The 43272-nt window shown below is 75.3% G+C and carries 33 protein-coding genes (1 of these 33 only partly in view); 13 read left to right on the top strand and 20 right to left on the bottom strand.

Going from position 1 to position 43272, the window contains the following annotated elements:
• Positions 1–507, bottom strand: the 5' portion of a protein-coding gene (locus ACIRPH_RS28865) for an McrC family protein (protein WP_402919896.1). It extends 690 nt beyond the left edge of the window; the window shows 507 of its 1197 coding nt (coding positions 1–507); its start codon is at positions 505–507; the stop codon falls past the left edge of the window.
• Entirely contained in the window at positions 504–2558 is a 2055-nt protein-coding gene (locus ACIRPH_RS28870) for an AAA family ATPase (RefSeq protein ID WP_402919898.1), read from the bottom strand. The genes ACIRPH_RS28865 and ACIRPH_RS28870 overlap by 4 nt, the downstream gene beginning before the upstream one ends.
• A gap of 500 nt (positions 2559–3058) precedes the next feature.
• On the opposite strand from ACIRPH_RS28870, the gene ACIRPH_RS28875 reads away from it, so the two are divergent.
• Positions 3059–3679, top strand: coding sequence for a hypothetical protein (locus tag ACIRPH_RS28875; RefSeq protein WP_402919899.1), 621 nt, complete (start codon positions 3059–3061; stop codon positions 3677–3679).
• Here the strand turns inward: ACIRPH_RS28875 and ACIRPH_RS28880 are convergent.
• Entirely contained in the window at positions 3628–4809 is a 1182-nt protein-coding gene (locus ACIRPH_RS28880; RefSeq protein ID WP_402919901.1) for a hypothetical protein, read from the bottom strand. The two genes, ACIRPH_RS28875 and ACIRPH_RS28880, sit on opposite strands and share 52 nt — an antisense overlap.
• A 493-nt stretch (positions 4810–5302) precedes the next feature.
• On the opposite strand from ACIRPH_RS28880, the gene ACIRPH_RS28885 reads away from it, so the two are divergent.
• The gene (locus ACIRPH_RS28885; RefSeq protein ID WP_352985522.1) at positions 5303–5617 is read left to right on the top strand and encodes a hypothetical protein; all 315 of its coding nucleotides are present in this window, start codon (positions 5303–5305) and stop codon (positions 5615–5617) included.
• Positions 5618–5696: 79 nt separating this feature from the next.
• Here ACIRPH_RS28885 and ACIRPH_RS28890 read toward each other — a convergent pair whose 3' ends face one another.
• The 3 genes from ACIRPH_RS28890 to ACIRPH_RS28900 form a co-directional block, all read right to left on the bottom strand.
• Complete coding sequence (locus ACIRPH_RS28890; RefSeq protein WP_402919903.1) at positions 5697–6995, bottom strand: metallophosphoesterase; 1299 nt, start codon at positions 6993–6995, stop codon at positions 5697–5699.
• Positions 6996–7162: 167 nt separating this feature from the next.
• Positions 7163–7579: an SgcJ/EcaC family oxidoreductase gene (locus ACIRPH_RS28895; RefSeq protein ID WP_402919905.1), complete on the bottom strand. Its 417-nt coding sequence runs from the start codon at positions 7577–7579 to the stop codon at positions 7163–7165.
• Positions 7580–7666: 87 nt separating this feature from the next.
• On the bottom strand, positions 7667–8485 hold the full coding sequence (locus ACIRPH_RS28900) for a metallophosphoesterase family protein (protein ID WP_402919907.1): 819 nt from the start codon (positions 8483–8485) through the stop codon (positions 7667–7669).
• A 123-nt stretch (positions 8486–8608) separates the two neighbouring features.
• On the opposite strand from ACIRPH_RS28900, the gene ACIRPH_RS28905 reads away from it, so the two are divergent.
• Positions 8609–9139 (top strand): GNAT family N-acetyltransferase, encoded by a 531-nt coding sequence (locus ACIRPH_RS28905; RefSeq protein WP_402919909.1) that lies wholly within the window; start codon positions 8609–8611, stop codon positions 9137–9139.
• A 63-nt stretch (positions 9140–9202) separates the two neighbouring features.
• On the opposite strand, the gene ACIRPH_RS28910 is transcribed toward ACIRPH_RS28905, so the two are convergent.
• The 9 genes from ACIRPH_RS28910 to ACIRPH_RS28950 form a co-directional block, all read right to left on the bottom strand.
• Complete coding sequence (locus ACIRPH_RS28910) at positions 9203–9904, bottom strand: ABC transporter ATP-binding protein (protein ID WP_402919911.1); 702 nt, start codon at positions 9902–9904, stop codon at positions 9203–9205.
• 17 nt (positions 9905–9921) lie between these two features.
• A complete protein-coding gene (locus ACIRPH_RS28915) occupies positions 9922–11988 on the bottom strand; it encodes a hypothetical protein (protein WP_402919913.1) in 2067 nt (688 codons plus the stop codon).
• Between the two features lie 69 nt (positions 11989–12057).
• Positions 12058–12354 (bottom strand): lactococcin 972 family bacteriocin, encoded by a 297-nt coding sequence (locus ACIRPH_RS28920; protein WP_402919915.1) that lies wholly within the window; start codon positions 12352–12354, stop codon positions 12058–12060.
• A 290-nt stretch (positions 12355–12644) separates the two neighbouring features.
• On the bottom strand, positions 12645–13586 hold the full coding sequence (locus tag ACIRPH_RS28925; RefSeq protein ID WP_402919917.1) for a GntR family transcriptional regulator: 942 nt from the start codon (positions 13584–13586) through the stop codon (positions 12645–12647).
• Positions 13587–13860: 274 nt separating this feature from the next.
• Positions 13861–14892, bottom strand: coding sequence for a 4-hydroxythreonine-4-phosphate dehydrogenase PdxA (pdxA, locus tag ACIRPH_RS28930; RefSeq protein ID WP_402919919.1), 1032 nt, complete (start codon positions 14890–14892; stop codon positions 13861–13863).
• The gene (locus ACIRPH_RS28935; protein ID WP_402919921.1) at positions 14889–16088 is read right to left on the bottom strand and encodes a four-carbon acid sugar kinase family protein; all 1200 of its coding nucleotides are present in this window, start codon (positions 16086–16088) and stop codon (positions 14889–14891) included. The genes pdxA and ACIRPH_RS28935 overlap by 4 nt, the downstream gene beginning before the upstream one ends.
• The gene (locus ACIRPH_RS28940; protein ID WP_402919923.1) at positions 16085–17215 is read right to left on the bottom strand and encodes a 2-keto-3-deoxygluconate permease; all 1131 of its coding nucleotides are present in this window, start codon (positions 17213–17215) and stop codon (positions 16085–16087) included. Before ACIRPH_RS28940 ends, ACIRPH_RS28935 begins: the two co-directional genes overlap by 4 nt.
• A gap of 177 nt (positions 17216–17392) precedes the next feature.
• Positions 17393–17896: a DoxX family protein gene (locus ACIRPH_RS28945; RefSeq protein ID WP_402919925.1), complete on the bottom strand. Its 504-nt coding sequence runs from the start codon at positions 17894–17896 to the stop codon at positions 17393–17395.
• A 216-nt stretch (positions 17897–18112) separates the two neighbouring features.
• Positions 18113–19477 carry a hypothetical protein gene (locus ACIRPH_RS28950; protein WP_402919927.1) on the bottom strand — a complete coding sequence of 455 codons (1365 nt, stop codon included), beginning with the start codon at positions 19475–19477 and terminating at the stop codon, positions 18113–18115.
• A gap of 273 nt (positions 19478–19750) precedes the next feature.
• Between ACIRPH_RS28950 and ACIRPH_RS28955 the strand changes: the two genes are divergently transcribed.
• From ACIRPH_RS28955 to ACIRPH_RS28965, 3 genes are read left to right on the top strand one after another with little or no spacing between them, the layout of a single operon-like run.
• A complete protein-coding gene (locus ACIRPH_RS28955; RefSeq protein WP_402919929.1) occupies positions 19751–21280 on the top strand; it encodes a TIGR02677 family protein in 1530 nt (509 codons plus the stop codon).
• Positions 21280–22764, top strand: a complete 1485-nt coding sequence (locus ACIRPH_RS28960) for a DUF2398 family protein (protein ID WP_402919931.1) — start codon at positions 21280–21282, stop codon at positions 22762–22764. The genes ACIRPH_RS28955 and ACIRPH_RS28960 overlap by 1 nt, the downstream gene beginning before the upstream one ends.
• Positions 22761–26987: an SbcC/MukB-like Walker B domain-containing protein gene (locus tag ACIRPH_RS28965; RefSeq protein WP_402919933.1), complete on the top strand. Its 4227-nt coding sequence runs from the start codon at positions 22761–22763 to the stop codon at positions 26985–26987. The genes ACIRPH_RS28960 and ACIRPH_RS28965 overlap by 4 nt, the downstream gene beginning before the upstream one ends.
• 55 nt (positions 26988–27042) lie before the next feature.
• Here ACIRPH_RS28965 and ACIRPH_RS28970 read toward each other — a convergent pair whose 3' ends face one another.
• Positions 27043–27780, bottom strand: a complete 738-nt coding sequence (locus ACIRPH_RS28970) for an SDR family NAD(P)-dependent oxidoreductase (RefSeq protein ID WP_402919934.1) — start codon at positions 27778–27780, stop codon at positions 27043–27045.
• A gap of 157 nt (positions 27781–27937) precedes the next feature.
• Positions 27938–29146 carry a hypothetical protein gene (locus ACIRPH_RS28975; protein ID WP_402919936.1) on the bottom strand — a complete coding sequence of 403 codons (1209 nt, stop codon included), beginning with the start codon at positions 29144–29146 and terminating at the stop codon, positions 27938–27940.
• Between the two features lie 123 nt (positions 29147–29269).
• Here ACIRPH_RS28975 and ACIRPH_RS28980 point away from each other — a divergent pair, with 123 nt between their 5' ends.
• Positions 29270–29872 carry a histidine phosphatase family protein gene (locus ACIRPH_RS28980; protein WP_402919937.1) on the top strand — a complete coding sequence of 201 codons (603 nt, stop codon included), beginning with the start codon at positions 29270–29272 and terminating at the stop codon, positions 29870–29872.
• A gap of 40 nt (positions 29873–29912) precedes the next feature.
• Here the strand turns inward: ACIRPH_RS28980 and ACIRPH_RS28985 are convergent, their stop codons facing one another.
• The gene (locus ACIRPH_RS28985) at positions 29913–31373 is read right to left on the bottom strand and encodes a hypothetical protein (protein ID WP_402919938.1); all 1461 of its coding nucleotides are present in this window, start codon (positions 31371–31373) and stop codon (positions 29913–29915) included.
• 613 nt (positions 31374–31986) lie between these two features.
• Here ACIRPH_RS28985 and ACIRPH_RS28990 point away from each other — a divergent pair.
• Positions 31987–33372 carry an SLC13 family permease gene (locus ACIRPH_RS28990; RefSeq protein WP_402919940.1) on the top strand — a complete coding sequence of 462 codons (1386 nt, stop codon included), beginning with the start codon at positions 31987–31989 and terminating at the stop codon, positions 33370–33372.
• Between the two features lie 87 nt (positions 33373–33459).
• Here the strand turns inward: ACIRPH_RS28990 and ACIRPH_RS28995 are convergent, their stop codons facing one another.
• Positions 33460–34158 (bottom strand): FadR/GntR family transcriptional regulator, encoded by a 699-nt coding sequence (locus ACIRPH_RS28995; protein ID WP_402919942.1) that lies wholly within the window; start codon positions 34156–34158, stop codon positions 33460–33462.
• Between the two features lie 207 nt (positions 34159–34365).
• Between ACIRPH_RS28995 and ACIRPH_RS29000 the strand changes: the two genes are divergently transcribed.
• From ACIRPH_RS29000 to ACIRPH_RS29010, 3 genes are all read left to right on the top strand, one after another.
• On the top strand, positions 34366–35865 hold the full coding sequence (locus ACIRPH_RS29000) for a carboxyl transferase domain-containing protein (RefSeq protein ID WP_402919944.1): 1500 nt from the start codon (positions 34366–34368) through the stop codon (positions 35863–35865).
• A 163-nt stretch (positions 35866–36028) separates the two neighbouring features.
• Complete coding sequence (locus ACIRPH_RS29005; RefSeq protein ID WP_402919945.1) at positions 36029–37249, top strand: CaiB/BaiF CoA transferase family protein; 1221 nt, start codon at positions 36029–36031, stop codon at positions 37247–37249.
• Between the two features lie 881 nt (positions 37250–38130).
• Positions 38131–40092 (top strand): ATP-binding cassette domain-containing protein, encoded by a 1962-nt coding sequence (locus tag ACIRPH_RS29010; protein ID WP_402919947.1) that lies wholly within the window; start codon positions 38131–38133, stop codon positions 40090–40092.
• Between the two features lie 26 nt (positions 40093–40118).
• Here the strand turns inward: ACIRPH_RS29010 and ACIRPH_RS29015 are convergent, their stop codons facing one another.
• Positions 40119–41891: a PD-(D/E)XK nuclease family protein gene (locus ACIRPH_RS29015; RefSeq protein WP_402919949.1), complete on the bottom strand. Its 1773-nt coding sequence runs from the start codon at positions 41889–41891 to the stop codon at positions 40119–40121.
• Between the two features lie 86 nt (positions 41892–41977).
• On the opposite strand from ACIRPH_RS29015, the gene ACIRPH_RS29020 reads away from it, so the two are divergent.
• Both ACIRPH_RS29020 and ACIRPH_RS29025 read left to right on the top strand, forming a co-directional pair.
• A complete protein-coding gene (locus ACIRPH_RS29020) occupies positions 41978–42364 on the top strand; it encodes a hypothetical protein (RefSeq protein WP_402919951.1) in 387 nt (128 codons plus the stop codon).
• A gap of 184 nt (positions 42365–42548) precedes the next feature.
• A complete protein-coding gene (locus ACIRPH_RS29025; protein WP_267950339.1) occupies positions 42549–43004 on the top strand; it encodes a GNAT family N-acetyltransferase in 456 nt (151 codons plus the stop codon).
• The last annotated feature ends 268 nt before the right edge of the window (positions 43005–43272 follow it).

Consider the following 43272-nt stretch of genomic DNA (forward strand, 5'->3'; position numbering starts at 1 on the left):
CTCGGCGATGTCCGCGGTGTGGTCGTCATAGCTGATCTCCGCCGGAAGGAGTCCGCCGTACCTGCGTCGGATTTGCTCGGCGGTGCGCAGGCGGCCGCGGACGACCGGAGCCGACTCCTCCACGGTGCGGTAACCCATGAGCACACCCTGGCCCAGGGCGCGCTCGCACATGCGGGCGAAGGCGTGCGCGACGGCGGGGACGAGGTCGTCATGCCGTTGCACGTCCACCGCCTCCCGCTGCCAGTGCATGCCTCCTTGGGCGTAGCCGAGAAGGAAGAACAGGCGTCGTACCGGGATTTTCGGGGTGATGACCAGCTCGATCGACTCCCCGACAGCGCTCAACCGCACGGACCCGACCATCTCCCGGTCCGCATTGACCCTCCAGAGACCGTCGGGCTCCGGTGCTACTGTGACGAGTCCGGACGCGGCGATCAGGGCGGCCTGCGGTGCGGAAAGGCGAATCCCTCTCCGGGGCCTGTGCTCGGTCAGGCGCAGGACGGCCGTCATGGGCTCTCGGTCAGGCCCAGGGCCTTGCGGAGGGAGGAGAGTCCATACCTGGCCGCCACGTCGGTGCCGTCGCCGTAGTGGTGCTCTTCCAGCAGGGGGAGGATCTGGTGGCGCCACACGCGGTCCATGCCCTTGGCGGTGTGCACCGATGGGCGCATGAGGTAGGACGGTCCGATCCGGAAGTCGCGGTCGTCGATCCGGCTGTTGAGTTCGTCCAGCAGGAGCGCAGTGTCCTCCGGCAGCGCGCGGTGACGCAGCCACCGCCGCAGGACCGACGCCACCGGTTCCGCACTCGGGTGCAGTTCGGTGAACCAGAAGCGGCGGCGCATGGCCGTGTCGACCAGGGCGATCGAGCGGTCCGCGGTGTTCATCGTGCCGATGATGAACAGGTTCCGGGGCAGGTCGAAACCGGGATCGGCCTCGGTGCCGTAGAGCAGCCTCACGGACCGGTTCCGGTACTCCAACAGGTAGTAGAGCTCACCGAAGACCTTGGCCAGGTGGCCCCGGTTGATCTCGTCGATGATGAGGACGAAAGGCTCGCCTGGGTGTTTGCGCGCCGCGTTGGCCAGGCTGCGCAGGGGGCCGTGGGTGAGGGTGAATCCGGAGGGGTGCTCGGAGTCCCCGGGATGGGGGCGGTAACCCTCGAAGAAGTCCTCGTAGGAGTAGGACGGGTGGAACTGTACGAGCTGGGTGTTCTCGGGGCGGTCGCCGGTGAGGTGGCGGGCAAGCTCTTGGGCGAGATACGTCTTGCCGGTGCCGGGAGGGCCGTAGAGGACCAGTTGCGGTCTCTCACGCAGCAGGTCCACACACTCTGACAGCCACTCCCGCTCCATGAACACGCTGTGGGCGAACTCCTCGGTGGGCTCGGGCAGCTCCGCGTCCTGTACCGGCGCGGGGCGCTTGTGCGGACCGTTGATCAGCTGCTCCAGCTCCCGGCGGAAACCGGTGAGTTCGAGCAGTTCGGTGTTGGGCGTGCCGATCCGGGCCGCCAGTTCGGCCGACAGATTCCCGGTCAGGTGGAGAGGGGAACCCTGAGTGTGCCATGCCACCGGGCGGATCAGTTGACCCGGCGCAGAAGGGGCGCCGGAGCGGAGTTCGTCCCCGGAGACCGTTCCGAGGTGGACCTCGCGACCGATGTTGGTGAGGACGATGTCCCCGCTCCGCATCCTGGAGACGAAGCTGTGCAGCGCGAAGACGAGTCGCTCGCGCTCTTCGCTCGACCGGTGCTGGTGGAGGCTCTCGACGGTGTCGCGGACCACGGTCTCGCCCACACCAGCGCGCAGGATGTCGGCTCCGTTCGCCGTCAGGGAGCACTCGCCCCGTTCCACCCAAACCGCGTGGACAGCACCGTCCTGTCCGAGGTCCGTACCGCGGATCAGCCATGCGCGTGTGGGGGGCGTGGTCCGGTCGGGAGCTGTGTCATCGGTGGAAATCTGTTCGGTGATTTCAGTCCGGGTGACACGATGGCTGGCGAGCGTCCAGCCGCCAGGGCCGAGAATGCCGTCAGTGTCCAGCAGTAGGTTCGCCGCAACCTGTTCCGCTTCGGTGAAGTGGGCGCACTTCGGGGCGCGGCCCTCTTCATCCAAGACGCGGTGCCAGCCCTCCGCACGTGTCGCCGACAGGTGTTGCATCAGTGCCGCGGGGTCCAGGCCGGTCACCTCGGCAAGGTCCTTCAGCCCGACCCAGTGACCCTCGGGCAGGGACTGGAGAACTTCGCGGGCCAGGGCGTGGCTGCTCTCGTTCCGCTTCCACTCGTTGTAGCGAAGCTTGATGAGAGGCTGAAGATCCTCATTCGCTTCGAGGGTGGACAGTGTGTGGCGTCCGGCTCCCGTCAGTTCCCAGGTTCCGTCTCCGTCCTTGCGTATCCACCCGGCCTTGACCGCCTCTGTAGCGATCCAGCCCAGATAGGTGAACGGGCTCGTCTTCCCTGAAGTGGCCTTCTTCCATGCCTCCTCCAACCCGGGGTTCGCACCGAGGATGAGGTTCCAGACCGTGTTCTTGTGCAGACCTTCGGGGTGCTTGGCCAGTACCGCGAAGAGTGTGTGCGTCATCCTGTCAGTGAGTTCGCTACGGGATGCCAAGGAGGCTGCCTTCCAGGGGGGAGGTTGGGGCTGCGGGGAAGACGAGGGTACAAGCCCCTTCGGATACCGGGGGCGGCACGGAGGGCAGCTGTGCGAATCGGTGCCGTATGGCCGGAAGCGGCCAGAGGACCGAAGTATCGGTCGCCTCCGGGCGGCTGTTGGGAGGGCAGGTGTGGCAGCAGTCCGTGACCGCGCGGTTTTCCATGGGAGCTGGGAACGGGTGGTACGGACCCCTCCGGACGCGGGGCGCTGATGGGCGTCCCCCTTGCAGACCGGGTTTTTCCGCCCGGCACCGGGCTGAGCAGGTCGCACGGACCGCGGGCCGGTGAGGGTTCGGGAGCCGGCTCCCCGGTCGGAGCGGAGCCGGGAGCCCCCGCCCAGTACCCGGTCCCCGGCCGTGCGCGGGACGGGCCGCCGGGCCTGTGGAGAACCGCGGGCGGGGAACCGGGTTCTCTGCCACCATCGGTGGGATGGAACCCGACCTCCGGCACATGCGCGCGCTCGTCGGGTTCGAGGACGCGCGGACCGCCGACCTGAGTGTGCGCGGAGTACCGCTCACGTCCGTCCACCGCCCCGTGGCGGAACAGGCCCGACTCCGCTCCGGAGGCAGGGCCCTCGGTTCACGGCTGGGTGTCTACCAGGTGCTCCAGGCGCTTCCCCTGGGTTCGTGGGTGCCGGTGGACTCCCTCAGCGAACGCGAACAGGTCATCCTCCCGGCGCTGCCCGCCTGGACCCGCACGCGGAGGAACGGGCGGATCCTGCGCCTGGCGGACACGCCGGTGCGGCTCGACCTGCTCGTTACGCAGGGAGAGAAGTGGCTCGACGCCCTCGACCGGGCCTGTGCGCTCGGCGCGGTCGCACCCCGGATGGCCGTGTGTGAGTCGCTCGGCGAGGACCGCGACCGGGCCTGCTGGGAGGCGGACTACTACGGTGTGGGGCTGGCCGTGCGCCACGGCAGCGGTCTGCGGGTGCTGGTCCGTCCCCGCCAGGGGGTCCCCGAGTCGGCTGCGGCACTGCACTGGCGCCTCGCCGAGCGCGTTCACCGGGTCGCGGAGGAATGGGGCTCCCAGTCCTCGGAGCCGGCCCAGTAGCGCAGGGCGGCGGAGACACCGAACGTGTCCTCACGGGGCGAGATCTCCCTGTTGTGCCACTCGTACTCGTTCAGAGCCCTCCGGCACATCCCCTGCCACCGCGACCTGGCGTTTCCGGGCGAGGTCTCGGAGGCGAGCTCCCGCCACCACCGGGACCAGACCGCCATGTTGTGGGCGTGCGCCGCCTTCCTGTCGGACGAGTCCTGGAAGTCGCTGAGCGGCCTGCCCGCCTCGCCGTTGTTCCGGGCCTCTCCCCATTCGACGCAGGGCGTGCACAGGCACCGCCGGGGGTTGCGCAGGCGTTCGGCGAGTGTGGAGCCGTGGAAGTAGCCCATCAGGGCGGGCAGGATGACGTGGGGGCTCGAATCCGTCCCGGGCCTGCCGCCCTCCGTTCCCGGGGGCACCGCGTGGCGGACCGACGAGGTGTCGCCGACGGAGGCGAACGGCGCCCCGCACGCCATCGCCTCCAGCGCCGCCAGGTCGATCCGGAGGAGAGCGGTGTCCGGGCAGGAGCGGAGGACCTCCCTGAGCGCACTCGCCCTCCGCTTCGAGTCCAAGGGGTTGTTCCGGGCCCCGAGGATCAGTGCCTTGGGCGCACGGACGCTTCGGAGGGCGGCGATCAGGTACGTGCGGCGTTCGGTGATCCACGCCGCGTCGACGGGCGCCGCGAAGACCACGGTCGGCGCGTCCGTCCCGTTCATCTGCCGGACGGCCGCGGCCAGTGCCCGCTCGCCCTCATCGTCGCACCGCAGGTACCTGGTGGGCGACAGAACCAGGTCGGCGGGGGCCGCGGTCCACTGTTCCAGGGTCGCTCCGAGACCGGTGCGACGCGTGTCGACATAGTGCTGCGGTTCTGTGGTGAACGGTTCCTCGGCGGTCGCGTAGGAGCTTTCGTAGGCCGACGGGTCCAGAACGACCGGACAGGCATGGGCTGTCCCGGCGATGAACTCCTTCGCCCTCTCGCGGGCTTTTCGGCCGGAGAAGACCACGCCTCCGGCGACGGCCGGGACATGGCCCAGGGGTGCGTGTCGGACGTCCTTGACATGGAGCAGGACACGGCCGCGCACGGCGGCGAGGGGGTCGGGTGGTGCGTGGCCGGCGGCTGGGAGAGGCCCGGGGGTGGTGGGCACCGTTTCACCTCGTGGTTCCGCGTGGGCGTTCGCCCGTGCTCTGCCCACCGGGTGTTCCCCGGAACCCCGCGTGACCGGTTGAGGCCACCGAAGTGCGAGTGCTGTGGCTGCTGTTGCTCCGGAGGTGTGCGCGTGGTGGTCGGTGCGGAACAGGGCCTGGTTCCGTGGCCGCCTCCCGTGGTTCCGGGGGCGGAACCGTCATCGGTTCAGGAAACTCCTGGCGAAGAGTAAAAAACCATGGTTGTCCATGTAATGCATATATTTCGCACTCAGTACTTGAGGGGTTTCCCTTTTTCGAGTGAATTCATGTGTCGAACTCCAGGCCGGTGTCGGCCATTGCCGGAGGCCTTCCGTCCCTTGTTCCGTGCCGTTCGGGTGGCCAAGGATCGGTGTCATGGCTTCCAAGACGAAATCTCGTGGTTCTCTGCGCTACTGGGGCGTGGTGGTTATAGTTTTCGCCCTTTTCGGTTGGTTTCTACCGGAAGTGGGACCGATGTGGATCGCGATCGCCTCCGCGGTCTCGGTCCTCTACGTCTTCTTCCAGATGCCGCTGCCGTGCGGTGCCTGGAACAGGGGGGAGAAGACGCGGTGCCGCAACAACTCCCCGGGGCTGCTGCCGGGGTGTCATATCGAGCAGCACCGGTGGCAGACGGCCAAGCTCATGCTGCGCAGCGGTGGGTGGGGAGAACTCCGTGCCAAGATCTTCGCCAGCTGGAAGAGGTCGCTCCCCGCACTCGTCACCGCTGCCACTATTGTGTCCGGTGTCGCGGCGGTCGCCCAGCTCGCGGTCGCCGTGGCCGTCGCCTGAACGCCGAGCGCCGGGCGTGATCGGGACGTCGCCCAGCGGACCCCTGAGGTGATGGGCGGCGCACCGGAAAACCCACTGCTCAGGAACCGTCGGTGATGCGCTTGCCGTCCCCGTCCTTGACGATGGTGAAGGCGTCCACCGTCTCGCCGTCGGCGGTGCGGGCCCGGTACTCCAGGGTGTCGCCGTCCACCGCGACGTGCTGGAAGGTCTGGGTCTCCTCGCGCTGGACCTGGACCCGGGCGCCGTTGTCGGTCCAGTTGTCCTCGCCGGCGTCGTAGGTCTTGGGGCCGGTCACCGAGACCACGTAGACCGGTCCGGTGTGCGCGCCGGAGCCGCCGTCCCCGCCCTCGGCCAGGACGCCCCGGGTGTAGGAGTGGTCGTGGCCCTGCAGGACCAGGTCCACGTCGTGCTCCTCCAGGACCGGCAGCCACGCCTCGCGCAGCGGCCCGTTGTCGCGTTCGGGGTCGCTGGAGAAGACCGGGTGGTGGAAGGTGACCACGGTCCACGGGTGGGGGTTGTCGGTCAGCGCCCGGTCCAGCCAGTCCCGCTGCGTGTCCAGCCACCGCTCGGGGTCCTCCGGGGCGGCCTCACGGTAGTTGGAGTTGAGCACCACGAACCGCACCCCCTGGTAGTCGGTGTGGTAGGCGGTTCCGGCCAGGTCGGTGCCCCGGTCGGGACCGTTGCCGGCGCCGGGGAACTGCGGGCCCCAGTACCGGCTCAGGCCGTCGTCGTACTCGTGGTTTCCCGGGGCGGCCACGTGGTTCATGCTCCCGGACGCCTGGTCGAAGGCGTCGAACCACTCGTCCCACTGGGAGGCGCTGTCGGCGTCGTCGATGAGGTCCCCGGAGTGCACGGCCAGCTCGGCGTCGGGGACGGCCTCCAGACCGGCCCGGACGACGGGGGCCGCGTCCTCGGTGATGTCGTTCTGGATGTCGCCGAAGTACAGGAAGCTGAAGGGATCCGCCCCCTCCGCCGCGGTGGTGAAGGCGCGCCAGTCCCCGGTCTCCTCCTCCGAGCCCTCACCGGCGCCGCTCGCGCCGATCCGGTAGTGGTAGGCGGTGTCCGGTTCGAGGCCGGTGGCCGTGGCCGCGAAGGTGGAGCCCGGTTCGTCGCCTCCGGTCGGGCTGCCGTCGACCCGCAAGGTCTCCTCCGAACCGTCCTCGGGCCCGATCTCCAGGAAGGACTCCTCTGCTTCGTACGCGCGCCAGGTCACGGTCTGGGAGGTACCGGGATCGGCCGTCGGTGAGAGGAGGACGCGGTCGACGGGCCGTTCGGCCGTGGCCTGGGGGGTGCATGCGCACAGCCCGACTGCGAGAAGGGGCCCGCTCAGGGCCGCGAGCACGCGGCTCTGAGCGGGACGGGATAGAGCGGTGGGCATGGAGGTACCTGTCCTTTCTTCCGGCGGTCCGGGACTGCGGGGCGGGGAGCCGACGGGCCGGTCCGGGGGCGTCGTCTCCGGCTCCTACCCAGGTGAGAGGCGGAAATCCGTCGCAGCGGCCTTCCCGTCGGCGCCCTCGACGGCACCCGGGCCGCACGACCGGACCCTCAGGCCACCGGAGTGGTCTGGGCGAGGGAGATGCGCCAGTCGTCGCCCTCGCGGATCAGGAGGTAGGACATGACGCCTTTCAGGGGAGCGGAGGAGGCCGCCTCGGGGCGCCCGTCGAAGACGGTCTTGGTGAGGCTGACGTGGGCGACGTCGCGTGCGACGAAGCGGATGTCGTCGACCCGCAGGGCCGTCCGGACGTCCTTGAGGGGTGTGGCGAGGGCTTCGGCCATGGCGGAGGTGAAGGCCTCCAGGCCGAAGAGCCGCCGCCCGCCGAAGTTGACGATCACGACGTCGGAGGTGTGCAGCGCCGGGAGTGCGACGGGGTCGTTCTGGGCCCGGTCGGCCCGGGCGACGAGGTCGCGGATGCGCCGCTCGTCGGCGGCGCGGTCGGGGAGGGTCGTGCTCGTGGTGTCCATGGGGCGAACCTAGAAGCTCAACTTTTGTTCATGTCAAGGCGCCCGCCCCGCGTCCGCCCCCCGCCCTCCCCGTCTCCGCACCCCGTCTCAGGGCAGGATCAGCCGGGGCCCCTCCGGGGGGTTCGGGCGCGGCCCCCACTCGCGGGGGTAGCCGAGGGAGACCTCGATGTGGGGCACGTCGTCCACGACGATGGTGCGCGGGATGTGCAGGTGGCCGTAGACGACGGCGCGGGCGCGGTAGCGCGTGTGCCAGTCGGCGGTCGCCTCGGTGCCGCACCACTGGGCGAACTCGGGGTAGCGCAGGACACGGGTGGGTTCGCGGACCAGGGGGAAGTGGTTGACCAGGACGGTGGGGACGTCGGGGTCGAGGGCGTCGAGGCGCTTGCGCGTGTGGTCCAGGCGTGCGCGGCACCACTCGTCGCGGCTCGGGTGGGGGTCGGGGTGCAGCAGGTACTCGTCGGTGCACACGACCCCGGAGGCGTGGGCGACGGCGAGCGCCTCCTCCTTGGTGCGGGCGCCCCCGGGGCGGAAGGTGTAGTCGTACAGGACGAACAGCGGGGCGACGGTGACCGGCCCGTCGGGGCCGGGCCACACCGGGTAGGGGTCCTCGGGGGTGTGCACGCCCAGGCCGCGCAGCGCCTCGACGAGGTGCAGGTAGCGGGCCTCGCCGCGCAGCTGCACCGGGTCGCGCGGGGAGGTCCACAGCTCGTGGTTGCCGGGGGTCCACACCACCGTGGAGAAGCGCTCGCTCAGCAGCTCCATGGCCCACAGGACGTCGTCCGCGGTCTCGGCGACGTCGCCGGCGACCAGGAGCCAGTCGTCGTCGGAGGCGGGCCGCAGGGCCTCGGTGAAGGCGCGGTTGTCGGCGTGCCGGACGTGCAGGTCACTGATGGCGACCAGGCTCATCGTCACCGTCCCCTCGGTGGTCGTGGATCGGCGACACCCTACACACCCGGGCGGGGTTCCGGGCGGGCGGCCCGGACCCGGGCCGGGCGGAGGAGTGTCCCCGGCCTCTGCTTGACTGCTCCCATGAACGTGCGTGAGGCGCTGCCGGAGGAGATGGCGGCGGTCGGGGAACTGCGGGTCGCGGCCTACCGGGCCCTGGGGCTGCTGGAGGAGGGGGACCCCTACACGGACTCGCTCCGTGCGCTGGGGTCCGACGGCCGGGGCGAGGTGCTCGTGGCCGTCGAGGGGGACCGGGTCGTGGGCACCGTCCTGCTCGTCCCGTGGTCGGAGTCCAGCGAGGTCGCGCGCGGGCCCGAGGAGGCGGAGGTGCGGGCGTTCGCGGTGGCGCCCGACGCCCAGGGCCGCGGTGTGGGACGCGCCCTGGTGCGCGCGGTGGTCGCCCTGGCCTCGGAGCGGGGCGCGGCCCGGGTGGTCCTGTCCACGCAGCCCCCGATGCTCGCGGCGCAGTCCCTCTACCGGGCCCACGGGTTCGTCCGCACACCCGAACGCGACTGGACCCCGGTGCCCGGGGTCGACCTGCTGACCTACGCGCTCGCGCTGCCGGACCGGGAGGCCTCCGCGTCCCCCGCTCCGCAGACGGTCGCCCAGGGCTGAACGCACCGGGCCGAACCCCCACGGCCGGGCGGCGTCCCGGCCCCGCCGCCCGGTTCCGCACCGCTACCCGCGGTCCGGGCGCCCCGCCCCTGCGGCGGGTTCGGCCCCGCCCGGCCGCGCGGCCGGGCCGGACGGCGCGGCCTCCCGCCCGGTCCCCACGTCGAAGGCCCTGTCGCACGCCGCCCGCACCCCGTCGTTGTGGGTGGCGACCACCACCGCGCACCCCTCGCGGCCCAGCTGCCGCAGGACCTCCACCACCATCGCCGCGTTGTCCGCGTCCAGGGCGCCCGTCGGCTCGTCGGCCAGCACCAGGGAGGGCCGCTTGACGAGCAGGCGGGCCAGGGCGACGCGCTGCTGCTCGCCGCCGGACAGGCGGTGCACCACCTCGCCCTCACGCCCGGCCAGGCCGACCCGCTCCAGCGCCGCGGCGTGGTCGGCCCGGGCGCCGCGCCGCCGCGCCACGTCCAGGTTGGCCCGGACCGTGGCGTTCTCGATGAGTGCGTAGTCCTGGAAGAGGTAGCCGAGCCTGTCGCGCCGGAAGCGCCGCCGCCCTCCCGGCCCCAGGCGGGTCAGGTCGGCGCCCTCGCAGAGGATCCGGCCGCCGCTGGGCCTGTCGAGCAGGCCCAGGCAGTTGAGCAGGGTGGTCTTGCCCGAGCCGCTGGCCCCGACGAGGGCGACCGTCTGCCCGGCCTCGACGGTCAGGTCCAGGCCCTGCCACAGGACGCGGTCCCCGAAGGACTTGGCGAGGTTCTCGGCAGTGATCATGGTGCTTCCCGGTGGTGTCAGGCCCGCGAGGGGCCTTCGCGGACGATGCGGCGGTGGAAGAGGGCGAGGGCGCCGAGGGTCAGGGCGAGCCCGGCCGCCGTGACGGCCGCGGCGTAGAGGGGCTCCAGCCCGCTGGTCGGCACCGGTTGCGGGGGCAGGGGGCGCAGGGGGTCGTCCAGGGCCCGCAGCGCGGCGAGGGTGTCCCACACGGTCCAGCCCGTGAAGCCGAGCGCGACCACGGCCTCCACGGCGAGGAACCGGCGGTGCGCGGAGAGGAACCTCCACCCGCTGATGTGCCGGGCGAAGACGGTCTGGGAGTGCGTGCGCACGTGGACGACGCACGCGGCGACGCCGGTCGTCAGCAGGACGGCGGTGCCGGCGGCCAGGGCGAGCAGTTCGACGCGCACGGCGGCGACCTGGGCGGCGTGGGCGCTCCTGGCCTTGTCGAGGATCGGCTGGACGGTGTTGACGTACTCCGCCATCCGCGGGTCGGTGCGGGCCTCCAGCACCACACCCGGGTCGGGGAAGAGCAGGGCCTCGTGCGTCAGGTAGGTGACGTAGGCCCGGTCGGAGAGCGCGGAGCCGTTGGGCAGGGCGACGATCACCGGGTCCAGCAGGAAGGGCGACGCGTCGGTCCCGCCCGGGTCCCTCGACCCGTAGGTGAACACCCGCTGGCCGCCGGCCAGCGGCAGGACCTCGATGTCGGCCGAGGTTCCCGTGCTCCCGGCCTGGAGCGCGTACCAGTCGGGCATCTCGCCCTCGACGGCCTCCCGGTGGGCGGCGTGCGCGGGCGGCAGCAGGACCCGGACCCGGTCGTCGGAGGGGGCGGCGCCGTAGCGCGCGCCGGTGGGGGACAGGACCTCCTGCCGTGCGAGGTAGGTGTCGTTGACCACGAGCACGTCGAAGCCGGGTCGGGGGGCGCCGACCGGCACGAGCGACGCGGGGGGATGCCGCTCGGCGACGACGAGCTCCCCGTCGAGGTCGGCGCGGCGCAGCCAGGGGCCGAGGAGGCGCTCGGCGGTCCCGGGGTCCTCGAAGGCCGTGCTGCCGTTGAGCGTGGCGTGCGAGGTCTCCCCGGTGCGCTCGAACGCCCCCAGCGCCGCGCGCTGCTCCCGCGCGGCCTGCGCGAGGTGGAGCGTGCTCGCCAGGACGCCGAGCAGGAGGAGCAGGACGGGCACGCGCACCAGGTAGACGGCGGCCCGGGTGCTCCGGACGGGGAGGCGTCCCCGGAGCGCCGGCAGGACCCCGGCGGCGTGCACCAGGCCCAGCGCCGCCGCGTGCGTCGCCAGGGCCGCGGCGGCGAGGAGACCGAGGAGCGCCAGGGCGGTCAGGGAGTACAGGCCGAGCTGGTTCCACCCGTTGTAGAGGCCGAGGAGGAGCAGGGTGAGGGCGCACACGGCGGGCAGGGCGACGCCCCACAGCCGTGCGACCCGTCCCAGGTCGCCCAGGAGGATCCGGGCGTAGGAGTGCCCGTGGAGGCGGCGGACGCCGTGGTCCCGGGAGTCGAGCAGGACGCCCGCGCCGATCGAGGTGGCGCCCACCAGCAGCGCCGTGGCCAGGACGTGGAAGAGGGGGCCGCCGAGGAACGACTGCCACAGGCGGGCCTGGCCCGCGCCGGGGTCCGCGCCCAGCCCGTGCCCGGCGAGGGCGTCGGCGAGCACCCGCGCGTTCTCCGGCGGTCCGAAGACGAGGTAGTTGCCGCGGGGGCTGCGGCCGGCCATGTCCCGCACGGGGTGCACGCGCAGTTCCATGGTGCGGCCGAAGGACGGGTACCCGTCGGTGAGCCAGTCGGCCTGGGCCGAGCCGGGGTCCCCGACCGCGAGGTACATGTGCCACAGCGACTCGGGCGAGCGCACGTCGGGGACGACGAGGCCGACGGAGATCCGCTGCTCCGCCGCGACGCGTTCGACGGTCCGCGCGACCTCGCCGCCGTCGGAGGCGCCGTCGTCCTCGACGATCCACACCGACGCCGAGTGCTGCGCCGTGGGGATCGTCGCCTCCCACGCGGCCAGCAGCAGTGCGGCGATGAGCGCGGCGGAGACCAGGAACGCGGTGTGGGCGAAGGCGATGGTGCGGTTGGGCATCGTGTCCCTGCGCGTGGTCGGGGAGCCGAGCGCCCCGGCGGAGGGGCGGCCCCGTGGCTGCGGGAGGCGCTACCCGCAGTGCCTCCAGTAGGTCTCGTTGTGGTTGACGGCGCGCGGGGCGGAGGCCTCGGACGTCTTGCCGGGCAGCATCGCGGCGGACGTGACGGTGTACGTGCCGACCGCGGTCGACCCGTGGCAGAGCGTCGCGTGGAAGTAGTTCGAGTACACCCTTCCGGTGGTGAGGCCGTGGTACCAGGTACCGCCGCCGACGTAGCTGATGGCCGCGTCGGCGACGCCGGCCGTCGCCGCGGTGAGCCCGGCGGCGAAGACCAGGGACGCGGCGGCGCGCTTCAGGGGCTGGGGCATGTCGTTCCCTCTCACGGCCTCCGGCACGGCTGTCGGCGGGGGCCTTGGTCGTGCGGGGACGGTGCGCGGAGGGGGTGGTCGGGCGGGTCTCCCGGCCGCGCGCCGGGGTCTCCGTGTCGGGGACGGACGGTGGGGGCGGCGGCGCGTTCCGCGGGGCGGGGCGCTCTCCTCGCTGCCGTCCCGCTCGTGCCGACGCAAGAAAAAAGTACCGCACGGAGTGCTTCGGTAACTCTTTGTGGCCACTATCGGACAGAAATCCGCTCGCTGCGGGGCTCTCCGTGCGTTCCGGTCTAGCGGGCGGCGCCCGGACCTCGCTCTGCGTCACCGACGGCGAGGCCGTCGCGCAGGCGCGCCAGCTCGGCCCGGAGCCCGTCGGCCAGTTCGACGGCGCGGTCCAGGCCCGGCACGGCGGCGGCGCCCCCCGGTGCGGCGGCGGGCCGCTCCGGGGCGGGCCGGTCCAGCAGGGAGGGGTCGGGCGCGATGCGCACCTGTTCCGAGGAGCCCTCGGCCTCGATGTCGAACACCACCCGGTCCGACCGGTGCCAGCTCTCGAACCACTCCAGCGGGGTGCCGTCCCGGTCGAACGTCCCGCCCTCCAGCAGCAGGAGCGGGGCCTCGGCCGCCACCCCGAGCTCCAGGGCGATGCGCGGGTCGGCGGGCACGGCCCGGATCTGCCGGCGCCCGCTCGTGGGCACGGCCCCGAACCGCTCCTCCATGAGGCGGTGCAGGGAGGCGTCGCGCAGCATCGCGGCCTCCAGGCCGGGGAAGCGCTCGGCGGGGAGCCAGGTGCGCACGTAGGACAGCGGGTCGCCGCCGACCGAGCGCACGCGCTCCAGGCGGAGCAGGTCCCGGGTGCCCAGGTGCCCGACCGCGGCGGGGCCCCCGGCGAGGGAGGGCTCCAGCGACAGCACCGCCGTGGACAGGCTCAGCCCCTCGGAGGAGAACTGGTCGAAGAGCCCGGTGACGCGCTGGACGAGCCGGTGGTGCTCGGTGGGGACCGCGGCGACCGGGGCGCGGCCGCGGGTCCTCCGGACCGAGCCCTCGTCCTCCAGGGTGGCCAGCGCCTGCCGGACCACGCTGCGGGAGACCCCGAACCGCTCGCGCAGGGCCGCCTCGCTGGGCAGGGTGTCGCCGGGGGCGATCGAGCGGTCGCGGATCTCGGCGCGCAGCACGCCGGCGACCTGGGCGTGCAGGGGGCGGTGGTCGGTGCGGTCGACGGGCATGGGCGCCATTCTAGGGCCGGGGCGCGGGGAGGGGAGTGCCCGCGCACCGCACGCGAGGGGCGCGGGGGCCGGTCCGCCCCCTGCCCGCGCGCGGCGAGGGGGCGCGGGCATGGCGGCCTCGGCGTCAAGGCGCACCGCCCCCCCCGCCTGCGCGCGGGGAGGGGTGCCCCGCGGCACACCGCTCACGGGTGCTCCGGACGGGGCGGCCGAGGGCGGGCGGGGCCGCCCCGAACACCGGGCGGCGCCGCGCCGAGCGGGCGCCGCCGGGCGGGCCGTCGCGCCGCTACCGCGCCTCGGAGCGGGAGGCCTGCCAGACGTGGCCCCAGCCGGGGGCGAGCTCCGCGGCCCGGCGCAGCGCCAGGACGAGGCTGGCCTCGCGGGCGATCCCGCGGCCCGCGATGTCGAACGCGGTGCCGTGGTCGACCGAGACCCGCACCACGGGGAGGCCGGCGGTGATGTTGACGCCGTCGTCGCCGTAGACGGCCTTGAAGGGCGCGTGCCCCTGGTCGTGGTAGCAGACCGCGACCAGCTTCCACTTGCCGTTGACGGCCGCCGGGATCAGGGCGTCCGCGGGGAGCGGGCCGTGGGCGTTGATGCCCTCCTCGCGGGCCAGGGCGATCGCGGGCGCGAGGACGTCGGCGTCCTCGTCGCCGAACAGGCGGTTCTCCCCGGCGTGCGGGTTGAGCCCGGCCACCCCGATCGGCTCGTCCGGGCTGCCCTGGGCGCGGGCGAACGCGCTCATCAGGCGCAGCACCTCCAGGGTGCGCTCCCGGGTGATGCCCTCGATCGCGTTGCGCAGGGACACGTGCGTCGTCAGGTGGAAGAAGGACAGCTCCCCGGCGGAGAGCACCAGGCTGTAGTCCCGCACTCCGAACTCGTGGGCGAGCAGCTCGGTGTGGCCCGGCCAGGCGTGGCCGCCCAGGTGCATGGCGGCCTTGTTCAGCGGCGGGGTGACGATGCCGTCCACCAGTCCGCGCTTGGCCAGGTCGACCGCGGCGATCACGAACCGCGCCGCGCCGTCGCCGGCCTCCGCGCTCAGCTCGCCCGGCGGCACGTGGCCGAGGGAGGGGCCGGTCTGCACGACGTCGATCACGGCGGGGTCGTCGGCCGCGTCGGCCGGGGACTCGACGGGGTTGACCGCGGACGGGTCGCCGCCGACGGCGGCGACCGCGTTGCGCAGGGCGTCGGCGTCACCGATCACCACGGGGCGGGAGTACTCCCGGACCTCGGGGTGGTGCAGCAGGGACTTGGCGGTGATCTCCGGGCCGATGCCCGCGACGTCGCCGAGGGTGACTGCCAGGGTGGGGCGGCTCATGCGTTCCTGCCTTTCGTGTGGCGGACCGCGTCAGCGGCCTCCAGTAGTGCGGTGGGGGATCCGAATCCCCCGGCCTTGGTGACGATGGCGCGGCCGTGCCGGGGCCCGCCGGACAGCGTGCCGAGCGGGATGCCCGGGGCGACCTCGCCGGTCAGGGCGATGGCGCGCGCGTCCAGGGCGGCGGTGAGGGCGCGGGCACCGTCGCCGCCGGTGACCACGAAGCCGGACAGCGCGTGGCGTGCGGCCAGGTCGGCGGCGAGCGTGCCGAAGCGGCGGGCGACCGACGCGGGGTCGAGCGCCCCGTCGCGGTCCTCGGGCGCGACCAGCGCGGTGTGGGCCGCGGCCGGGTCGAACCGGTCCAGGACCCCGGCGGACCAGGCGCGCCAGGCCGCGTCGTCGGCGAGGTCGCGCGGCGCGGGCTGCTCGATCCGGGTCCGGTCGTCGGCGGCCAGCTCCTCGACCTGGCCCCGGGCCGTCTGGTGGAGCGAGGTGACCACGACGAGGGCGGGAGCCGGTGCGGCCTCCGCGGCCCAGGAGTCGGCCAGGCGGGCGGCGAGCCCGGCCGAGCCGACCGGCACGGCGTCGGGGCCGAGCGCGGTGACGGCGGCGGCCAGGCGCGCCAGGTCCTCGTCGGTCTCGGCGTCGGCGACCACGACCGGTCCGGCGGCGCGCAGCAGTGCCGCGTCGGCTGCGGCGTCGCCGCCGGTGAGCCGGACGTGGCCGGCGCCGAGCAGGACCGCGACGCGGCTCTCCGACACCGGGGTCACCGGGTCGGTGCCGACCGCGGTGCGGTGCACCTCGACCCCGTCGACGAGGAGGACCCCGTCGCGGACGGTGCGGCCGTTGGCCGGGAAGGCCGGGCAGACCACGGCGACCGCGTCCGGCGACCACGCGTCGAGGACGGCGTCGATCTCCGCGCGGATGGGGCCGCGCAGCGTGGAGTCGACCTTCTTGTACAGGCGGGCCGCCCCGGCGTCGCGCAGGCGGCGGACCGCCTCCGCCGCCGCCGCGGCGGCGCGGTCGGCGGGCAGCGCGCGGGAGTCGGTGCTGACGGCGACGACCTCGGCGTTCGGGGGCGCGGCGTCGAGCTGGAGCTCCGTGCTCCACCCGGCCCGCAGGAACTGCACGGCGGTGTCGCCCGCGCCCGTCAGGTCGTCGGCGACGACGGCGACGCGCGGTGTGACGGGGGTGCTCACGAGTCGGACTCCTTCTGCTCGGCGGTGTCGGTTCCGGCGGCGGGGGCCGCGGCGGTCGCCTGTCCGGCGCCGGTGTCCGCCGTCTCCGCGCGGGAGGCGGCCTCCCCGCCGGCCAGGGCCCTCTCGGCCTCGGCCGCCTCCTCGGCCTTCTCCGCCTCGGCGGGGGAGGCCCCGGCGCGGCGCAGGACCCAGGTGGTCACGAGCGGCGCCAGGATCGCGGTGACCAGCACGCTGGCCGCGATCTGGGAGGTCGCCGTGCCCATGTAGGCGGCGAACGACGGGTCGGCGGCGGCCACGATGGCGGGGGTCGCGACGGCGTTGCCGGAGACGGTCCCGGCGGCGAAGCCGATGCCGGACTCCTTGCCGCGGCGCAGGATCAGCTTGTAGCCGAGGTAGACCAGGCCGCCGGTGAACAGGGTGATGGCCACGCCCAGCAGGATGCCGGTCAGCCCGCCCCGGGCGACGTCGGCGAGGTCGATGCCCGCGCCGAGCGCGAAGGCGAAGAACGGGATCACGATGGAGGGCACGGGCTTGAGGACCTCGCGCCACTGCGCGTCCACGTTGCCGACGACCACGCCGAGCAGGAACGGGACGATCGCGGCGACGAGGGCCAGCACCGGGATCTGGCCCAGGCCCGAGGCGCCGATGAACAGGAGGGCGATGAACGGTCCGTCGTTGATGGCCCCCGCGATGTAGGCGCCCCGGTCGCGGGAGCGTCCGTACTGGCCGGTGATCGCGAGCCACAGTCCGCCGTTGGCGTTGGTGGTGGCGGCGAGCAGCGCCAGGATCGACACCCCGAGGATGCCGTCGGGGCCGGTGAAGACGGCGAGCCCGACGATCAGCAGCCCGGGGATGAGGCTCTTGCCGAGCAGGACCACGCCGGTGGCGGCCAGGACGGGGCCGCCGGTCCGGAGCGTCACCTGGGTGCCGGTGGCGAAGATGAGGAGGGCGATCAGCGGCAGGGCGCTGTCCTTGAACAGCGCGGTGGTGAAGCTGCCGATGTCCAGCGCCCCGGGGGCGAAGGTTCCGATGAGCGACCCCAGGACCAGCGGGACCAGCATGGCTCCGCCGGGGATCTTGTTCATCCAGTGGTAGAGGGGCACCAGGGTCCCGTGGTCGTCGCGCATGAGTGTCCGTTCGCAGGGGTGTCCCGGCGGGGACCTCGGAGGATCCGGGCCGGGACTCATCTTGTCCGTACAGAGTGTACGTACAATTTGGGATGATGTCAGCCGGGGCCACAAGATTTCACAGTGGCCCCGGCCGTATCCCCTGCGTGACAGGGCGCGTGTCGGTGTTCGCGCCCGTCAGGACGGCACGGCCTCCCGTGCCCCGGCGCGGTCTCCGGCGGCGGACGCTGTCCGGCGGGCGCGCAGGTGGTGGACGACCACGGCGAGGGCCGCCGCGATGAACACCGCCTGCATGGCGGTCCGGACCGGCAGGCTCTCGCTGAACCCCGCGCTCGCGCCGGCCATGATCGAGTAGACGTTCGCGGGGAACATCGCGACCATGAGCGCGCCGAGCCCGGCCGCCGCCCAGGGGGCGGTGCGCGCCCACAGCAGGCCCGCGGCCCCGGCGAGCTCCAGCACTCCGGTGGCGGTGACCAGCAGCTCGGGCGCGGGCAGCGGGGGCGGGACCATGGCGACCAGCTCCTCGCGCAGTCCGACGAAGTGCGACACACCGGTCAGGGTGAACATGGCCGCGAGCCCGCCGCGCAGGGCGCGCGGCCAGGAGCGCAGGGGCCGCACGCCGAGCACGCCCAGTGCGAGCAGTGCGGTGGTGGCGCCGATCAGGGTGATGAGCGGTTCCATGGCGGGCCTCCCGTGGGTGGTGTCCCGAAATCTTTCTACTGGAAAGATTGCCTCGCGGCACTCCAACTTGTCAATGGAAAGATGTGGGCAAAACGGCATTTGGCGTGCGGCGGAACCTGCGGTGGGGTCCGGGCCGTGGGGGCGCGGGCGCGGGTCCGCGCGGGAGGCTCCGGCGGGATGCGCGGGCCACGGCGGGGGGCGGGTCCGGCCCCGGGTTCAGGAGGGGGAGGCCAGCCTCTCCACGGCCTTGCGGGCGGTGGCCGCGACGCCCGGGTCCGGGTGCTGGCGGCCGATCGCCTCCAGGACCGGCACGGTGTCGGGGTGGCGGTCCGCCCTGAGGCGGTCGACGTCGTCGAGGATCAGCTCCTCGATGCCCTCCGTGCACTCGGCGGTCAGGAAGGCGTGCAGGTTGGCCTCGTCGGGGTCCAGCGCCGCCGCGAACATGTCGATGACGACCAGGGCTCCGTGCCTGTCCATGATCCGGTCGACCTCGTGCGGGGCGAGCATGCCGGAGGAGAGGAGGACGGAGGCGGCGAGGCCGACGGCGGTGGGCTCGCCGGAGCCGAGGAGGGACCACAGGTCCGGGACCAGCTCCGAACTCGTCGTGTCCAGGACCTTCGCCCCCGTCCACCGGCGCTGTGCGCGGCCCGGTCCCCGCACCGCCTCGGCGATCTCCCGCAGGGCGAGCGCGGGGGTGCGCTGCGCCAGCCACGCGTCGAACGCGCACAGCCGGCTCTCCGGTGTCAGGGCTCCGAGGGCGTCGAGGAGTTCCCCCGCCCCCGCCAGGTCCTCCGTCAGCGGGGCGGGCACGCCCACCGCGAGCAGGATCCGTCTGACCCCGAACCGGCCCAGGCCCGTCAGCCGCGCCCAGAAGGGGCGGGCGCCGTCCCCGGTCCCGGAGCCGTGGCGCCCCACGACCACCGCCCCGGTGCCGGCGAGCCGCCACAGCGAGCGCAGGAGCCGGTCGGAGTCGGGACCGGGGTCCTCCCGCACCGGGCCGCGGGCCGGACGGTCGGCGCCGGCCAGGACCTCCAGGGGGGTGCGGGCGCCGTCCGGGGCCTCGTAGAGGAGTCTCAGGGCCCGGGGGAGGAGGGCCTCGGCGCCGGAGGGGCGGAGGGGGTCCCGGTCCTGCTCGACACCGTCCTGGAACACCTGCGACCACCAGGCGAGGATCCGGTCCGGGGAGCGCGCGTGCTCCTCCAGCCGTCGCGCGGGGTGGGCGTTCCCGGCCCCCAGCTCGACCAGGCCGAGCCGGACGGCGGTCCGCCACGGCCGGACGAACTCCTCCACGCCGGGCGCCGGGCCGAGTCCGTCCAGCCATCTGCGGCGCCCGCCGGGGTGGTCCTCCAGGCCGCGGGGCCACAGCCCGCACTCCCGGACGGCGTCGCGCACGTCGGCGGTCCCGGGCAGGCCGCCGGGGCAGACGGGGGTCGCCGGCCCGCACCAGCGGGCCAGGCCGAGGGCGTCGCGCAGGGGCGGGGACGCGAGGGCGGCGAGGGCGAGGTCCTCCGGGGGAGGGAGCGAGACGGGGCGGGCCGGGAGCCGTCGGCTGTCGGGGGACACCGGTTCGTCGGAGGGCATGGGGAGCTCATGGATTCTCTTGGTGGAACGTGATTTCTCTTCTTCTACCGTGCCGGTGGGCCGCGTTGTGGCGGATTCGCCAAGTTCGCCCCGTGGCGCCCGGCACACCGGACCCACGCGTCCCATGGCGGCGGAGGCGGGGAACAGGGCCCCCTCGACCGCCGACAGGGACGCGGACGTCCGCACCTGCCCCCGCAGTCACGTAGCGTCATGGTGTGGCGGAACCCCCTCCGTCCCGGCGGCACCACTCCCACCTCACCGAAAGGGCGGCCCGTGGTCGAACGCAGAGCCCTGGACATGGACTCCCTCGCGGTCAGCGACCGGTTCAGGCTGTTCAACTTCACCCGGCGCGACGACCACGTCACCTACCTGTGGATCCTGCGCGCCATGGACCGGCTGCGCGAGGTCCACCAGGTGCAGGTGTCCCCCGACGACGTCGCCGCCGCCCTGCGCGAGCTCGCCGCCGCGCACGACCAGGTGCCCACGCCCGACCGCGGCCTGCGCGACCGGCTGGACGAACTCCACGCCGACCGCGTCGTGCACCGCTTCGACGACGCCTCCCGGGCCGGGAACCTGGTGCGCTACCGCAACCGCCAGTCGGTCTACCAGTTCAGCGAGCTGGGCTACTGGGCCTACCAGGCGGTGGAGAACCTGCTCGGCGCCCGCATCGAGGACGTCAACCTGTCCCGCCTGGTCTTCTCCGAGGTCCTGGACGACCTGCGCGCCCTCGCGGAGGCCAACCGCACCGGGCGGGCCGAGCACGTCCACCGCAGGCTCGCCCGCCTGGACTCGGCCATGGAGGACATGGGGCGCCGCTCGGCGCAGTTCCACGTCACCCTGGGTGAGATCCTGCGCTCCACCGACGCCTCCCCGGACGTCTTCCTGCGCCACAAGAACGCCCTGCTCGTGCACATGTCCGACTTCACGGCCGAGCTCGACCGCTACCTGCCCCGCCTGGACCGCGCCGTCCGCGAGGTCGAGGAGACCGGTCTGGCCACCCTCCTCTCCCGGGCCGCCGACGCCGACGAGCGCCCCTTCATGGAGCGCTCCGAGCGCCGGGCCGACTGGGAGCGCCGCTGGCAGGCCCTGCGCGCCTGGTTCTCCTCCGACGAGGCCGTCCCCGCGCGCGCCGCCGAACTGCACGCGGCCACCAGGACGGCCGTCTCCGGCGTGATCGCCCTGCTCCGGCAGATCACCGAGGCCCAGCGCGGCGGCGTCAACCGCTCCAGCCAGCTGCGCCACCTCGCCTCCTGGGTGTTCAACACCCCCGACGACGGCGCCGCCCACGCCCTCATGGGAGCGGCGTTCAACGTCCGCTCCGCCCGCCACCTCGGCGTCGCCCACGACGACGAGGAACAGATCTCCCCCGGCCTGACCTGGTGGGACGCGCCCGGGGTCGAGGTCTCGGTCACCCTGTTCCGCAGCGGCGCCGCGCCCACGGCGGGCGTGCCCAGGCCGGTGCGGCGCAACCCCGGGGCCCAGGCGCGCCTGCGCGGCAAGCAGGCCGCCGACCGCGGGTCCGAGCGCAGGTCGGCCGAGCGCCTGGTCGAGGAGGGCGTCCACGGACGTGTGCTCGACGAGACCGACACGCGTATCCTGCTGCGCCTGGTCACCCGCGCCCTGGAGGCGCGCACCGTCGTCGCCGGACGCCTCTCGTCGGCCTCCGGCGAGGGCGACGGCACCATGGTCCGCCTGGTCCCCGACCCGGCGGGCAGCACCGTGCGCACCAGCCAGGGCCGGATCCACCTCCCGGGCCTGCGCCTGGAGGCGACCGCCCACCGGACACGAACGAAGAACCCCTGATGCCCCGAACCTCCGCCCCCGCGGTCGCCCCCGCCGACCTCGGCTCCTACCAGCAGGCCGTGCGGCGCGTCCTCACCTGCGACCTCATCACGGCCTCGCGGCCCCGCCCCGGCGTCCTCGACCAGGTGCTGCGCTGGGCCGACGAGCTCGCCGCCGACCTCCGACGGCTCTTCGGCTACACCCTGATCGCCACGACCGACCACGTGCGCCTGGTCCGCGAGCTGGACGCCCTGGACCCCACCCAGACCCAGGCCTTCTCCCGCCGGGGCAGGCCCTTCGACCGGCGCAGGCTCGCCTACCTGTGCCTGCTGCTGGCCTCCTTCCAGCGCTCCCAGATCGAGATCAGCCTCGCCGACCTGGTCGCCCGCCTCACCCCCGCCGCCAACGCGGTCGAGGGCCTGGGCTACGACCCCACCGACGGATCGCACAAGGCCGCGCTGGTGGACGCCGCCCACTGGCTCCTCGACCGGGGCGCCCTGCACCTGTCCGACGGCTCCCTGGAGGCGTGGGCGGCGACCGGCGACCAGGGCGACGCGCTCTTCGACGTCGACCACGAGGTGTGCGAGCTGCTGTTCCGGCCGGCCCGCCCGGTCCAGCACCTGGGCAGTGCGGCGGGACTGCTCGCCGAACCGCTGACCGCGGCCTCCCCCCGCGAGCAGGCGGCCCGCCGGGCCCGGCGCCTCCTGGTGGAGCGCCCCGTCGTCTACTTCGCCGACGTCGAACCCGAGGTCGCCGCCGTCCTGCGCGGGCGGGGCGCGGCCGAGGAGCTGGCCCGCGCCACCGGCCTGAAGGTGGAGCGCCGCGCGGAGGGGGTCCTGCTCGCCGACCCCGCGGGCACCTTCACCGACCGCCCCTTCCCCGGGCGGGGCGGCGCGGTCAACCGCACCGCCGGGCTCCTGCTCGCCAAGGTCGCCGACCTCCTGGAGACGTCCCTGGCGGCGCTGGTGGCGCTGCCCGTGCCCCCGCTCCCCGCCGACCAGGCCGACCTGGTCCGCCTGGTCGACGCGGGCCTGCCCCGCGACGGAATCGTCGCCGGGCTCGCCTGGACGCCGGAGCCCCCCGGCGCGGACGACGGCGCGGGGCCGCCGGAGCGGCTGGAGGCGCCCCTGGTCGAACGCGCCCGGTGGGAGACGATGATCCACGACCTCTTCGCCGAGTTCGGCGCGGCCTCCTTCGGCGGCGCCTGGCAGCAGGACCCCTACGGCCTCCTGGACGCCGCCCTGGCGCTGCTCGCCGAGCTCTCCCTGGTCCGGCCGGTCCCGGGCGGGGCCCTGGTGCTCCCCGCCGCCTCCCGCTACCGCAACCTCCAGGGCGCGCTGCCCGAGCGCGCCGACAGCGGCCAGCTCCCCCTGGGGCTGGCGGACCCGGCGCCCGCGGGGGCGGCCCCCGCCGACCCGCCCCCCTCCGGTACCGCACACCCCGACGATCCGGGGCCGGACCCCGAACCCACGGCCGCCCACGCCACCGCGGAAGGAAACCGATGACCCCCAGGAGCGACCGCTTCCGTCCCAGCCGCGCCGGCGTCATCAACGTCTGGGACTACGTCGACGAGGAGTTCGTGTTCGCCGACGGCCGCCTGGTGCTGCGCGGGCACAACGGCTCGGGCAAGACCAAGGCCCTGGAGGTGCTCTTCCCGTTCGTGCTCGACGGGTACACCGACGCACGCCGCCTCGACCCCTTCAGCGGCCAGAACCGCACCATGAAGTCCAACCTGCTCTACCGGGGCGAGGACTCCGCCTACGGGTACGTGTGGATGGAGTTCGCCCGCGCCGACGGCGACCGCACCGAGACCGCCACACTGGTCATCGGCCTGCGCGCGCACAAGCACCGTGACGGCGTCAACCCCTCGTTCTTCGTCACCGACCGGCGCCTGGGCGTCGACTTCGGCCTGCTCGCCTCCGACGGGCGCCCGCTCACCGAGCGGCAGCTCAAGGGCGTCCTGGGCGACGCCGCCTGGCACGCCACCGCCGCGGACTACCGCAAGGCCGTGGACGCACGCCTCTTCGGGCTCGGCGAGCGCTACACCCAGCTCCTCGACCTGCTCCTGGCGCTGCGCCGGCCCCTGTTGGCCAAGGACCTGGACCCCGACAAGGTCTCCGAGACCCTCACCAGCGGGCTGAGCCCCCTCGACGAGACCCTCCTGGACCAGGCCGCCCGCGACTTCACCAACCTGGCCGCCGTCCAGCGCCGGTTCGACCAGGCGACCACCGCCCACGCCGCGACCACCGCCTTCGCCGGCGAGTACGCCTCCTACCTGGACGTGCACGCCCGCCACCGGCTCGCGCGCCTGCGCGCCGCCACCGGGCACGCCGCCGAGCGGGCGGCGACCGTCACCGAGGCGCGCGGGACCCGGGAGAGGGCCGCCGTCGAGCACGCCGCCGCCACCGGGCGGTCCGAGGAGCTCGACGCCCGCGTCCGCGAGCTGGCCGCGCGCAGGAGCGGGCTGGAGGCCGACGACGCGTTCCGGAGCCACGCCGCCCTGGAGGTCGAGCGCGCGCACAACGCGGAGACCGCCCGCGAACTCCGCGAACAGCAGGCCCGCCTGGACGTCCAAGCGGGCGAGGTGGGCGCCCTGCGCCGCGAGGCCGACCAGGTCGGCGACGACCTCGAACGAGTACGCGCCCGCACCGGCGAACTCGCCGCGGAGCTGGCCGGGGCCGCGGACCGGGCCGGCCTGGCCCACGACGGGGAGGGCCCCGCCGACAGCGGCGACGACCTGCCCTCCGCGGCACGGGCCCGCGCCACCGCCCGCCGCGCCGACGTGGACGCGGTGCGCGAACGCCTCCGCGGGCTCGCCGGGGCGCAGACCGCCCGCGCCGCCGCCGACCAGGCCGCCGCCCGCGCCGACCAGCGGCTCCACCAGCGCGAACAGGAGTGCCGGGAGGCGGACGAGGCCCTGGCCGCCGCGCGCGGCGCCGCCGCCGACGCCCTCGCCGACTGGGCCGGGCACTGGGCGCAGGGCCCCTCCCCGGTCACCGGCGCCTCCTGCGTCCAGGCCCTGGAACAGGCGCTGGAACGGTTCGGCGAACCCGGCACCCCCGCCCTGGCCGAGGTCTACGGCGAGCACACCGACCAGCAGCGCCTCGACGCGGCCGGCCGCCTGCGCACCCTGGAGGACCGCAGGGAGCAGTGGGACGGGGAGACCGCGCGCCTCACCCGCGAACGCGCGGACATCGCCGCCGAGCGCGACGACGCCCCGCCCGCCGACCACCGGCGCACCGCCTCGCGGGAGGGACGGCCCGGCGCCCCGCTGTGGCGTCTGGTCCGGTTCGCCGACACCGTCGCGGACGCCGACGCGGCGGCGGTCGAGGGCGCGCTGGACGGCGCCGGGCTGCTGACCGCGTGGGTCCACCCGGACGCCGACGCCACCCGTGCGGCCCTGGAGGCGGGGGAGGCCGACGCCTACCTCCTGCCCGACGGCGACACGGCCGCGGACGGGGGCCGCACGCTCGCCGACGTGCTCGTCCCCGAGCAGCAGGACCTGGTGCCGCAGGACGTCATCGCCCGCGTCCTGGCCTCGGTCCGCCTGGACGGCGCGGACGCCGCCGGGGCCTCGCCGGCGGCGCACACCGTCACCACCCGGGCCGGGTTCGCCCAGGGCCTCCTCGTGGGGGCCTGCCCCAAGGACGTCCCCGAGTTCATCGGCGCCACCAACCGGGCCCACCGCCGCCGCGAGCGCCTCGCCGACTGCGACGCGCGCCTGGCCGAGCTCGCCGAACAGGGCTCCCTGCTCTCCGACGACCTCGACCGCGCGGGCGAACTCCTCAAGGCCTTCACCCGGGCGCGGTCGGCCCTGCCCGACACCGCCCCGGTCGACCGCGCCGTGCGCCGCGTCGAGCACCACTCCACCCTCCTGGCCTCCGCGCGCGGTGAGAGCGAGGAGCGGCGCCGCGCCCTCGACTCCGCCGTCGCCGAGGTGGACGCCCACCGCCACCAGGTGCGCGCGGTGGCCGCCGAGCGCGCCATGCCCGTCCGGCCGGAGGCCGTCGAGGCCGTGGCCTCGGCCGTGGACGACTTCGCCGCCGCCGCCCGCGACCTCCACGCCGCCCGCGCCGAGGCCGCCCGGCACACCGCCGACCTGGACGCGCGCCGGGAGACCATCGCCAGGCTGGGCGGCCGGCTGGAGGAGGACCGCGAACGCCACGAGGAGCGCCTGCGCGAGCACGAGCGGGCCGTCGCGGAGCTCGCCGCCCGCGAGGAGGGCATCAGCGCCCCGGTGCGCGAGATCATGGCCGAGCTGGAGGGCGTGCGGGCGTCCCTGCGCGAGGCCGAGGAGGAGCAGCGCGAGGTCCGGGCGCGGGCGTCCTCCGCGCACGAGACGATGATCCGCGCCGACCGCGACCTCGAACACGGGCAGAAGGCCCTCACCGACGCCTTCACGGCCCTGTTCGAGCACGCCGACTCCTTCGCGGCCCTGACCCACCCCGACCTGCGCGCCACCCTGGGGGTGGAGCCCGGGCCCGTCTGGCCGGACCGGAGGCTGTGGCCCGAGCCGGAACAGGCCGCGGAGAAGGTGCTCGCGGCGGGGGCCGCGGACCCCGGCGACGCCGTCCGCGCCGTCCTGCCGCCGGCCGCGGTGGCGCTGACCGACGCCTTCGCGCGAGCGGTCGACCCGGGCCGCGCCGTCACCGACGGCGACATCAAGTCCGCGTCCACCCGCGTCTCCAACGCCCTGCGGGCCTTCCAGGACGCCCTGGGCGGCGACGCGGAGGGCTACCGCGTCGACCACGACTTCGGCACGAGCGGGATCATCACCGTGTTCGTCAACGACGAGACGGGCCGCAACCCGGTCTCCGCCTTCGCGCGCGCCATCGCCGACCGCGTCGAGGACCAGGGCGCGCTCCTGCGGGAGGAGGAGCGCGGCGTCCTGGAGGACGAGCTGCTCAGCGGTATCGCGCAGCAGATCCACGAGCGCGTGCGCGTCGCCCGCGACCTGGTCTCCGGAATGGACCGCGACACCCGCTCGCGGCCCATGTCCTCGGGCACGCGCATCGGCATCCGCTGGAGCCGGTCGGACCGCCTCACCGAGGACCAGGCCCTCGCGGCGCAGCTGCTCAAACGCGACGCCGCGGGTCTGGGGGAGACGGGCCTGACACGCCTGCGGGAGGTCCTGCGGCAGATGATCCGGGCCCACCACGCCGCGCACCCCCGCGCCACCTACAAGCAGGTCCTGGCCGCGGTGCTGGACTACCGGACCTGGTACCGGTTCGAGCTGCGCATGGCCGTCCCGGGGCAGGACGAGGTCCGCCTCACCAAGAACAAGCACGAGCAGATGTCCGGCGGCGAGAAGTCCGCGGCGATCCACCTGCCGCTGTTCGCCGCCGCGAACGCCCTCTACACCTCGGCGTCCCCCGCCTGCCCGCGGATGGTGGCGCTGGACGAGGCGTTCGCCGGGATCGACGACCGGTACAAGCCGGAGCTCATGGGGCTGACGGTCACGTTCGACCTGGACATGTTCATGACCGGGCACGACCTGTGGGTGCACTACGACAGCGTGCCCATGGCCTCCCACTACGACATGCACCACGACAAGGGCTCGCACACCGTCTCGGCGCTGTTCATGCTCTGGGACGGCGCCCAGACGATCGACGCCGACGCGGGGTTCGCCGGGAACGAGGAGCTCGCGGCCGAGCTTCTCGGGTTCACCCCCAGCCGCTACGCCCCGCTGTCGGCGGCCGGGACCCTCCTGGAGGACACCGGTGGGTGAGGCGGTGGTGCGGTTCCGCGCCGCCGTGCGCCGAGGGGCGCGCGGCCGGGGGCGGTCAGCGCAGGTGTGAGGCGCCGTTGACGTCCAGGACGGCGCCGGAGGACCACACCGCCTCCGGCGAGGCCAGGTACAGGACGGCCGCCGCCACCTCCTCGGGCGCGGCCACCCGGCCGAAGGGGCTCTGCGCGCGGACCTCGTCGGTGACCCGGTCGGCGACGCGCTCGGTCGCCACGAACCCCGGAGCCACGGAGGCGACGGCGATGCCGTGCGGGGCCAGGGCCGCGGCCAGCGACTGCCCCAGGGAGTGCAGCGCGGCCTTGCTCGCCCCGTAGGCCGGGTGGTCGGGCTCCCCCTTGTAGGCGCCGCGCGAGCCGACGTTGACGATGCGCCCCGGGGTCCCGCGGTCGATCATGTGCCGGGCGGCGAGGTAGCCGATGTTGGCGGCGGCCACCACGTTCACGTCCAGGGTGGCCCGCCAGGCCTCCTGCCACTCCTCGTAGGAGACGCCGGCGACCGGGTGGGCCGTGTTGACGGCCGCGTTGTTGACCACCACGTCGATCCCGCCCAGGGCGGCGACCACGTCCGAGACGAGGTCGGCGGTGGCCGCGGGGTCGCGCAGGTCGGCGCGGAACAGCGCGTGCCCCTCCCCCGGCAGGCCGGCGAGGGTGCGCCCGGCCTCCTCCACGCTGTTCCCGCAGTGGAGGGCCACACGGTCGCCCGCCCCGGCGAAGGCCCGGGCGACGGCCCGGCCGATGCCCCGGGCCGCCCCGGTGACCAGCACGTTCCGGTTCACCGGCCCCTCCCCGGGGTCGGGGCGGGTGCGGCAGGCGTCGGATGATGCGGCATGGGCGGCATCCTAGCCCCCGCCCCCGGGCCCTCCCCCGGGCGGGGGTGGGGCGGGAGCGGGGCCGCGCGGCCGGGGCCCGGCGCCGGGGTGTCGGGACGGGGCCTCAGGAGCCGCCGCCCGCCCGCCCCTCCCCGGCGCGCAGGCCGAAGGGCAGGCCGAAACCGGTCAGCCAGCCCCCCGCGCGGAGCAGGCGGAACACCTCGTGGGTGACGTCGTGGTCCGGCGCCTGGCGCGGCGGCCAGCCGAAGGCCTCCCCGATCGCGGACCAGCTGGGCCCGTGCCCGTGCTCGCCGCGGTAGTCGTCCACCCACCGGGCCACCTCCGCCTCCCGGCCGGAGAGGAGGCCGCGCGCACGGTCGGCGACGGGCACGTCGAGCGGCGTGGTCGCCGGGACCTGCTTGGGAGGGGTCCTCGGCGGCTCGGGCCGCACGGCCAGGGGCTGCGTCAGCTCGGTCAGCCGCGCGGTCACCGTGCCGCCGGCGGACGAGGCGTCCTCGATCCACGACACCTCGGTCAGCCACGTGAGGAGCTCGGACAGCTCTTCGCCTCCGGAGAGGGCGCAGGCGGCCACGGCGTCCTCGGCGGGCAGGGACACGGAGCCGCCGGGGTCCGCGTGGAGGGCCAGGTGGGCGGCGACCAGCCGGAGCCGGTTGGGCTTCTTGCGGAGCTTCTTGTGGGCGAGCGCCTGGGAGAGCCACCCCGAGGCGCGGGACCGCACGCCGTTGCCGACCGTCCACAGGTCGCCCCGCAGGCCGGGCAGGTCGCACAGGGCGGGGTTGGCGGCGTCCGCCCCGATCACCGCCTCCGGCGCGGAGGCCAGCCACCCGGTCGAGGTCAGCTCGGTGAGCGCGGCGTGCGCGTCCTCCAGGCGCAGCATCCGCAGGTCCTGGCCGGTGAAGTTGGCCCGGCCCGTGATGGCGCCCCGGACCGCGAAGGTCAGCCCCAGGAGGCGGCCGTCGGGGGTGGAGCCGACGCCCTCCGCCGCCAGGCGCGCCCACAGCGCGCGCAGGAGCGCCGCGTGGTGGGGGCCGATCGGCAGGGTGCGCTTGCGGTCGACGGGCACCTTGGCCTGGGGCTTGGCCAGCGCCTCCTCCCGCGCGCGCTTGCGCTCCTTCTTGAACGCCCGCAGCTCCGCGTTGGACAGCCTCCGGGGCGCCCCTCCCGGAGGGGTGGTGATGCCCTGCTCCCCGCAGCGCGCGCACTCCATGGCCGCGGCCAGGTCCTCGTTGGGCCGGAAGAAGTGGGGCTGCGCGATCTCGTGGGGCACGGGGGAGGTATCCCGCGCGTCACTGGTGGCGGTGTGCTGCGTCATGGTCAGGAGGGTAGCGACGAATCTGCGCCGGTGTCCGGCATCTGGCGAATGTGACCGGGCGGCGAGCCGGAGCGGTTCCGCCCGGAGGGAGTCCGCCGGGGTCCGGCGGGGCAGGAACCCGGCATGGGTGAACTGGTGCTGATCAGGCACGGGCAGACCGAGTGGAGCCGGGACCGCCGGCACACCGGGTGGACCGACGTCCCCCTCACGGAGGAGGGCGTACGGCAGGCGGAGGGGCTGAGGCCCCTGCTGGAGGCCCGCGACATCGGGCGGGCGGTGGTCAGCCCCCTGTCGCGCGCCGTCCGCACCGCCGAGCTGGCGGGGCTGGGCGGCGGCGAGGCCGACCCGGACCTGAGGGAGTGGGACTACGGGGGCTACGAGGGGGTCACCACCGCCGAGATCCGGCGCGGGCGCCCCGGGTGGGACCTGTGGCGCGACGGCGTCGTCCCCGGCGGGCAGGACCACCCGGGGGAGGCCGTCGAAGCGGTCGGCGCGCGCGTGGACCGCGTCCTGGAGGGGGTCGCGCGGTCGGTCGGGGAGGAGGACGCCCCGGACGTGGCCCTGGTGGCGCACGGACACGTCCTGCGCGTGCTCACCGCCCGCTGGCTGGGGCTGGAACCGGGTGCGGGGGCGCTGTTCGCCCTGGGCACGGGCTCGGTGAGCACGCTCGGCCGTGAACACGGACGCCCGGTGGTCACCTCCTGGAACCTGGCGCCGTCCACCTGACCCGGCCCCGGCGGCGCCGCCCGGCGGCGGGGCCGGTCCGTCACAGGCCCCGGAGCCGGGTCCTGCCCGCGGCCCCGCGCGCGGCGCGGGCCACCTGCGGGTCCCGGTGCAGGCGGCCGATCGCCTCCAGCGCGGGGACGGTGTCCGGGTGCCCGCACAGCCACAGGCGGTCGGCGCTCTCCAGGAGGGAGGCGTCCAGGCCGGAGGGGAACGCGAAGTCGAGCGCGGCGGCGAGGTCGTCCGCCCCGGTCCGGGCCGCGGAGGCCAGGTCCAGCACGAGCCACGGGCCGAACCGGTCCAGGACCGCGTCGATCTCCTCCTGGGGGAGCATCCGGGAGGACAGGAGCACGAGGGCGGCCAGACCCGCCGCGACCCGGTCGGCGTCGCGCAGCATGGCCCGCAGCCTTCCCGCGAGGCGTGAGCTGACCATGTGCAGGACCGAGGCCCCGGTCCGCCTGCGCAGGGCCAGGCGGGGATCGGCGACCGCCCGGACGATCTCCTCCAGCGCCTCCTCCGGGGAGCGCCGGGCCAGCCAGGGGTCGACCAGCGCGCCCTGGTCGGCCGCGCGGACGCGGGCCAGGGAGTCCAGGAACTCCGCGGCGCCCGCCACGGCGAGGTCCTCGGCCAGCGGGGCGCGGACGCCCCGCCGGAGCAGCAGTCGGCGCACGCCGTAGCGGCCCAGGTCGGTCAGTTCGACGTCGGGGTGCGCGTGCGGGCCGGACGCCTGCGCGGAGGGGGAGTCGGGAAGGCCCTGCGCGTGCTCCCCGCCCGCCGCGGGGGGAGGGGCCTCCGGCCCCGTGCCGAGGATGACCGCCCCGGTGTCGGAGAGCTGCCACAGCAGGTGGAGCACCAGGTCCGGGTCCGGCTCGGACCCGGCGGGGAGCGGGGGTGCCCCCGGGAAGGGCGGGGCGCTCGTGGCCAGTGAGGCCAGCGGGACACGGGCCCCGTCCTGCCCCTCGTAGAGGCGGATCAGGACCGCGGGCAGCAGCTCCGGACGGTGCCCCCTCGGCGGATCCGGGTCGAGGAGGTCGGCGCGCGCGTACCGCACGGCGTCCTCGAACAGCCGCATCCACCAGTCCAGGACCTCCTCGTGGTCGTGGACGCGGTCCTCCAGCCCCGGGGCGGGGCGCGCCCGGACGGTGTCGATCTCGATCATGCCCAGGACCACGGCCGCCTGCCAGGGGGCCATGAACTCCGCGGCGTCCGAGGCCGAGCCCAGGCCCCGCAGCCAGGCCACGCGTGCGCCGCGGTCGCGCACCAGCCCGTACGGCCACAGGCCGAACCGCTCGATCGCGGCGCGGGCGCTCTCCGGGCTCGGCACCCCGGGCCCGGACACGGGGGTGGCCGGGGCGCTCCACCGGGCCAGGCGCAGGGCGTCGCACAGCAGGGGCGTGCCCAGGGCGACCTGGGCGAGCACCTGCGGGCGCAGCAGTGACACCGGCCGGACCGCGGCCCGGCCGGGGCCGCGGCGGTCCAGGTGCGAGGTCTCGTTCGACGCCATGTCCGCTCCCGGTTCTCCCTCGTGCTGTCCGACCTTCCCCTTCTACCGCTCCTCGGTCGCCCCGTGGGGCGTTTCGGGGAACAAGGGCGGCCGGGAACGCGGGGGCGCCGGTCGGAGGCGGGGCGCCGGGGTCCCCGGTCGCGGACCGGGGCGGACGCCGGGCCCGCGGCCCGTGGCACGGGTCCGGCCGGGACGGGGGAGGGACGGCTCTCCCGCCGACGGCAGGACCGGGTCGGTGCGGCGCGTGGCCGGCCGGCACCGAAGCTGTCCCCCCGGGAGGGGGACGGTCCCGTCAGTGAGGGTTGAGCAGGGGAAACTCGGGGCTCGACGGACCGGATCTGGCCCCGCTCCTGTCGCGGGAACCAGGCATGGGTTACGACGTGTCCCTGGGGTCACCGGTTCCACATTCGGCGGGTCCGATGGCGCGGGCACCGGGGACGTTCCGCCGCCACCTGGGGAACAACCGTACCTTTCGCGCGCGGGAAGGACGGGGCGCCCGTGCCCGGGAATGTCCTACCGGGGGGTTGACATGTCGGCCAAAGGCATATTGGCTAGGCCACTGAGCCATATGAGCCAGATCACAGCCCTGCTTTCCGTCTGATCGGTACACGACATGACCCCGCAACTCCTCACCATCCTCGCCCTCCTGGCGATGTTCGTCATCGCCACGGTCCTGCCGATCAACATCGGCGCCCTCGCCTTCGTCGGAGCCTTCCTCGTCGGCGTGCTCGCCCTGGGCATGGACACCGACGCCATCCTGGGCGGTTTCCCCGCGGACCTCTTCCTCACGCTGGTCGGCGTCACCTACCTCTTCGCCATCGCCAAGAACAACGGGACGATCGACCTCCTCGTACGCGCCGCCACGCGGCTGGTCGGCGGCAGGGTGGTCGCCATCCCCTGGATCATGTTCGGCATCAGCGCCCTGCTGACCGGCGTGGGCGCGCTCAGCCCCGCGGCCGTGGCCATCGTCGCACCCATCGCCCTGGGCTTCGCCGTCAAGTACCGGATCAACCCCCTGCTCATGGGCATGATGGTGATCCACGGCGCGCAGGGCGGCGGGTTCTCCCCGGTCAGCGTCTACGGCGCGACGGTCAACGGCATCGTCGCCGACAGCGGTCTCGCGGTCTCGCCGCTCACCCTCTTCCTGGGCAACCTCGTCTTCAACCTGTGCATCGCGCTGGTCCTCTTCGTCTCCCTGGGCGGCAACCGCCTGGTCGGCGCGCGGGCGCAGGAGTTCGAGGCGGCCGGGAGCGCCACGGTCCGCACGGGCGCCGCCGCGGTCTCCGGCTCCGGCGCGGACCCGGCCGGCGGCTCCGTCGCCGTGGCCACCGGAGGCCCCTCCGCGCCCGCCGCCGCCGACGCTCCGGCCGACACGCCCGCGGACGGTCCGGCGGGCGCGCCCGTGCGGTTCGACCAGCTCGCCACCATCGCCGGCATCGTCGTCCTCGGCGTGCTCGCCCTGGGCTTCGGCCTCGACGTCGGGTTCGTCGCGCTGTCCGTGACGGTCGTGCTGGCGCTGATCTCGCCCAAGGCCCAGAAGAACGCGCTGTCCCAGATCAGCTGGCCCACGGTGCTGCTGATCACCGGCATGCTCACGTTCGTGGGCGTCATGGAGAGCGCCGGGACCATCGACTACGTCGGCGACGCCGCGGCCGGGCTGGGCGCGCCGCTCCTGGTCGCCCTCGTGCTCTGCTACATCGGCGCCGTCGTGTCGGCGTTCGCGTCCTCGACCGCGATCCTCGGGGCGACCATCCCGCTGGCGATCCCGTTCCTCATGATGGGCGAGATCAGCGCGACCGGCGTGATCGTGGCGCTGGCGGTCTCCTCCACCATCGTCGACGTCAGCCCCTTCTCGACCAACGGCGCCCTGGTGCTGGCCAACGCCTCCGGGGTGGACCCGGACAAGTTCTACCGGCAGATCCTCGTCTACAGCGCCATCGTCGTGGTGGTGGGGCCGATGATCGCCTGGGGGGTGCTGGTCGTGCCCGGCCTGCTGTGACCCGGCCCCCGCCGCCGGAGGCGCGCTGCGGGGCCGCACCGCGGCCGACCACCGGACCACAGGCTCGGCCTGTGGTCCGGTGAAGTCCTACGGGGCGACCGGTGCGACCACCCGGGAGACCAGCACGAGGTGGTCGCGCATCGCGTCCGCGGCGGCCTTGGGGTCCCCCGCGTGGATGGCGGCGCCGATCCGCTCGTGGCCGTCGAGCGAGGCCTGGGGCCGGTCGGGCTGGGACAGGGACTCCAGGCGGGTCTCCCTGATCATCGGGGCCAGCTCGTTCATCATCCGCGCCAGGAGGCGCGAGCGCGCCGCCGCGGTGATCGCGGCGTGGAACCGCTCGTCGCCGGTGACGCCCCGGTCCCCGTTCGCGACCTCCTGGCGCATGAGCTCCAGAGCCGCGTCGATGGAGGCCAGGTCCTCGGGGGTGCGGCGCTCGGCGGCGAGCTCGGCCAGCTTGACCTCCAGCGCCTGCCGGGCCTCGATGATCTCCGCGCGCCGGTTGGCCCGGTCGCGCAGCAGGGCGAGGACCCCCTGCTCGGAGACGGTCTGGCGGATGATCGCCCCGTCGCCGTGGCGGACCTCGATGACCCCCTGAACCTCCAGGGCGACCAGGGCCTGGCTCACCGAGGCCCGGCTGACCTCCAGCGCGGAGGCCAGCTCGCGCTCGGGCGGCAGCCGGTCGCCGACGCCCAGTCCGGCCTCCCGCATGTGTTCGACGAGCCGCTCCACGAGCTGCTCGTACAGACGGGGTCGGGCCGGCGGTCGGGGTCGGGATTTGGCAGGCACGCTCGGTGGCTCCTGTCTTGGCATCCGGCTGTGTCAGAGGCCTTCCAGGCTAGAGCATCCCGCCTCCGCGCCCCCGGGGATCGGGCCGTGGCGGCGGACGCGCGGGAGGGTGATCGGGGTCGCGGAGGGCTTCACAAACGGGGGGTGGGCGTGCCACCCTGGTTTTAAGGCCTAGTGGCCTAGCCACTGAACCATTTGGAGGTTGCTGTGGGGACCCGACGCACCGCTCACGAACTCCTCGACCTCGTCCTGGACACGGGCTCGTACGCCTCCTGGGACACCGCGCCCGCCGACGTGCGCCCCGACCCCGCGTACGCCGGGGCACTGGCCGACGCGCACGCCGCGAGCGGGTGCGACGAGGCCGTCCTCACCGGGGAGGGCCGCCTGGGCGGGCACCGCGTCGCCGTCGTGGCCTGCGAGTTCGGATTCCTCGCCGGCTCGGTCGGGCTCGCCGCGGCCGAACGGCTCCTGGACGCCGTCGAACGCGCCACCGCAGAGGGGATCCCCCTGCTGGCCGCGCCCGCCTCGGGCGGCACCCGCATGCAGGAGGGGACCCGCGCCTTCGTGTCCATGGCGCCGATCGCCGCCGCCATCACCGCGCACAAGGCCGCCGGGCTCCCCTACCTCGTCTACCTGCGCCACCCGACCACGGGCGGCGCGCTCGCCTCCTGGGGATCCCTGGGGCACCTGACCGCGGCCGAGCCCGGCGCCCTCATCGGCTTCCTCGGCCCCCGCGTCTACGAGGCCCTCCACGGCGAGGCGTTCCCCGAGGGCGTCCAGCGCGCGGAGAACCTCCGCCTGCACGGTCTCGTCGACGCCGTCCTGGCCCCGGAGGAGCTGCGCGGGGCCGCCGTCCTGGCCCTCGACGTCCTGCTCGACCGGACCGCCGACGAGGCGCGCCCCCGCACCGCGCCGCCCGCCGTGCCCGACTCCCGCGTCCCCACCTGGGACTCCGTCCTGCGGTCCCGGCGCGAGGAGCGCCCGGGGGTGCGGGACCTGCTGCGGCACGCCGCCACCGACGTCGTGCGCCTGCGCGGCACCGGCGAGGGGGACGAGGACCCCGCCCTCCTGATGGCCCTGGCCCGGTTCGGCGGACGCCCCTGCGTCCTGGTCGGCCAGGACCGCAGCAGGCAGGGCCCCCGGACCCCGATGGGGCCGGCCGCCCTCCTCCAGGCGCGCAGGGGCATGCGCCTCGCGGCCGGGCTCCGGCTCCCGCTCGTCACCGTCATCGACACCGCCGGCGCCGAGCTGTCCGCCGCGGCCGAGGAACGGGGCATGGCGGCCCAGATCGCCCACTGCCTCGCGGACATGGCCACCCTCCGCACCCCCACCGTGTCGGTGCTGCTGGGGGAGGGGACCGGCGGGGGCGCGATCGCGCTGCTCCCCGCCGACCGCGTCCTGTGCGCCCAGCACGCCTGGCTCTCGCCCCTCCCGCCCGAGGGCGCGAGCGCGATCGTGCACCGCACCGTCGACCGCGCGGAGGAGCTGGCCGAGAGCCAGGGCATCGGCTCCGCGGACCTGCTGGCGACGGGGGTCGTGGACCGGGTGATCGCCGAGGACGGCGACGGCGCGGAGGACGGCGAGGCCCTCTGCGCCCGGGTCGGCGCCGCGGTCGCCCACGAACTCTCGACCCTGCGGTCGCGCGCCGGGGAGGGCCCGGGCGCCGGACGCACCGGGCGCTACCGGCTGCTCGGCGCGGGCGTCTGACCCCGGGCCGGACGGCCGGACCGCGTGGACCGGCCGCGGGGGACGCCCCCGCGGGGGCGTCCCGCACGGCACGCGTGTCCGGCCGGCGCCGGCGGGGAGGTCCGCCCCCCGCCGGGGCCGCGACCCGGACACAGGACAGGAAGAACGACACCGGAGGTGGAACATGGACCGCTCGGAAGGCCCGCTCAAGGGAACCGTGGTCGTGGATCTGTCGCGGGCCCTCGCGGGGCCGCACACCGCGATGCTGCTCGGCGACCTCGGGGCCAGGGTGATCAAGGTCGAGCAGCCGGGCACGGGTGACGAGACCCGGGGCTGGGGCCCGCCGTTCGTCGGACCGGAGGAGGAGCGGATCAGCACCTACTTCCTGTCCTGCAACCGCAACAAGGAGTCCATCGAACTCGACCTGAAGTCCGACGACGGCGTGGAGCAGCTCACCCGGCTCGTGCGCGCCGCCGACGTCCTGGTGGAGAACTTCCGGCCGGGCGTCCTGGACCGGCTCGGCTTCTCCGTCGGCCGCCTGGAGGAGCTCAACCCCCGGCTGGTGGTCTGCTCCATCAGCGGTTTCGGGCACGACGGGCCCGAGGGCGGCCGGGCGGGCTACGACCAGATCGCCCAGGGGGAGGCCGGCCTGATGAGCCTGACCGGCCCCTCCTCCAAGGAGCCGACCAAGACGGGCGTGGCCATCGGCGACGTGCTGGCCGGGATGAACGGGGCCCAGGGCGTGCTCGCGGCCCTGGTGGAGCGGGGCCGCACCGGGCGCGGACGGGTGGTGCGCACCTCCCTGCTCTCCTCCATCGTGGGCGTGCACGCCTTCCAGGGGACGCGCTGGACCGTGGCGCGCGAGGTGCCCTCGGCGCTGGGCAACCAGCACCCCTCCATCGCCCCCTACGGCGCCTTCGCCTGCATGGACGGGATGCTCCAGGTGGCGGTGGGCGGCGAGGCGCAGTGGGCGCGGTTCGCGGGGCTGCTCGGACTGGACGCCGAGGACCCCAGGTTCCGGGACAACGCCTCCCGCGTCGCCCACCGCGAGGCCCTGATCGCGGAGATCGAGGCGGTCCTCGCCCAAGGGACCCGCGACGAGTGGCTGAGCCGGATCGGCGGGGCCGGGGTGCCCTGCGGCGCCGTGCGCACCGTCGACCAGGTCTACGAGTGGGACCAGACGCGGTCCCAGGGGCTGGTGGTGTCGGTCGAGCACCCGGTGCTGGGCGAGGTGGAGCTGCCCGGGTCGGCCCTGCGCTTCGACCCCCGGGACCCGGGCGAGTCGGAGGAGTTCGGACGCGGCTACCTGCCGCCCCCCGCCCTGGGCGAGCACAACGACGCGGTGCGGGCCTGGCTCGACGAGGTCGAGCAGGAGCGGGGGGCCGTGGCGGAGCCGGTGGGCTGACCCGGAGCCGCCCCGCAGACGGGGCACGGGGCCTCCGACCGGGCCGGCCCGCCGGGGAGCGGGCTCCGGGCGCGGCCCGCCGGCCCCGGGCCCCACGAGCACCGCGCCAGCCATGCGAACGGCCGTACCGAGCGTCCTCCGGGCGCGGGTGCGGCCGTTCGGCGTGCCCCCGGCGAACTGCCCCGGTGTTCCGCGCGGGGCCCGCGCCGGGCCCGGGACCCCGTGGGCGTCGCGGGGAGGAACGGCGGTTCCGCGCACGGCGCCCCCGTGCGGGGAACCCGCGCCGGCGGGGCCGGGGGAGGGGGCCGTCCCCACGGCGCCCGGACGGGACCCCGCGAAGACACAGCGAGGGGACCGGCGGACCACACCGCGCCCCGCGCGGGGGACCCGCGCGCCCGGCACCGTGACGGCTCTCCCGCGTGCGCCCCGTCCCGTGGCCGGGATCCCGTCGGAGCCGTGCGCCCCGGCCGGAGACCGCCCGGACACCCGGGACCCCTGGTTCCGGGCGCGGACCGGCCACCGGCGGCCGACCCCCGGGGTTCCGGGCCCCGGCGGGCCTTGGATCGGTGACGGCCCGGCCCGCTTCGGGGCGGCCCGTATCCGGTGCCGATCCGGGCCGCACCCTCCGACAGGTTTTCGATTCGGGTGCCCGGGCCGGGTTCCCCACGCCCCGGGGCGCGTGCGCTCCGGGCCGTCGCGGGGGTCCGGATCCGGTCCGACCGCAACCGCGAAATCCCCTTCCGACCGTCCCACGGCGGGTCCATGATCGGCAGCACTTCGACGCCGGTCACCGAGGAGGTCGCGACGCACACCCTGCGCGACCGCCGTTCCCGCGCGCCCGGACACGGGCGCGCACCGGCTCCCGACCACCCGAGGACTCCATGACACGAACCACGGAACCACCCGTCGCCGACGACGAGACCGGCGGGGGACTGTCCCTGCCCGAACTGGCCACCCCGGTCTGGCGCCACTTCGGCGCCCAGGCGTCCGAGGCCACCTGGGCCCGGATCGCCCGCCGCATGCCGGCCCTGGCCGCCCAGGCCGCCGCGCTGGCCTGGCAGAGCAGCCCGCGGGACGTCCTCGCGACGACCGCGCTCAACATCGGCATGGGAGCGGCCACCGCGTGGGCGCTCGTCGCCACCACCGGCGTGCTCGGCGAGCTGTTCGCGGCGGTGCCCACCCCCGACCGGCTCACGGCCGCGCTGCCCTCCCTGCTGGTGCTCGCCGCGGCACTGGCCCTGCGCGGGACCTGCTCGGCCGCCGCCGGGCGCGCCCAGGCCCGCCTGGAGCCCAAGGTCGTGCTCACCGCGGAGAGGCGGCTGCTGAGCCGGTGCACCGCCGTCGAGCTGCGGGCCTTCGACGACAGCGGGTTCCACGACCACCTCTACCGGTGCTACGCGCGCGGCAGCGACGAGGCGGGCGCGCTGGTGCGCCACACCGCCGACGTGCTCACCGGGACCGTCGGGGTGGCGGCCGCCGTCGGCGTCCTGGGCGTGCTGCACCCCGCCCTGCTCCCGCTGCTGCTCCTGGCCATGGCGCCCCAGTGGTGGGGCTCCTCGGCGGCGGCGCGCATGCGCTACCGGATGATCGTGGCCTTCACCGACGGGCACCGCCGCAAATTCCTGCTCGAACAGATCATGGTGAACCGGGACAACGCGGCCGAGATCCGCTCGTTCACCATGGAGGGGCGCCTGCTCGCCGAGTTCGACAGGGTCGCCGACCGGGAACTGGACATCCAACTCGGCCTGGCCACCCGCCAGGCCCTGATCCGGCTGGCGGGCAGCGCCGCCGGCGGGCTCGCCTCCGGAGCCGTGTTCGCGGTGCTGGGGCTGATGCTGGTCGGCGGGGCCGTGGAGATCGCCGTCGCGGGCGCGGCCGTGGTCGCGATCCGGGTCGCGCAGGGGGCGCTGGGCAACGCCCTGTCCTCCCTCACGCACGTGTACGAGTCCGGGCTGTACTTCTCCGACTTCGTCGCCTTCGAGGAGGAGGCCGCGCTGCGGCTGCCCCCGGCCGAACCGGAGCCGGCCCCCGAGGGGTTCGAGGAGATCCGGGTCGAGAACGTCACCTTCACCTACCCGAGCGGGGGCAAGGGGGACGCGCCGGCCCTGGACGACGTCAGCCTCACCCTCCGGCGCGGCCGGACCGTGGCGCTCGTGGGGGAGAACGGCTCGGGCAAGACCACCCTGGCCAAACTCCTGTCCGGCCTGTACGCACCGGAGGGCGGAAGGATCCGCTGGGACGACACCGACCTTGCCGGGGTGGACGGGACGGGTCTGCGGCGGCGCATCTCCGTCATCGCCCAGGACCACACCCACTGGCCGCTGACGGCCCGGCGCAACGTCGTGATGAGCAGCCCCGGCGACGACCCCGGGCGCCTGGAGCGCGCGGCGCGCGCCGCACGCGCCGACACGGTCGTGGCCGAGCTCGCCCACGGGTGGGACACCCTGCTGGACAAGCGCTTCGTGGACGGCGCCGAACCGTCCGGGGGCCAGTGGCAGCGGCTGGCGGCGGCCAGGGGCTTCTACCGGGGCGACGACGGCGACGCCACGCCCCTGCTCATCGCCGACGAGCCCACGGCGGCGCTCGACGCCCGGGCCGAGCACGCCTTCTTCGCCTCCCTGCACGCCCACGCCGGACGCACCGGGGCCGCCGTCGTCCTGATCACCCACCGCCTCGCGTCCGTGCGGATGGCCGACCACATCGTCGTCCTCAGCAAGGGCCGCGTGGTGGAGGAGGGCGCCCACGCCGACCTGCTGGAGGCCGACGGGCTCTACCGGGAGCTGTGGGACCTCCAGGCCGCCGCCTACCGGTGGCCCGTTCCGGAGGGCCGCCGCAGCGCCTGACCCCGGGGGCGGTGGCACCGTACCCGTCACCGCCCCTCCCTCCCGCGGCCCCGGGGGCGCGCCCCCGAGGCCCGCTCGGGAGGACGGCGCCCCGGCCAGGCCGGGCACCAGCGACGGTAGGGGCAGTCCCGGCACACCCTGCCCGGGGTGGGGGCGTGCTCCAGGTCGCGGTGCCAGGGCCCGGCGAGCCCGTGGACCACCTCCCGTGCCTCGGTCCGCGCCCGGGCGGCGCCGGGATCGATGGTGCGCAGCTCGGCGCCGTCGGGGGTGAGGACCTCCAGTTCGACCGCGGACCCCGGTTCCAGGGGGAGGACCCCGAACGCGAAGAGCAGGACGGCCACGGCCAGCGCGGGCTCGCGTGCCATGAGCCCGCGCTCGTCCGGGGGCGGCACCGCGGTCGTCGGCGCGACGTCCCGCCAGCTCCAGGCGCCGTCCCGGTGGAGCAGCAGGTCGGGCCTGGCCAGGACGAGGACGTCGGCCCGGGGGTCGTCGGCGGCCACGGTGCGCCCGACCCGGACGTGGCTCCCGGACCGGAGCCCGCCCAGCGGGCAGACCTCGACGTGGGAGGCGATCATGGCGGCGCCCGCGCGGGCCTCCCCGCCGCCGGGCGCCCACCCCTCCGCGCCCCAGTCCCCGGGGCCGTCGGGGACGTCGCCGGGTCCGCACGCCCTCCGCGGCCGGCGCCCGTGCAGCCGCTCCAGCCGGGCACGGACGGCGCGGTCCCGGGGCGTGGCCCCGGCCGCTCCGGACGGCGAGCCCTCCGGCGGGTCACCGGGGAGGCCGAGGGAGTGGAAGTGGTCGCGCGCGGGGCAGCCCCGGAAGCGCAGGCCCCCGGCGGCGGTCCAGGACCTGCGGGGCCGCGAGCGGTCGTGGACGCCGAGGATCCCGGGGGCGGAGGGCAGGCGTCCGCAGCCGGTCCGCAGCCCGCACGACAGGCAGTCGGCCCCCGGGAACCGGGCCCCGCCGACCAGGGCCGAGCGCAGCGGCTCCCTGCCCGCCGAGGAGAAGAACCGCTCGGCCTCGCGGACCGGGGCGTCGTAGAGCACGGCGGTGGAGGAGTCCAGGCACGACGCCCGGACCACCCGCACCCGGTCGGGGGGTCCGGCCCCGCCGCCGTGGCGCCCCCGCATGGGGAAGGGGACCCCGCCCCGGTAGCGTCCGGGGCGGCCCGCGTAGGCGTCGCGGTCCACCCCGGAGCCGGTGGCCAGCACGAACGCGGCCACGGCCACCTCCGCGTCGGGAAGGCCCCCCTCGTCCGCCGGGCCCGTGACCGGGACGCGCAGCTCCCGTACCCGCTGCCCGCCGTCCCGGTACGCGTATCCGCGCCCCCGCGCGCACACCTCGTAGGGCCTGGCGTGGGAGGCGCCCCGGTCGGGCATGTACTGCCGCACCCAGAAGTCGGCCACCGGGACACGGTCGAGGCCGTCCCCGGCGCGGTCCCCGGCCAGGCCGTCGAGGTAGGAGCGCGCGGCGTGGCGCACCCAGGCCAGCAGGCCGGGGTGCGGCGGCGCCACCCGTTCGCCCAGCACGTCGGCGCACCGCCCGCCGGGGGCGGGCAGCGTCGAGCACGCGTCCCCGAGCGACATCCCCCGGTGCTCGACCAGGTCCAGGACGGCGCCGAGGGCGGTGAGGGCGGAGTCGGCCAGGGCCGGCGAACGGGGGGCGGGGTCCCGCCGCACGGCGTGGTCGGCCTCCGTGCGGCGGAAGGTGGGACAGCCGTCCGCGGCGAGGGTCGCGGAACTGCTGAAGAGTCGGATGACGGCTGCCTGGCCGTCGCTGCCACGGGTCCGGTCGGTCACGGTGTCCTCCCTGGGAGAAGGGTGGCACGATCCGGGCCGTCCCGCCGGAGGCCTGTGGACGAACGCCCCGGGTCCCCGGAGACGCCGTGCCCATCGGCGACGTGGTCGAGGCGGACGGTCGGATGTGGGCGGAGGAGTCCTCCGAGGGCGGCCCCGGCCACCTGGCGGTCGACACCGGGTACACGATCGGCCGCCCCGTCGCGCGCCCGGACGGCCCCGGGCCGGAGCGGCTGGCCACCGCGCACCACGGCGGGGTGCCCTTCCCGGACACCGGTGCCCGGGCCCTGGAGGCGTGGCCGAACCGGTGGCGCGGGACCGGGCCGGCGCACCGCGTGGACGGGTACGGCGTCGTCCCCGGCCCTCCGGACGAGCTCGCCGAGGGGAAGAGGCCCCGGGGACCGGTCGAGGACGCCTGCGACCTGGAGGCCCACCGCGACGGCGACGACGGGTGCGCGGCCGTCCACGGTACCTGAGCGCGACGGGCGGCCCGGGCGGGGAACACCGCTCCACGTCCGGGGAAGCTGGGGATAAACCTCCGTAAAAAGTCACTCACGGTGACGTTTTCCCCTCCCCGGGCGGTGCGGCGAAGACCCGTCCGGCACCCCCTCATCATGTTGAATGACCTGCATGATCGTGCGTCGAGTACTTCCCGATGAGATGAACGCCGTCAGCGAACTGCGCGTGATGGCCTACACGGCCGACGGCCTTGTGAACGTGAACCCGGCCCACGTCGAGGCGCTGCGGCTCCTGGGGGCGGACGGCCGCGGCGAGGTCCTGGTGGCGGCGGACGACGAACGGCTCCTGGGGACGGTCATGTTCGAGCCGTGGTCGCCGGAGAGCGAGATCGCCCGCAACGCGGACGAGGCGGAGATGCGCGCGTTCGCGGTGTCGCCCGGGGCCCGGGGGCTCGGGGTCGGCCGCGCGCTGGTGAACGCCCTCGTCGACAGGGCGCGCGAGGAGGGGGTCTCCCGGCTGCTGGTGTCGGCGCTGCCCGAGATGGTCGCCGCACAGTACGTCTACCGGGCGCGCGGCTTCCGGCGGGCGCCCGACCGGGACCTGTCCCCGCTGCCGGACGTGGAGCTCCTGACCTACGAGCTCGTGGTCAAGGACTGACCGACTGCCCGGGCGTGCGGGCCCCCCCCGGGGGGGGCGCCCCGGGGCCCCCGGGGGGGGGGGGGGGGGGGGGGGGGCGCCCCGGCCCCCCCGGCGGGGGGGGGGCCCCCCCCCCCCCCCCCCCCCCGCCCCCCCCCCCCCCCCCCCCCCCCGCGCGCGGGGGGGGGGGCCCCCCCGGCCCCCCGGCCCCCGAGGGGGCACGGTGCGCCTGCAGAGCGCCGTCAGACCTCCGGCCCCGGGACCGCGCAGGAGCCGGCCATGGCGGCGG

Origin of the sequence: Nocardiopsis sp. NPDC101807 (assembly GCF_044766605.1) — a bacterium.
Taxonomy (GTDB): Bacteria; Actinomycetota; Actinomycetes; order Streptosporangiales; family Streptosporangiaceae; genus Nocardiopsis; species Nocardiopsis tropica.

Coding starts and splice junctions, on each gene's coding strand:
- ACIRPH_RS28870 (WP_402919898.1), bottom strand. CDS start 2,558: ATGACGCACACACTCTTCGCGGTACTGGCCAAGCACCCCGAAGGTCTG.
- ACIRPH_RS28875 (WP_402919899.1), top strand. CDS start 3,059: ATGGAACCCGACCTCCGGCACATGCGCGCGCTCGTCGGGTTCGAGGAC.
- ACIRPH_RS28885 (WP_352985522.1), top strand. CDS start 5,303: ATGTGGATCGCGATCGCCTCCGCGGTCTCGGTCCTCTACGTCTTCTTC.
- ACIRPH_RS28890 (WP_402919903.1), bottom strand. CDS start 6,995: ATGCCCACCGCTCTATCCCGTCCCGCTCAGAGCCGCGTGCTCGCGGCC.
- ACIRPH_RS28895 (WP_402919905.1), bottom strand. CDS start 7,579: ATGGACACCACGAGCACGACCCTCCCCGACCGCGCCGCCGACGAGCGG.
- ACIRPH_RS28900 (WP_402919907.1), bottom strand. CDS start 8,485: ATGAGCCTGGTCGCCATCAGTGACCTGCACGTCCGGCACGCCGACAAC.
- ACIRPH_RS28905 (WP_402919909.1), top strand. CDS start 8,609: ATGAACGTGCGTGAGGCGCTGCCGGAGGAGATGGCGGCGGTCGGGGAA.
- ACIRPH_RS28910 (WP_402919911.1), bottom strand. CDS start 9,904: ATGATCACTGCCGAGAACCTCGCCAAGTCCTTCGGGGACCGCGTCCTG.
- ACIRPH_RS28915 (WP_402919913.1), bottom strand. CDS start 11,988: ATGCCCAACCGCACCATCGCCTTCGCCCACACCGCGTTCCTGGTCTCC.
- ACIRPH_RS28920 (WP_402919915.1), bottom strand. CDS start 12,354: ATGCCCCAGCCCCTGAAGCGCGCCGCCGCGTCCCTGGTCTTCGCCGCC.
- ACIRPH_RS28925 (WP_402919917.1), bottom strand. CDS start 13,586: ATGGCGCCCATGCCCGTCGACCGCACCGACCACCGCCCCCTGCACGCC.
- pdxA (WP_402919919.1), bottom strand. CDS start 14,892: ATGAGCCGCCCCACCCTGGCAGTCACCCTCGGCGACGTCGCGGGCATC.
- ACIRPH_RS28940 (WP_402919923.1), bottom strand. CDS start 17,215: ATGCGCGACGACCACGGGACCCTGGTGCCCCTCTACCACTGGATGAAC.
- ACIRPH_RS28945 (WP_402919925.1), bottom strand. CDS start 17,896: ATGGAACCGCTCATCACCCTGATCGGCGCCACCACCGCACTGCTCGCA.
- ACIRPH_RS28950 (WP_402919927.1), bottom strand. CDS start 19,477: ATGCCCTCCGACGAACCGGTGTCCCCCGACAGCCGACGGCTCCCGGCC.
- ACIRPH_RS28960 (WP_402919931.1), top strand. CDS start 21,280: ATGCCCCGAACCTCCGCCCCCGCGGTCGCCCCCGCCGACCTCGGCTCC.
- ACIRPH_RS28965 (WP_402919933.1), top strand. CDS start 22,761: ATGACCCCCAGGAGCGACCGCTTCCGTCCCAGCCGCGCCGGCGTCATC.
- ACIRPH_RS28975 (WP_402919936.1), bottom strand. CDS start 29,146: ATGACGCAGCACACCGCCACCAGTGACGCGCGGGATACCTCCCCCGTG.
- ACIRPH_RS28980 (WP_402919937.1), top strand. CDS start 29,270: ATGGGTGAACTGGTGCTGATCAGGCACGGGCAGACCGAGTGGAGCCGG.
- ACIRPH_RS28985 (WP_402919938.1), bottom strand. CDS start 31,373: ATGGCGTCGAACGAGACCTCGCACCTGGACCGCCGCGGCCCCGGCCGG.
- ACIRPH_RS28990 (WP_402919940.1), top strand. CDS start 31,987: ATGACCCCGCAACTCCTCACCATCCTCGCCCTCCTGGCGATGTTCGTC.
- ACIRPH_RS29005 (WP_402919945.1), top strand. CDS start 36,029: ATGGACCGCTCGGAAGGCCCGCTCAAGGGAACCGTGGTCGTGGATCTG.
- ACIRPH_RS29010 (WP_402919947.1), top strand. CDS start 38,131: ATGACACGAACCACGGAACCACCCGTCGCCGACGACGAGACCGGCGGG.
- ACIRPH_RS29025 (WP_267950339.1), top strand. CDS start 42,549: ATGAACGCCGTCAGCGAACTGCGCGTGATGGCCTACACGGCCGACGGC.